This is a genomic window from Streptomyces sp. NPDC024555, from assembly GCF_055559335.1.
Map to the genome: position 1 here is coordinate 1 of NZ_JBVHKV010000027.1, position 56,270 is coordinate 56,270.

A 56,270-nucleotide genomic window follows, 5' to 3' on the forward strand; every position below is an offset into this window, starting at 1 on the left:
CGGTGATCAGTCCGTCGACGGCGGAGAACTGTCCGGTGACGCCGATGGTGGCGCGGGCGGCCTGGGGGTCGGTGGCCAGGTCGTGCCCGCCGACGTGGACGGGTCCGGATCCGGGGTCCGGCCTCACCAGGGTCGAGAGGATCTTCACGGCGGTCGTCTTGCCCGCACCGTTCGGACCCAGCAACGCGAACACGGACCCGGCCGGGATCCGCAGGTCGATGCCGTCCAGGACGACCTTGTCCCCGTAGGACTTGCGCAGACCGACGGCGGAGACGGCGCTGGGCGCCTCCTCGATGGTCGCAGAGCTAGACATGGGCATGACAGAACTCGGCATGGCGTCCTCCGACGCGAAGACTGGGAGAGAGGGAGAGGGGGAGAAGCAGGGGGAAGGGAGCGGGGGAGCGGGCGCGAGAGCGGGGCTCAGGCCTGGGAGCGGCGGACGTCGATGTTGCCCCAGCGCGTCCGGGCGCGGATCTTGACGGTCTCCTCGGTCGACTCCGGGGCGTCCGAGGCCGTGAGCGTGTTGCGCACCTGGCCCCGGCCGGAGTCCGCGTCGAGCCAGGCGGCGGTGCCCGTGCGGATGCCGATGTCGATGGCACCGTGGTTGGTCTCCAACTGGACGGTCCCGCGGACCACTTCGCCCACGCGCAGGGTGCCGTGCGCGGTGGTGGCGGTGACCGACTCCTCGGCGCGGGCGATGTCGATGTCCCCGTTGGCGCCGCTGACCCTCAGTTCCCCGTTGGCCAGGCCCACGGTGGTGCTGCCGTGCGAGTTCTTGAGGACGGCGGGTCCGTCGAGGTGGCCGACGCGCATGCTGCCCGAGCTGGTGGTGATCTCGGCGGCCCCCTCGACCCGGTCGACGGTGATCGAGCCGTGCGAGGCGGTGAGCTTCAGCGGGCCGGTGACGTCCAGCCGGACATCACCGGACGAGGTCTTCACCCGTACCTCGCCGAGCCGGCCCTCGCCGAGGACCTGGGCCCAGGCGCCGGTCATCTCCACATGGGAGCCGGCGGGCAGTTCGACGGTCACGTCGACCATGCCGGTCCGCCCGACGAGGTAGCGCTGCTTGGGCGTCCGGATCGTCAGGGCGCCGTTCGCGTACGCCACCTCGGTCTGGCCGGCGGCCCGTACGTCCTGGTCCTTCTTCGGGTCGCGGGGCCGCGCCTCGACGACGGTGTCGGTGCGGTCGCCCGCGATGAACTGGATGGACCCGGCGTCCACGTGCGCGGTGGCGGTGATGGGCCCGGGGGTGTCGAAAGAAGGCATGGCTGTCCCGTCCTCATGAGTCTGCTGGGCGTCCTCGCAGGTGGGACGCCCGGTGGATGAAGTGGTTCGGGTGCGGTGGGCGGGGGCGCGGTCAGCGCACCCATCCCGTGAAGTTCTGTCCGACGGCCCGGGACCTCTCCGCCGTGCGCGGCGGGGCGCCGCCGTCGACCGCGGCCGAGACGGCCCGTACCAGCCAGGCGTTGACCGACAGGCCCTCCCGGCTCGCGGCCTGTTCGGCACGGGCCTTGAGCGGGGCCGGGAGGCGCAGGTTGACGCGCGCGGTGGCGCCCTCCTCGCCGTCGCCGGCCGCGGCGGGCGGCTCGGCGGGGGCGGCGGGTGCGACCGGTTCCGCCGCGGTGCCGCCGGTGGGCGGCAGGGTCACCACGAAGTCGGGGTCCAGTCCGCGCAGCCGTACGTCGACCGAGCCGGGGGCCAGCTCCCGGGTGATCTCGTCCATCGCGGCGGAGAGCACGTTGAGCATCGTCAGCCGGGTCGCCGATTCCAGCGGGGCGGTGAGCCGGTCCGCGAGTTCGCGGGCGTCCTCGCCGCCGGCCTCGGCGGCCACCGCGAGTTCGCGGCGGATGGTGTCGACATACGGGGTGAGGTCCATAACGCCATCATGGCACCACTGTGGCGCCATGGCAAGCGTATGAATGGCGCCAGTGGTGCCACTGCATGGCGTGCGGGAAGCGATCAGGGCCCGATCCCTTGGGTGGATCGGGCCCTGATCTGCGTATTCATGAGAAATGAGGCAGCCGTGCGCGGGGTGGCGCCAGTGGTGCCATGCGGGGTGCCTACTTGGTCGCGCCCTGGGCGAAGCCGTTGTAGATGTACCGCTGGAGGAACAGGAAGACGACCAGCGTGGGCAGGATGACGAGGATCGCGCCGGCCGAGATGTTCTCCCAGTGGGCGCCGAACGGCCCCTTGAACCGGAAGAGCGCGGTGGACACCGTGCCCAGCTCCTCCGACGGCATGTAGAGGAAGGGGATGTAGAAGTCGTTGTAGACGGTGATCCCCTTGATGATGACCACGGTGGCGATGGCCGGCTTGAGCAGCGGGAAGATCACCTTCCGGTAGACCGTGAAGGAGTTGGCCCCGTCCAGCCGGGCCGCCTCGTCCAGCGAGACCGGGATGCCCCGGATGAACTGCAGGAAGATGTAGATGGAGACGATGTCGGTCCCCATGTACAGCAGGATCGGTGCCCACCGGGTGTCGAACAGGCCGAAGCTGTTGACGACCTGGAAGGTCGCCACCTGCGTGGTGACGCCCGGGACCAGGGTGGCGACCAGGAACAGCCCCATGACCAGTTTCCTGGCCGGGAAGTGGAAGCGGTCGATCGCGTACGCCGTCATCGAGCCGATGACCACCGTGCCGGTGATCGAGAACAGCAGGATGAACGCGGTGTTCCCGAAGGCGGTGACCATCTTGCCGTCGGTGAACGCGGTCGCGTAGTTGGAGAGGTTGAGCCAGTCCGAGGGCAGGGACAGCGGGCCGCCGTCGGCCATCTCGTCCGAGGTCTTGAGCGAGGTCAGGAGGACCACGCCCAGCGGGACGAGGACGACCAGCGAGGCCAGCACCAGGGAGAGATAGACGGCGGTCCTGCCGATCAGGCCGCGGGTGCGGACGGCCGCGGCGGACTTCCGGGTCGTGGTCGGGGCCGTGGTCATACGAGGTCCACCTTCTCATCGGGCACGAGACGGCGCTGGATCCAGGTGATCAGCAGAATGATCAGCAGCAGCACCACCGCGGCGGCCGAGGCCAGCCCGGTCTTGTTGAACTGGAACGCGAGCTTGACGGTCTGGATGACGAACGTCGTCGTCCCCGTCGAGCCGCCGGTCATGATCCACGGGATCTCGAAGACCGAGAGGGATCCCGAGACCGCCAGGATGATGCTCAGGCTCAGTACGGGTCTGATGCCCGGCGCGATGATGTGCCGGAACTGCTGCCACCGCGAGGCCCCGTCGAGCTGCGCGGCCTCGTACAGCTCACCCGGAATGGACTGGATGGCGCCGAGGAAGAGCACGAAGTTCAGGCCCGTGTAGCGCCAGACCGAGACGCCGGACAGGGAGGTGTTCGCCGAGGCGGGATCGCCCAGCCAGGCGTGGTCGGAACCGGCGCCGACCCAGGACAGCACCGAGTCCAGCGTGCCGCCGTCCTTGAAGAAGTACAGGAAGATGAAGCCGATGGCCACGCCGTTGACCAGGTAGGGGAAGAAGAGGATCCCCTTGAACAGGTTGCGGAACCTGAGGTCGAAGCTGAGCACCGTCGCGAAGTAGAGGGCGATCACGATCTGCACCACGGACGCGGCGAGGTAGTAGAAGCTGACGAAGAAGACCCGGAAGAGCTCGGGCCGGGTGAAGATCTGGACGTAGTTGTCCACGCCCGTGAAATCGCGCTCGGGACTGATGCCGTCCCAGTCGGTGAAGCTGTAGTAGAGCATGTTGCCGACGGGCACGTACGTGAAGGTGATCAGCAGTACGAGCGGTACGGCGAGGAACATCCACGGGGTCAGCCGCCGCAGCAGCCGTCCGCGTGGTGCCTGCCGCGGCGGACGCCGGCGGCTGCCCCCGGCCCGGCGGGCCGCGGCGCGCGGCGGTGTCGCCGGGGCCGTATCGATGGTTCGGGTCATGTCTCAGGGCCTTCTCTCATCCGCTTGCGCCCGTCGGGCTCGTCGGCCCCGGCCGCCGCTGCCGGGCGGCCGGGGCCTTCCTCCGCCGGCTGTCAGGAACCGGCGGTCTTCGCCGCCTCGTCCCACCTCTTGTCGAGGCCGGCGAAGAAGTCCTTGAGGCTGCCGTGCTCCGCGCCGCGGGCGATGTCGATCAACTTCTGGCGGTAGTCGGGGGTGTTGAGGCCGATCTCGGACGCCTTGTCGATGTCGTTGACCTTCGCGGTGTCCTTCTCCGACCGCTCCATGAAGGTGACATCGTTGTCAACGAAGTCCTCGAGGGTGTCGGGCATGGCCGCGGACTTCACCGTGGGAACCGCGCCCTCCTTGGCGGAGTAGCCGGACTTCTCGGTGAACCAGTCGATCCACGCGCGGGCGGCCTCCTTGTGCTCGGAGTTGATGTTCACCGCCTGCTGGTAGTCGGAGACCAGCGTGGCGCAGAACTTCCCGTCCTTCTGGGCGGGGAAGGGCATGAAGCCGATGTCGCCCTTGCTGCCGCCGGCCGCCTCGGCGGCCTGCTGCATCTGCGTGATCGACCAGGAGCCGAGCATCATCGCGCCGATCTTCCCCTTGGCGACGAGGGTCTTGGACTCCTCCCAGTTGGTGGTGTTGGGGTCCTTCTCGGAGAGCCCGCCCTTGACGATGTCGTGGAGCAGGGTGTCCGAGACGTTCAGCTCGCTCCCGGCCTTCCACGGCGAGACGGCTCCGGCGAGCTTGTTGCTCGCGTCCTTGTCGCAGGTCACCGAGCCGACATTGCTGGTCCACTGGACCAGCGGCCAGCCGTCGCCGAAGTTGGTGTAGTAGGGCACGGCCTTCGTCCTCGCCTTGATCGCGCCGAGGTCCGCGAGGAACTCCTGCGGCGTCTTCGGCCACTCCTCGATCCCGGCCCGCTTCCACACGGCCTTGTTGTAGACGAAGCCGTTGGCGGTGCCGAACTGGGCGACGCCGTAGACCTTGCCGCCGACCTCCGTCTTGTCGCTGAAGCGGTACTTCGCGCCCAGTTCCTCGGCGGAGCCCAGCGGGGCGAAGAACCGCGGGTAGTCGTTCTTGGCCACCGCGCCGGGGATCATGAGGACGTCACCGTAGTGCTTGGTGTTCATCCGGATCCGGGCCTCGCCCTCGTAGTCCGTGAGGCCCTCGAACTTCACCTTGACCTTGGGGTAGATCTTCCGGAACTCGGCCGCGTAGGCGTCCATGGCACCGCTCTTGACCAGGTCGGTGCGCTGGGTGAGGACCGTGATGCTGCCGCTCACCTCCTTCGCGTCGGCGGGCGCCGAGGCGGTCTCCGAGGACGGCGTGCCCCCGCCGCCGCACCCCGTCACGGTCAGCGTCGCGACGGCCAGCAACGCACCGGTCAGGGTCTTGGTCTTCCCCATGTGCCCAACTCCTTCAAGATGGCGGCTCAAGGTCTGCGGTGGGATAGCGGCACTATGGCAGCCCAGTAGTGAACCGGTAAAGCTCAAATTTCGATCGTGATGCTCAATCGTTACCAGCAAGCCTCTTTGTGCCGATTCGTCCGATGGTGAGCGAGCTGACGGTGACGGAAGTGGCACTAGACCGGTTTATGGACACGACGTGATCAGCGGGTTAGGTTGGCGGCGTCGTACATCTACCGGCCTGAACCACCGGCCCGGGTCACCGGTCCGAGTCAGGCGATTGGAGCCGCTCCCATGAAGGACGTCACCCCGCTCAACGACGGCTGGACCCTGCGTCACGACGGATCCCTGCTCCCCGCCGTCGTGCCCGGCTGTGTGCACACCGATCTGCACGCCGCCGGGATCGTCCCGGACCCCTTTCTCGGCCTCAACGAGAACGAGGTCGCCTGGGTGGGCCGGCGCTCCTGGACGTACGAGCGGCAGGTGGCGCACGACAGCGGCCACGAGCGGACGGATCTCGTCCTCGACGGACTCGACACCGCCGCGACGCTCACCCTCGACGGCCGGACCCTGGGCAGCACCCGCAACATGCACCGCGGCCACCGGTTCGACGTCACCGGCGCGACCGGGCTGCTGGAGATCGCCTTCGCCTCCGCGTACGAGGAGGCCGAGGCGGTCCGCGCCCTGACCGGCGACCGGCCCAACGTCTATCCCGAACCCTCCCAGTACATCCGGAAGATGGCCTGCAACTTCGGCTGGGACTGGGGGCCGACGCTCGTCACCGCCGGCATCTGGCGCCCGGTCCGCCTGGAGCACTGGTCCACCGCACGCCTCGCCTCGGTGCGTCCACTGGTCACCGTCGAGGACGGCACCGGCCGGGCCGAGATACGGATCGCGGTGGAGCGCGCCGACAGCGGCCGCGCCCGCGCGCTGACCGTCACCGCCTCCGTCGCGGGCGTCCGCGCCGAGGCCCTCGTCGAGGGGGACGAGGCCGTCGTACGGCTGGACGTCGACGCGCCGCGCCTCTGGTGGCCGCGCGGCTACGGCGACCAGCACCTCTACGACCTCACCGTCGAACTGCGCGACGCCGACGGCGTACTCGACGACTGGGAGCGGAGGATCGGCTTCCGTACGATCGGACTCGACCGCTCCGCCGACGAGCACGGCACCGGATTCACCCTCGTCGTCAACGGCGTGCGGATCTTCGCGCGCGGCGTCAACTGGATCCCCGACGACGCCTTCCCGTCCCGGATCACCCCCGAGCGCTACCGCACCCGGCTCCGGCAGGCCGCCGACGCCCATGTCGACCTGGTCAGGGTCTGGGGCGGCGGCATCTACGAGGACGAGGCCTTCTACACCGCCTGCGACGAACTCGGCCTGATGGTCTGGCAGGACTTCCTCTTCGCCTGCTCCGCCTACCCCGAGGAGCAGCCGCTGCGCGGCGAGGTCGAGGCCGAGGCGCGTGACAACGTTGTCCGTCTGATGCCGCACCCCAGCCTCGTGCTGTGGAACGGCAACAACGAGAACCTGTGGGGCTTCCGCGACTGGGAGTGGGAGCCCGAGCTGGCCGGCAACTCCTGGGGCGAGGGCTACTACCTGGGACTGCTGCCCCGGCTGGTCGCCGAACTCGACCCCACCCGCCCCTACGCGGCGGGCAGCCCCTGGTCCGGCTCCTGGGACCACCACCCCAACGACCCGGCGCACGGCACCCACCACTCCTGGGAGGTCTGGAACCGCCAGGACTACGCCGAGTACCGCGCCGACGTCCCCCGTTTCGTCGCGGAGTTCGGCTGGCAGGCGCCCCCGGCCCTCGCCACGCTCCAGCGCGCCCTGCCCGGCGAGGACCTGGCCCCCGACTCGCCCGGCATGCTCCATCACCAGAAGGCCGAGGACGGCAACGGCAAGCTGAACCGCGGCGTCGCCCGCCACTTCCACCTCCCCGAGGACGACTTCGACCGCTGGCACTACCTCACCCAGGTGGTGCAGGCGCGCGCCGTCGCCGCCGGCATCGAGCACTGGCGCTCCCACTGGCCGGTCTGCGCCGGCACCGTCGTCTGGCAGCTCAACGACTGCTGGCCGGTCAGCTCCTGGGCCGCCATCGACGGCGACGGCCGGCTCAAGCCGCTCTACCACGAGCTGCGCCGGGTGTACGCGGACCGGCTGCTGACCCTGCTGCCCACGGGCGACGGGGGCGAGGGCGGCCCGGTTCTCGCCGTCGTCAACCAGGCCGGTGCCGAGTGGCGGACCTCGGTGGAGCTGCGGCGCGTGGAGGCCGACGGGACGACGCTGCACCGCGCGGTGCGGGAGGTGGCGGTGGGGCCCCGCTCGGTGGTGCGGATCCCCGTTCCCGAGGAGCTGGTGCCCGGTGCCGCGTCCGCCAAGGAGTTCCTCGTCGCCGACGCAGACGGTCTGCGCGCGCTCCATTTCCCGGTCACCGACAAGGAGTTCGCCTATCCCGCCCCGGAGTTCGACGTCGACGTGGAGGCGGTGGCGGGCAGGCGGGATACAGTCGACGTCGTGGTGAGCGCGCACACTCTGCTGAGAGACCTTCTTCTCCAGGCCGACCGGCTGGACCCGGCCGCCGAGGCCGATCAGGGCCTGCGGACCCTGCTGCCCGGCGAGCGGCTCCGGATCCGGGTGACGGGCTGCGGCTCCGTCGACGAGGCGAGGGCGCGGTCCGCCCTCTTCAGCGCGGGCGCCCGGTGAACGGTCCCGCCCGTGTGACGATCAAGGACGTCGCCGCCCGTGCCGGGGTGTCCAAGGGCGCCGTGTCGCTGGCGTTCAACCAGAAGCCCGGTGTCTCGGACGCCACCCGGCAGCGGATCTTCGACGCGGCGAAGGAGCTGGGCTGGGCGCCGAACCTCACGGCGCGCAGCCTCTCCAGCCAGCGGGTCGACATCATCGGCCTGGCCCTGTGCCGGCCCGCCCGGCTGCTCGGCCTCGAACCGTTCTACATGGACTTCATCTCCGGTATCGAGAGCGTCCTCGCCGACCGGTCGTACTCGCTGCTGCTGCGGCTGGTGCGGGACCTCGACGAGGAGACCGAGCTGTACCGGTCGTGGTGGCGCAGCCAGACGATCGCGGGCGCGATCCTGGTCGACTTCCACGAGGACGATCCGCGGGTTCCCGCGCTGGCCTCCATCGGGCTGCCGGCCGTGGCCGTCGGACATCCCTCGCTGACCGGTGCGTTCCCCGCCGTGTGGACCGACGACGCGACCGCCGCGGCCGAGGCCGTGCGCTATCTGGCCGCGCTCGGCCACCGGCGGATCGCCCGCGTCGGCGGCCCGGTCGGGCTCGGACACAGCGCGATCCGGGCCCACGCCTTCGCGACCACGATGCGGGAGCTGGGACTTGAGGAGGGCCGGCAGATCGCGACCGGCTTCGACGGCGGCGAGGGGGCGCGGGCGACCCGGTCCCTGCTGATGTCGCCGGAGCGTCCGACGGCCATCGTGTACGACAACGACATCATGGCCGTCGCGGGCGCGGGCGTCGCCGCCGAGATGGGCTTCGTGGTGCCGGACGACGTGTCGCTGCTGGCCTGGGACGATTCACAGCTGTGCCGGATCACGCATCCGACGCTGTCGGCGATGAGCCACGACGTCCACAGCTTCGGCGCCCAGGTGGCCCGCACGCTGTTCGCGGTCATCGAGGGACAGCATTCCGGTTCCGTCCAGGTGCCGACGCCGTCGCTCACCCCGCGCGGCTCGACGGCGCAGGCACCGGTGGCGCACTGAGCTTCCGGATCGTGAGGTTCGAGCAGTGAGGTCCGGATCGCTTGGTCCGGATCGCTTGGTCCGGATCGTGAAGTCCGGATCGTGAGGTCCGAACGGTGAGGTCTGCACGGTGAGGTCCGGATCGCTCGGTCCGGATCGTGAGGTCCGAGCTGTGAGGTCCGACCCCCGCCCCGCCCGGTGCGACGTTCCGGGCGGGGCGTTGTGCGTACGGCGGGTCAGGGGAAGGCGATGTCCACCGTGGCGCGGTAGGCGGTTCCGCTTCCGCTGACCGTCAGCGGTTCCCCCGCGGGGGCGTACGCCGAGGCGCCCGCAGGGAGGTCGAGCGAGCCGTCGGCTCCGGTGACACGGACGGTGCCGGAGGTGCAGACGAGGATCTGAGGGGCGGCCGCGTCGAGAGCGACCTCCGGCCGGTGCGCGCCGGGCCGTACGACGGAGAGCCGGAAGTCGTCCACGGCGCAGGCGTACACCTCCTCGCCACCGGTGACGGCCACGGGCCGCTCCACCCGGACCTCGGTCGCGGCGAACCGGATCACCCGCAGCAGCTCGGCCGTGTCCACGTGCTTGGACGTCAGCCCGCAGCGCAGCACGTTGTCGGAGCCCGCCATGACCTCGACCCCGAGCCCCCTTATATAGGCGTGCGGTACGCCCGCGCCGAGGAAGAGCCCCTCGCCCGGTGCCAGCCGGACATGGTTGAGCATCAGCGCGGGCAGCAGTCCGGCGTCCCCGGGGTGCGCCCGCGCGATGGTCTCGTACGCGGCGAACTCCTCCCGGAACGGGCCGGGACGCGCCGCCTCACGGGCCACGGCGCGGGTGACCTCGGCGACGAGGGAGCGGTGCGGGGTCAGGAACGCCGAGAAGACCTGCCGCAGCGCGGCCTCCTCGGGGAGAGCCCGCAGGGCGACGCGGTGACGGTCGAGCCGAGCGACCCGCAGCGCGCCGAGCAGGTCGGCGCAGCCGGCGGCGGTCCGGAAGCCGCAGAGACCGTCGAAGGCGCCGAGCGCGACGATCATCTCCGGCTTGTGGTTGGCGTCGGGATAGGTGCGGTGCGGGGCGTCGAGCGGGATCCCGCGCGCGTTCTCGCGGGCGTGCCCGGCGGCGGCCTGGGCCAGGTCCGGGTGGACCTGGAGGGAGAGCGGCGCCTCGGCGGCCAGCAGTTTGAGCAGGAACGGCAGACGCGGCCCGAAGCGGCGCAGAACGGCCTCGCCCAGTTCGGCCCCGGGCGCCTCCTCGATGACCGCGCCGAGCGAACGCGGACCGTCGCCGCGCTCGACGAGGGACGGCGCGGTGGGATGGGCGCCCATCCACAGCTCGGCCTGCGGCGTTCCGTCCGGCTCCGCGCCCGTCAGTGCGGGAAGCGCGGTGGTGGAGCCCCAGGCGTAGCGGCGGACGGTGTTGGTCAGGCGGTCCATGCGGCGGTCCTCCCGGCGGCCTCGGCGGTCCTCGCCGGGACCACGGTGCTTCTCCCGGGGGTGGTGGAGGCGGCTGCCGCGGCGCCGATGAGCCCGGCGTCCAGGGCGAGCAGCGCCGGTACGACGGGCAGTCCGCGGGTGAAGTCGAGTACGGCGTAGCCGGCGAGGTGGGCGCGCAGGGGTGCGAACAGGATGTCGCCGGCCTGGGCCACCCCGCCGCCGACGACCACGAGGTCGAGTTCGACCAGGGCGGCCGTGGCCGCGACGGCCGCCGCCAGGGCGCGGGCCGCCCGGTCGTAGGCCGCGAGCGCGCGGGGATCGCCGGCCCGCGCGGAGCGCGCCACCTCGGCGGCCGTCGCGGGGCCGCCCGTCGGCGGGGTCCAGCCGGAGGCCTCGGCGTAGGCGGCGATGGACGTACCGCTGGCCAGCCCCTCGACGCAGCCCGGCGCGCCGCAGGGGCACACCGAACCGTGCAGGTCGACGGTGATGTGCCCGATGTGGCCGGCGTTCCCCGTCCGGCCGGTGCGGAGCCGGCCGTCCAGGACCAGGCCGCCGCCGACGCCGGTGGAGACCACCATGCACAGGGCGTTGTCGAAGCCGCGCGCCGCGCCGAGCCAGTGCTCGGCCGCCGTCATGGCCACGGCGTCGCCGACCAGCACGGGCCGGGTCCCCGCGGGCATCCGGGGGTGCGCGGCCACCCGCTCGACCAGCGGGAAGCGGCGCCAGGCAGGGATGTTGACCGGGCTGACCGTGCCGGCCGCGGTGTCGACCGGCCCGGCGCTGGCGATGCCGAAACAGCTCTGCGTGTCCCACATCGGATGCCGGGCGAGCTCGTCGACGACCGAGGTCACGGCGGCCATCAGCACCTCGGCGGACTCCCGGGCGGGTGTGGGCCGTTGGGCGCGTGCGACCAGGGTCCCCGTGTCGTCCACGAGCGCCCCGGCGATCTTCGTACCGCCGATGTCCAGTGCTCCGTACACCGTCACGCCACCACCACACCTTTCGTGAACGGGTGCGGTTCTCCGGTACGGATCGCGCCCCCGGAGCCACTCTGACGTGTGGGTGACAACGTTGTCTAGTAAACAGTTTAGTTAAGGCAAAGGTTTAGTCATGAGATTGCGGTCGGGGGGCCGGGGCGATCTCCGGCGGGGTCGCGGAGGCGGGGTGGGGGCGTCTCGTCATCCATCTTTCCGTCGTCACTGGATCGGGCGAAGCAAGATCGGTTCAGTGCACGAAGAGGAGTTGAGCGGATACTCTCTGTAATCACTGGCTCGGTGATTCCGCAGGGAGGAAGCATGCGAAAGCTGACAGCTCTGGCCGTTACCGGCGCGCTGTTCTTCGGGGGGATGGGGGCCGCGGTTGCTGGGGGCTGGCCCCCCGTTCCAAGGCTGAAGACGACGGGTGCCGCCTTCGTCGACGGCGCCTACAAGTGGGAGCCCAAGGGAAAGAATCACGGCGGTTTCCACCTCAAAGGCAGTCTGGCGGATGCCGAGGAGGGCGACGGAAACAACGTCTACATGCAGGTGCGGGTCGAGGGCTACGGCTGGAACCGCCTCAATGGGAAACAGGGCAAGACGGTTCACCTCGACAAGATCGTCTACGACGGGGCCGCGCAGTACACCCGGCAGGCATGGATCCGAACGTGCCGCGATCGGGGCTCACTTCACCCCGACAACTGCTCCTACACGAAGCACTACGCAAGGTAGTGGGGTCGTGCGGCAGGCCCCGGGAGCCAGGCCCCGGCGTCGCCGCGGACCGATGAGTCACGGCGAGACAAGAGGTGCCGCTCACCATGGATGCCATCCTCCGCGCGACGGGTGTGGAGTTGCGCTACGGCGCACACAAGGCCGTATGCGGCGTGGACTTCACGCTGGACCCCGGCGAGGTCTGCGCGATCATGGGCAGCAGCGGATCGGGGAAGTCGTCCCTGCTGCACTGCTTGGCCGGGGTATTGCCGCCCACGCGCGGTGAGGTCTCCTTCGACGGCGTGCCGTTGCGGAGACTCGATGACGAGGAACTGAGCGCGGTGCGCAGGGAACGGTTCGGGTTCGTCTTCCAGTACGGGGAACTGCTCCCGGAACTGACTGTGGAGGAGAACGCCGCATTGCCGCTTCGCCTGGCCGGACAGCGCAAGGCGGCGGCCCACGAGACGGCAGGCGAGGTCCTGGGCCGGCTGGGGCTCGCAGAGCTGCGGCAGCGCCGGACCTCGGAGATCTCCGGGGGACAGGCTCAGCGGGTCGCGGTGGCGCGGGCCCTGGTCCACCGCCCCGCGGTCGTCTTCGCGGACGAACCGACGGGAGCGCTCGACAGCGTCAACGCCGAAGCAGTGCTGGGGGAGTTCCTGGCTCTGGCGCGGTCCCAGGGCACAGCTGTCGTGATGGTGACGCACGACGCCTCGGTGGCCGCCCGCGCGGACAACCGCTACACGATGGCCGACGGGTCTCTGGCCAGGCAGGCGATGTCGTGAACTCTTCGTCCGTCACCTCGCTCCTCATCGGGCTGCGCCTGCTGCGCGGCGCCGGCCGGGTGGGGCGTGCCCGCTTCCTGCTGATGACCCTCGGTTGCGCGGCAGGCGTCGCGTGCCTCGCCGCCGTGCTGACCGTTCCGGCGATCCTGGACGCCCATGACGACCGGGCCGCGGCACGCGAGCCGCGTGTGGTGACCGGTGTCTACCACGCCCGGTCCGCCGAAGACACGGTCTTCCTGACCCGCCAGGACTCTTACGGCTCCCAGCCGTTCAATCGGATGCTCCTCACGGTGCCGGCCGGGAGCCGCGTGCCCGCGCCGCCCGGGGTCGACCGGCTCCCCGGACCTGGTGAGGTGATCGTCTCCCCGCGCCTGCGCGAGATCCTGGCCGAGCAACCGGGCCTCGCCGGGCTGCTCCCCGGGCGCATCACGGGAACGATCCGGCCCGAAGGGCTCACCGGCCCCGACGAGCTGTACGCCTACATCGGCCGCACGCAGGCACAACTACCGGATGAGGCACGCCCGTTGGCTGGCTTCGGTTCGCGCAGGGCACCGTCCGGCGTCGTGGACGAATCGACCCTGGACATCCTGCGATTCGCCCTGGTCTGCCTGGTGCTGCTGCCACTGGCCGTGTTCCTGTCCGTGTGCGCGCGGCTCTCCGCCGAGTCCAGGGCGCGGCGGCTCGCGGCGCTGCGGCTGCTCGGGCTGAGCGTGAAGGGAGCGATGCGGGTCGACGCCGTGGAGACGGTGGCCGCCGCGTCCCTCGGGGCGCTCCTCGGCACCGGTGTGTACGCCCTCGCCAACGAGGCACTTGCCGAGGTCGGCCTGCCGGGGCTCCAGTGGTACCCGCCCGACGGCCGCCCGTCCGGCACCGTCCTCGCCGTCTGTCTTCTCGTCTGCCCCGTTCTCGCCTGGCTCGTCGGACGCCACCGGGCCCGCGAAGCGGCGCTGCGCCCGCTCCAGGTCCGGCGGGGCGCACTGCCCCGTTCTCCGAGGAAGTACGGACTGCTGCTGCTCCTGCCGGGACTCGGCGTCATCAGCGGGTACTGCGCCCTCGGGGCCCTCGGGCGGGATATTTCGGGAGGGTCGGCCAACGCGTTGCTCGTCCCTGTCGGGGTGCTGCTGACCGGGGGCGGCCTCGTTCTCGCGCTCGCCCCGGTCACCGCCTGGCTTGCCAAACGGTTGGCAGGCTCCACGCAGTCGCTCTCCCTGACCCTCGCCATGCGCCGCAACGAGGTCGAGCCCGGTGCCTCGCTGCGCGTGGTCACCGGCCTGGTCCTCCTCGTGTACGCCGCGTCGCTCGCTCAGGGCGTTCTTGTGGAGCTGGCCCACGTCAGCAAGCCGATGTCCTCGACCCAGGAGTACAACGTCCCGCTCGCCGAACTGGACGCGGGGCAGCGCGCCCGTATGCGTCGGGTCGAGGGCGCGCGGTCGAACGTCGTCGAGATGGACTCGGCGGTGGCGAACGGCGAGTTCACCCGGTCCGGGATCATGGCCGTGGTTGCCGACTGTGCGCAGTTGGCCGGGTTTACCGCTCAGCCGCCCCGGGGCTGTACGGACGGCAGAGTCCAGCGTCTCGTCGACTCGGAGTTCGCCGAGGATTCGGACATTCGTCCCGGGCAGGCCTACACCTTCGTGCTGCGCACGGCCGACGGGAAGGGTAAAGAGAAGTTCCCGGTCACCATTCCTCGGAGTGCCGTTCACATCCGGGCGTGGCAACCTTCGGCCTTCATGGGGGCGCATATTGTCATCCCGCCCTCGCTGCTTCCCGCCGGGCAATGGCCGGAGGACGGACAGCTCGTCCTGCTGTCGGACTCCGCGCCGAGCGCCGTACGTACGGTGCTCGACGGGATCGGTGCCATCGCCCCGACGGCGAGGATCGAGCCGGTGGGCATCAATGTGGAGGGCCTTCAGCAGATCACCGTGGTCAAGAGCCTGCTCGCGGCCGGCATGATTCTCGGGCTGTTCATCGGGGTCGCCGCCTTCGCCGTGTCCGCCGCCGACCGGGCCATGGAACGGCGGGGCAAGATCGCCGCGCTCCACCTCCTCGGCGCCCGCCCCCGCACGGTCCGGGCGGCCCAGTGTGTCCAGGTGTTGCTGCCGCTCGCCGTCGGCCTGGTCGGTGCCCTGGTGGCCGGCCGTCTCGCGGAGTCCAGCTATCTGATCACCGGCGGCGGCACCGTCTACTGGGACGGCGAGGGCCTGCCGCTCCTCGTGGCCTGCACCGTCGCCGTCCTGATCGTCGCGGCACTGGCCTCGCTGCCTCTCACCCGCCGCCATGTCGAGCTGAGACATATCCGACGCGACTGATCCGGAGGCCGTCGAACGGCCGGTCCGGGGAGGCTGGGGGTCTCCGCGAGATTCCGTCCCTCAGCGCTCGCCATATACCCCCCAGGGGTATATGGTTCCGAGTGTCGCCCCGACCGGACGACGTCGGACGCACCGCAGCCAGGGAGATGTCATGACGAACCACATCGGACACGGCAGCCACACGAATCAGCCGAACCACGCATCGCACGCAGGCCACGCCGGCCATGGCGCGCACGCCGGCCATGCCGGTCACGGCGGGGACCAGCCCGGTGGGCTGGCGGTCTCGCGGAGCGGGTACACGCTGGAGCTCGACGCGACGGTGTTCACCGCAGGTCGCCGGACGGTCACCTTCCGGGTGACGGGCCCCGACGGCCGGCCGGTGACCGAGTTCGTGCCCGAGCACGAGAAGGAACTGCACTTCATAGCCGTGCGGCGCGACACGGCGGGGTTCCAGCACGTGCACCCGGTGCGGGACGCACAGGGCACCTGGAGCACCGAACTGGAGCTGGAGCCGGGGGACTGGCGGTTCTTCACCGACATCCACCCCGCCGCCCACACCGGCACCCTGACCCTGGGCGCCGACGCGTCGGTCGCCGGCCTCTACGAGCCGCGCCCGCTGCCGGAGGCCACGGGGATCGCGCGGATCGGTGAGTACGGTGTCGCGCTGGACGGAGGGCTTCTGCCCGGCGAGGCGAGTGAGCTGACGCTCACGGTGAGCAGAAACGGCGTTCCCGTGACCGACCTCCAGCCGTACCTGGCGGCGTACGGGCACCTGGTGGCGCTGCGGGTCGGCGACCTCGGATATCTCCATGTGCACCCGGACGGCGCCCCCGGCGACGGGGTCACCGCACCCGGCCCGGAGATCACGTTCATGGCGGTGGCACCGACGGCCGGCACGTACCGGCTGTTCCTGGACTTCCAGCACGACGGCGTCGTACGGACGGCCGAGTTCACGGTGCGCACCACCGAGCCCGAGGCCGGCGGCCCGGCGGAGGCCGCGCAGGAGGAGACCGCCGAGCACACCGGCCACCACGGCGCGCACCACGAGGGTCACCACGGCACGCACCACGAAGGTCACCACGAGGGTCACCAGGCAACCCACGCCCACCACTGACCTCAGCCCCCGCCCCCGCTCACCGCCCACACCCGTCGCGGAAGGAGAAGAGACATGCCCAGCCTGACCCGGCTCACGCCCGAAGCGGCGGTGGGCACCTCGCGCGGGCTGCCGGCCGACCTCGCCACCCCCACCCGGCACGGCACGTCGGACGATCCCGCCGTCACGGCGGCTATCGCCCCCGCCCTCCAGGTCCACCGCGAGCCGGTGGCGATCGCCGACGACCAGATCACCGCGCTGCGCGCGCACAGCTGTAGCAATCGCGCGACAGCCGATGCCGCCGGAGTCGTCGCGCTCAACGTCCCCACCGGCGCCTTCGACCTCCTGGCCGGACTCACTCCGGGAGGCGAGGCCGGTGCGTAGAGAAGACATCCCCGTCTGTACACGGGGGGCGCGGGCTCCGCCCGAAGAGCCCGCGCTCGCCGCATGGATCCGGAAGGAACCCGTCATGCGACTGTTCGCCGTCCGCGACTACCGGCACCTGTTCGGTGCCCAGGTCATCGCCCTGTTCGGTACGGGACTGACCACCGTTGCCCTCGGGCTGCTGGCCTACGAACTCGCCGGCCCACGTGCCGGAATGGTCCTCGGCACCGCCCTGACCATCAAGATGGTCATGTACGTCGTGATCGCGCCACTGGCCGCCGCGTACATCGACCGGCTTCCCCGAAGAGCCCTCCTCGTCGTCCTCGACGTCATCCGGGGCGCGGTGGCGCTCGCGCTGCCGCTGGTGACCGAGATCTGGCAGGTCTATGTGCTGATCGGCCTGCTGCAGGCCGCGTCCGCCGCGTTCACCCCGACGTTCCAGGCCGTCATCCCCGACATCGTCACCGACGAGGCCGCCTACACGCGTGCGCTGTCCGCGTCCCAGGTCGCCTCGACCATGGAGAGCCTGCTCAGCCCCGTGCTGGCCGCCGTCGCGCTGACGTTCATGACCTTCGACCGGCTCTTCCTCGGCACCTCGGCGGGGTTCGTCGTCTCCGCCCTGCTCGTCCTGTCGACGCGCATCCCGGACGCCCGAGCGGGTGCGCACACCAAGGCGTGGGACAAGGTGGCGGGCGGTATCAGGACGTTCGTCACCACGCCCCGGCTGCGGGGGGTCATGGCGCTCAACCTCGTGGTGGCGGCGGCCGGTTCGATCGTCGTCGTCAGCACCGTCAACTATGTGCGCGACGCGTTGGACGGCTCGCAGTCGGACGTCGCCCGGATGCTCGCCGCCTCCGGTACGGGAACGCTCCTGGCCGCCCTCGTCCTGCCCCGTGTACTCGACCGGGTCGCCGCCCGCAGCGTCATGCTGACCGGCGCGGGCGTCCTCGTGGGCGGTACGGCGGCGGCGGTCACCACGGTCGCGGCCGGTCTCACCACCTGGGCGGGTACGGCGGTCGTCTGGGCCGTCATCGGAGTGGGCATGGCGCTGGTCATCACCCCGACCGGCAAGGTCCTGCGCGACTCCGCCGGGCCCCACGCGATACCCGAGGTCTTCGCGGCGCAGTTCTCCCTGTCCCACCTGGCCTGGCTGATCACGTACCCGATCGCGGGATGGCTCGGTACGGCCGGGGGCTTCACGCTCACCTGGTCGGTCCTGGCGGCCCTCGCGGTGACCGGCGCGGTGGGAGCCCTGCTGCTGTGGCGGCGCGAGGAGGAGCGGGACACGGTCCGGTTCCCGGCCGGGGCCGGCACGGCGACGGGCGCCTCAGGCGCCACCGCCGCCCCGGAGTCCGTGGCGGTGCGGGGTCCCGGTGCGGACCGGACGACGCTGACCAAGGCCGCGTAAGGAATGCGGAACGGGCTCGACCGGCCCGGCCCGACCGCCCCGTCGAGGGCGCCGGGCCGGGCGGTGCGGTGTCAGCGCAGCCCGGCGAAGAGGTCGTTCTCGGGAACGGGGGCGCCGGTGGTGTCCCTGACCCGCAGGAAGGTCTCCACGCCCATCAGTTCACCGAACCGCTCCTTGCCCATCTTGAGGAAGAAGATGTTCTCGCCCTGGCTGGCGTGCGCGGCCAGCGCGTCGAACTTCTGGCCGCTGAACGGGGAGGTGTCCACCCAAGTGGTGATCTCGTCGTCGGGAAGCCCGATCTCGGCCATGGCGGCGGCCTCCTCAGGACTCGGCTCGGGAGCGTTCTCGTCGAACTCGCGCATGGTCTCGCCGAAGCGCTGCATCACCGAGCGCGGCATCGTCGTCCAGTAGACCTTCGGCGTCAGACCGGTCAGCTCCAGCGCGGCCATGGTGATCCGGTGGGCCTGGATGTGGTCGGGGTGGCCGTAGAAGCCGTTCTCGTCGTAGGTGACGACGACATCGGGCCGGTACCGGAGCATCAGCTCCGCCAGCCGGGCGGCGCCCTCCTCCACCGGGGTCTGCCAGAAGGATCCCGGGGCCTCGTTACTGGGCCAGCCGACCATTCCGGAGTCGGCGTAGTCCAGCATCTCCAGATCACTGATCTTCAGGGCGTCGCAGCTCGCCCGGAGCTCCTCGCGGCGCATCGCCGCGACGGCCGCCGGATCGTGCCCGGGGTCACCGGGCTTGGTCCCCCCGGGCCCGTCGCCGCACCCGCCGTCGGTACAGGTCACGAGCACGGTGCGGATGCCCTCGGCCGCGTAGCGCGCGAGGATTCCGCCGGTTCCGGTGGCCTCGTCGTCCGGGTGGGCGTGCACGGCCATGAGGGTCAGGGGTCGGTCGGTCATGTTGCAGTCCTCCTGCGGAGTGCGCGTCGTGCGATGGTCCGGTACGGGTGGGGGACGGGGCGTCGGACAGCCGGAGCGGAGTAGCCGGCCGTCGGGCGAACGGCTCCGGTACACCCCGCCTCCACGCACGCGAAGCAGCCCCGGCGTCGGTCACCGCATCCGCCGGCCGGCCGCTTCCGCGTCTCTCCGCTTCCCCCGTCGTCCCCTTCCCCGTAGGTGCAACCGCGCGGACGGGACGCACTGTTCCCGAAGCCGGGACCGGTTAATTCGGTTGCGTGGATGCGAGCGGGCCAGCAAGGTGGGGCGCGTTGTGCAGCAGTTCGTGCTGCCTGGACCCAAGGAGGGCTGACAGATGTTCGTCACTGTGCTGCGGCATGTCCGCACCCGTCCCTCTTCTTTCTCCAGGAGCACATCAGATGTCTTCCGACGTCTCCCGTACCTTCAGCACCACCCACACTGACCACCCCTTCTCCGACGACGCCTTCGCCTTCCGGTTCGACGCCGTCCAGGAACGGCTCGGCGCCGATCAGCGCTGGTCGACCTGGCTCGACGTGGAACGCGGTTCGCGCGGCCCGGAGCCCCGCCCCGACTGGGTCGTGACCGAACAGGCCGCGATCGATACGGAACTGGGCATTCTCAAGACCGGCAAGGAAGCCGACGTCTTCCTGCTCGAACGAGCCGTGGACCGCATCGGCGACAACCCCGCGCGCCATTCCCTCCTGGCGGCCAAGCGCTACCGGACCGAGGAGCACCGCTCCTTCCACCGCAGCGCCTCGTACGTCGAGGGCCGCCGTACGCAGAACAGCCGCGACAGCCGCGCCCTGGCCAAGAAGACCGCGCACGGCAGGAGCGTCGCGGCCGCACAGTGGGCGTACGCGGAGTGGGAAGCGCTCTGCCGACTCTGGCAGGCGGGCGTTCCGGTTCCGTACCCCGTACAGGTGGACGGCACCGAGCTGTTGATGGAGTTCATCGACGACGGCGAGGGCGGTGCCGCCCCGAGGCTCGCCCAGGTCCGGCCCGAGCGCGCCCTGCTCGCGTCCTACTTCGACCAGCTCCGCGCCGGCATGCGCGAGCTGGCCCGAGCGGGCCTCGCCCACGGCGACCTCTCCCCGTACAACGTGCTGGCCCAGGGCGACCGGCTCGTGATGATCGACCTGCCCCAGGTGGTCGACATCGTCGGCAATCCGCAGGGCATGGACTTCCTCATGCGGGACTGCCACAACATGTGTACCTGGTTCACCAAACGCGGCCTGGAGACCGACGAGGACGAGCTCTTCGCGGACCTCCTGGCGATGGTGTTCTGAGACCGCGACGCTCCGGCCCGGCCGGGGCGCGGTTCTCCGAAGGGGCACGGGTACGTCGCCGTGGTCCGGACACAACGGTTCCGGGCCACGGCGACGGTCATGCGAGGAGTGCCGGGGGTGCGTGCCCTACGCGCCCCGCTGAGGACTGCCGGGGGGAGTGTGCTCGACGCGCCCCGCCGGACGGCCCGTACCTACAGGCCGCAGGAGCCCCGGTCCAGGTGGAAGTGGCGTCCGTTGGCCCAGCGGCACAGCCGCATGCCGACCATGACCCCGACGATGGTGATCAGCGCGGGCAGGTATCCGCCGGCCACCTGGACGAGAGGGATCGCCGGGCAGCCGCCGGAGAGCGCCCAGCCCGTGCCGAACATCACCGCGCCGGGGACGACGCCTCCATGGATCCGGGTCCGGACGCGCTGCGGCCGCATCAGGGCGAACGCCACCACGAGGATTCCGACCGCGCCCGCGAAGGAGTAGAACATCCGCAGGTCCTGGAAGGTGAACATGCGGTTCAGCTCGGCGTAGTCGCCGAAGCCGATCCGGAAGACGGTGTAGCCGAAGGCCAGCCCGGTGATGACGCTGGCCAGCAGAACCGCGCCCCTCGTGCGCATCAGATCACCTTCCACAGCAGGAACGAGACGCCGACGGCGGTCCCGAAGAACACGGCGGTCGCGACCAGGCTGACCGGCTGCAGACGCCCGCAGCCGTTGAGCCCGTGCCCCGAACTGCACCCGCCGGCCAGCCGCGTACCGAAGCCGACCAGTACGCCCCCGACGAAGAGGACCGCGGTCATGACGACCGGGTTCGCGGTGACCACGTCCCGGAATCCGGGGCCCATGTCGAGACGCGGATGGAACCGCCCCGTGGTGAGCGCGGCGATCAGACCGCCGACGAAGATCGACACCAGCAGGGCGGCATGCGTGAACAGCGGTGCGGGCGTCCGCTCCGGCGCCGGGGCTTCCTGACGCGGCGTCGGCCCCGTCACATGTGGAGCGGGCGGCGGGGGCGGAGCCACGGGCCCGGCCGGTCCGGTACCGAAGTGCTCGGCCGTCGCCGCGGCCAGCGCCGCGGTGAGCGCCTTCTCGTCGGCGAACTCCTCGTCCATCCGCTCCAGCCGGCGCTCCCTGCGCCAGTGCAGCACGCGGTCCCACGCGGACGAGACCCCGAAGGAACGATCCGTCGTCAGCGCGTAGTTGACCGTGACCAGGGCGAGCCCCGCGGCACCCGCCCACCAGGGCCAGTAGCCACTCATGCGGGCCCTCCCATCCACGCGGTGAGCCGAGCCCACCAGCCACGCTTCGGCCGGGCGTCGTGCCGGTGATCACGAGGAGACCCCGGCACCCCGTCACGCGACACCGCGGCGGGCTCGTACGGCCGGCTTCCGTAGGGCTGACCACCGTATTGCTGGGCGCCATACGACTGACCGCCGTACGACTGACCGCCGTACGACTGCCCCCCGTACGGATCCGGCTGGGCCTGCTGAGTCTGTTGGGTCTGCTGGGCCTGCTGGGTCTGTCGTGCCTGCGAAGTCTGCGGGTAGGGCTGCTGCGGTACGGCGGCGCCGCCCGTGCCCACTCCTGTCTCCGCCTGCGTGCTTTCCAGATGGTGCGCCTGGGCCCCGTTGGGCAGCAGGCTGATCGGCACACGTTCGCCCGTGAGCGACATCCGGTAGCGCGCACAGCTCTGCCATTGATCCGCGCTGTCGCAGTAGTAATCGCGCCACCCTTGCAGACTCTCCCTGAGATAAGGGAAAAGGGGGCATCCTGCTGCGTGCGAGCAACTCACGTTGCTCCCTTCTGACCGGCGCACACCGCCTTCCCATGAGGACGGCTGCCGTTCTCGGTCTCTTGCCCTGCCACGTTCGAATGATCGAGGTCACAGGCGCGGCCATGGCCTGTCGCAGTGCGGAGCAGGGGCTTCCCGCCTCGACCGGGCGTGATGCAACCACTGATCCGGTACGCCGGGCAACTCCGTGCGACGGCCCCGTCCGACGCCCCGCACCGGGCGCGGAATAGTACGCAATATCGGCCACAGGGAGCTCATAAAGGTCACGCGCGCACCGGCGGACGTGGTGGTCGAGCGGTGCCCTTGTGGCGGCCCTGTGAAATCAGGCGTCGTCCACGACGGAATCCCGCGTTCATCTGTGATGAAACCGTTGGCATGGGAGGCCCGCGGCGACGCCGCGCGAGGCGCTGGGGCGTCCACCCTCGGAAACCACTCAGGGGCCTGATCCACTAAGTGGATCAGGCCCCTGACCTGGTCTTACGGCTGTCGGGGTGGCGGGATTTGAACCCACGACCTCTTCGTCCCGAACGAAGCGCGCTGCCAAGCTGCGCTACACCCCGATCGTCGCTGGTCTCCCGGCGACATCGATTACTTTAGCCCACCCGCGCCCGGAGACGAAATCCGCTTTTCGCCGCTGGGGCGGGAGGGCCCGGTGGCGGTCGGGGTCAGGCGTCGCGGGCCGTGAGGGTGAGGAGGGTCGCTTCCGGGGGGCAGGCGAAGCGGACCGGGGTGTAGCGGTTGGTACCGCAGCCGGCGGAGACGTGGAGGTAGGCGCGGTGGCCGTCGGCCGTGTGGGTGGAGAGGCCCTTGACGCGGTCGGTGTCGAGGTCGCAGTTGGTGACCAGGGCGCCGTAGAAGGGGATGCAGAGCTGGCCGCCGTGGGTGTGACCGGCCAGGACCAGGGGGTAACCGTCCGAGGTGAAGGCGTCGAGCGAGCGCAGATAGGGGGCGTGGACGACGCCGATCGAGAGGTCGGCGCCCGATTCGGGGCCGCCGGACACCTCCGCGTACCGGTCGCGCTTGATGTGCGGGTCGTCGAGGCCGGTGAAGGCCAGGTCCAGGCCCTCCACCTTGAGCCGGCCGCGGGTGTTGGAGAGGTTGAGCCAGCCCGCCTCGTCGAAGGCGTCGCGCATCGGCTCCCACGGGTTGTGGACGACGCCGACCGCGGGGGCGTTCCCGTTGAGGCCGTGCTTGCCGGCCGCCTTCTCGACGAGGTAGCGGGCGGGGTTGCGGAGCTTCGGGCCGTAGTAGTCGTTGGAGCCGAACACGTACACGCCGGGGAACTCCATCAGCGGCCCCAGCGCGTCCAGCAGCTCCGGGACGGCCTCCGGGTCGGAGAGGTTGTCGCCGGTGTTCACGACGAAGTCGGGGCGCAGCCCGGCCAGGGACTGCAGCCAGGCGCGCTTCTTGCGCTGGCCGGAGACCATGTGGATGTCGGAGACCTGCAGCACGCGCAACGGGCGTGTCCCGGGCGGGAGTACGGGGACGGCGACCCGTCGGAGGCGGAACGAGCGGGCCTCGAATCCGGCCGCGTAGGCGAGGCCGAGGGCGCCGGCCGCGGCGGTGACCGCCGTGATTTTGAGGGGGACTCCGTAGCGTGCGCGCATGCGCCCATCGTCGCAGACGGGGTGTGCCCGCGGGAAAACCGGCGGGCGTCGGGCGCACCGCACCTGCCACAATCACTGCATGACCACGCTCAAGTCCAAGCTGCAGGAAGACCTCACGGCGGCCATCAGGGCGCGCGACGAGCTGACCTCGTCCACGCTCCGGCTGACGCTCACCGCCATCACCAAGGAGGAGGTCGGCGGCAAGACGTCGCGCGAACTCTCCGACGACGAGGTGCAGAAGGTGATCGCCAAGGAGGCGAAGAAGCGCCGCGAGGCGGCCGAGGCCTTCGCCCAGGGCGGCCGGGCCGAGCAGGCCGAGCGGGAGAAGAAGGAGGGTGCGCTGCTCGACACGTACCTTCCGCAGCAGCTGGGCGACGAGGAGCTGTCCGCGATCGTGGCGTCCGCCGTCGAGGAGGCGAAGGCCGCCGGTGCCGAGGGGCCGCGCGCGATGGGCGCGGTCATGAAGATCGTGGGCCCGAAGGTCGCGGGGCGGGCCGAGGGCGGCCGGGTGGCCGCCGCCGTGAAGAAGCTTCTCGCGGGCTGAGCCCGCGCGTAGGACGAAGGGGGCGTCCCACCGGCCGGTGGGACGCCCCCTTCGTCATGTCATGCCCGCGGATCCCGGTCAGGGACCGTTCTGCCCGCGGCCGTGACCGCCGCCGAGCACGTCCGGCGGGATGCTGATGCCGGGGAACGGGCTGTCGTCGCCGGGGCGGTCGTCGCCCTCGCCCGGCTTCTTCTTGTCCTTCTTGCCCTTGTCCTCCTTCGGCTTCGCCCGCGGCACGTCGACCGGGTTGAAGCCGGGGGTCTGCGAGGCGTCCAGGGAACCGGTCATCGCGGTCCGCCAGATCGGGCCGGGCAGACAGCCACCGCAGACGTCCTCGTAGTACTGACCGCCGATGACGATGTCGCTCATCGGGATCTGGCGCGAACCGTCGCTGCCGACCCAGACGGCGGTGGAGAGGTTCGGGGTGTAGCCGACGAACCAGGCGTTCTTGCGCTCGTCGGTCGTACCGGTCTTGCCCGCGTTGTCGCGGTCGCTGAGACCGGCCGACTTGCCGGTCCCGTCCTCGACGACGCCCTTAAGCATCTGGTTGATGGTGTCGGCCGTGTGCTCGCTCATGGCGCGGTCGCACTGCGTCTTCGGCACGTCGATCTTCTTGCCGTCCGGCTTGGTCACCGAGAGGATCGCGATCGGCGAGCAGTAGGTGCCCCGGTTGGCGAAGGTCGCGTAGACGGCGGCCATCGCCAGCGGCGTGGACTCCTGGCCGCCGAGCGTGGTGTTGGCGACCTGCCACAGCGGCTTGTTGTCACCGCGGTTGTAGCCGACCTTCTTGGCCATGGTGAGGGTGTCGCAGAGGGTGGTCTGCTGTTCGAGCTTCGCGAAGTAGGTGTTGATCGACTTGCCCAGCGCGCTGGTCATGTCGAACATCCCCTTCTCCTCCTCCGTCTCGTTCTCCACGCTCCACGGCTTGTCGTCCGTGGGGCGGCCCTCACAGGTGAGGAAGGCGTCGGCGGGCAGGCTGATCTTCGACGGCGTGTCGTAGCTCTGCGCCGGGCTGATGCCCTTCTCCAGCGCGGCCGCCGCGGTGATCGGCTTGAACGTCGAACCGACCTGGAAGCCGGCGTAGCTGCCGCCCATCTTGTGGTCGACGGAGAGGTTCAGCACGGTCTGGTGCTTGGACTGGTCCAGACCGTACGGACGGGACTGGGCCATCGCCAGGATCTGGCCGGTGCCGGGCTGGACCTGGACCACCGAGGCCGCGACCTTGTCGGTCTCGTTGACCCGGGAGGTGGCGGCCTCGTTCGAGGCGGCCTGGGAGCGCGGGTTCAGCGTGGTCTTGATGGTGAGGCCGCCGGTGGCCCAGAGCTTGGCCCGGTCCTTGGCGGTCTTCCCGAAGGCCGGGTCGCCCGTCACGATCTGGCGGACGTAGTCGCAGAAGAAGCCGGAGCCGCTGACGGCGGTGATGCAGCCGTTCTTCGGCCGCTTCACCTTCAGCTTGATCGGGGTCGCCATGGCCTTGTCGGCCTGCTGCCGCGAGATGTCGCCGACGTCGGCCATCCGCTGGAGCACGGTGTTGCGACGCTTGGTCGCCTCCTCCGTGTCGTTGACGGGGTCGTAGCGGCTGGGCGACTGCACGATGCCGGCCAGCAGCGCGGCCTCCTCCAGCTTCAGGTCCTTCGCCGACTTGGAGAAGTAGCGCTGGGAGGCCGCCTCGACGCCGTAGGCCTGCTGCCCGAAGAAGGTGATGTTGAGGTAGTTCTCCAGGATCTTCTTCTTGCCGAGTTCTTCCTCGACCTGGATCGCGTACTTCAGCTCCTGGACCTTGCGGCCCATCGTCTGCTGGGTGGCCTCGGCGACCTTGGCCGGGTCGTCGCCCGCCTCCTCGACGAAGACGTTCTTCACGTACTGCTGGGTGAGGGTGGACGCGCCCTCGGCGGTCCCGCCGGCCTGCACGTTGCGGTTCATCGCGCGCAGGATGCCCTTGAGGTCGACCGCGCCGTGCTCGTAGAAGCGGGCGTCCTCGATCGCGATGATCGCCTTCTGCATGTACGGGGAGATCTTCGTCAGCGGCACCACCGTGCGGTCACGGGAGTAGACCGTGGCGATCTGGCCGCCCTGGTTGTCCAGGATGGTCGTGCGCTGGCTGAGCGGTGGGGTCTTCAGGTTCGACGGGATCTCGTCGAATCCGTCCACCGTGCCCTTGGCCGCGAGACCCAGTGCTCCGGCGGCCGGCAGGGCGATGCCCGCCAGGACCACTCCGGACAGTGCTGCGACACCGAGGAACTTGGCGGCCTGCTGGGTTGCGGTGAGACCCCCGCCCGAGCGCTTCTTTGGCATAGGGGGCAGCCTAAACCGTCATGATGAGCATTCCGTAGGAACGGGTGCCTGTCGGAGCGTTCGAGCACCGGACCGTGACACGATCGGGTGTGCGATCGTTGCGCGGAGTGGCGGAGCCCTCACCGGTACGGGATGCCACGCATCGGATGCGCGCACCGGATGTTCTCGGACGGACCGCTTCCGCTTCTGCCCCTGCGTTCATACGTGCGGGAAGGGGTGTCCCGTGCGCGCCCACGGGGCTCGTCACCGTGGCCGGCGCCGCGTGGACCCGGTGGTGGGCGGGGCGGCACGACAACGCGCGGCGCCTAGGTTCGCATTCGCCGGACACGCGCGGATGCCTTGGCCTAAGCTGCTCTCAACTGTCACAGCAGTCCGGTCACGTATCAACCCCCCTGCACGGCCCGGCACGGCTCCAGGCGCTCCCGAATTCGCCTGGAGTGTCATCGAACGTCCGTTGTGACTCAGGAGAACTGTCCCGATTCCGCCGGGATAGTCATGGATGTCTTCCCCTCACTCCCCTGGGTGATCTGCCGCATACGCATAGTCCGTTCGGGCCATTCAAGATTGGGCCCGAAGGGGGTGTTGTGCTGTCCCCACCTTCCGTAACGTCCTCAACTGGCAGCGGTGAATATGCCGCTGCCGCCGTGGGGGAGCCTCGATTCGGGAGAGGACGGCGCCGGGATGGGCTGGGTAACCGACTGGAGTGCGCAGGCAGCCTGCCGCACTACGGATCCGGATGAACTGTTCGTACAAGGGGCAGCGCAGAACAGAGCCAAGGCGGTGTGCACCGGATGTCCGGTGCGGACGGAGTGCCTGGCGGACGCGCTGGACAATCGCGTCGAATTCGGCGTGTGGGGCGGAATGACGGAGCGGGAGCGCCGCGCACTGCTGCGCAGGCGGCCGACCGTCACGTCCTGGCGCCGGCTGCTGGAGACCGCGCGCAGCGAGTACGAGCGGTCCACGGGCATACTGCCCGTGGCGATCGGGCTGGAGGACGACGAACTTCACGAGACGTTCGCCGCCGTCGGATAGCCCCGCCGGGTGGTCCGGACCGGGTTGTTCCGGATGGGCGGACCCGCGTGGTGAGACGTGCGGTGGAGCGGACGGGACGGAGTGGCTACGCAGCTCCGGCCGGGGCGGAACCGGTCGCGAGCCGGTCACCGATGGCCCGCAGCCCCGCGAGGTCGTGAACATCTCCGGGCAGCGCGGCCACAGCGGTCACGGCCACCTCGGGATGCAGTGCGGTGAAACGGTCGCGTGTGCGCAGTTCGCGCGCGACCACCTGCATCCGCTCGGCATGCAGACGCAACAGGCCGGCGGTCAGCTGCTCGACGGTCGGATCGGCGGAGGCTGTTGCCGGGGTGCCCTCACCGGGATCCACGGCGTCATCGGGGTCGTGCTCCGAGGCGTGCTCGGACGGTTCGGGACAGGCGGCTCCGGTGGGGTGCTCGGTCGGGGCGGAACCGGCCGCGGGGGATTCGGCGGGCTCACGAAGTCCAGCCTTCCCGGCCCCCTGATCCACAATGCCGTCGGTCTCAAGATTTTCTGCGCCGTCGAGACGGTCGGCGGCGGCGAGCGCGGACTCGGCGGAGAGCCGGGCGGCGTCACTGCCGTGCACCCGGTTGAGCACCAGGCCCGCGAGCGGCATGTCCTCGGCCGCCAGCCGCTCCACGAAGTACGCCGCTTCGCGGAGCGCGTCCCGCTCCGGCGTCGCGACGACGAGAAACGCGGTGCCCGGCGCCTGGAGCAGCCGGTACGTCGCGTCGGCGCGGGTGCGGAACCCGCCGAACATCGTGTCCATCGCGGCGACGAAGGTCTGCACATCGCGCAGGAACTGGCCGCCCAGCAGCTTGCCCAGCGTCCCGGTCATCATCGACATGCCCACGTTGAGGAACTTCATTCCGGCCCGGCCGCCCATCTTCGCCGGGGCCATCAGCAGTTTGATGAACTTCCCGTCCAGGAACGAGCCCAGCCGCTTCGGGGCGTCCAGGAAGTCCAGCGCCGAGCGGGACGGCGGGGTGTCGACGATGATCAGGTCCCACTCGTCGCGCGCCCGCAGCTGCCCCAGCTTCTCCATCGCCATGTACTCCTGCGTGCCCGCGAAGCCGGCCGACAGGGACTGGTAGAAGGGGTTCTCCAGGATCGCGCGGGCCCGTTCGCCGTCCGCGTGCGCCTCGACGATCTCGTCGAAGGTCCGCTTCATGTCGAGCATCATGGCGTGCAGCTCGCCGGAGCCCGTGGCCTCGATGCCCTTCACCCGGCGGGGCACGTTGTCCAGGGAGTCGATGCCCATGGACTGCGCGAGCCTGCGCGCCGGGTCGATGGTGAGCACGACGACCTTCCGGCCGCGTTCCGCCGCACGCACCCCGAGCGCCGCCGCGGTGGTCGTCTTCCCGACGCCGCCCGAACCGCAGCACACGACGATCCGGATGCCGGGGTCGTCGAGCAGTGCGTCCGTGTCCAGGACCGGGGCGCCCGCCGCACCGCCGTCCGCGTCCGCCGTCATGAGCCCACCCCTCGTTCCGCTTCCGCTTCCGGCCCCGCCGCTTCCCCCACGCCCTGCTTGCGCAGCTCCTCCGCCAGTTCGTACAGGGCGGCGGAGTCCACGCCCTCACCGATCAGCGGGAGTTCGTACCCCGGCAGCCCGAGGCCCGCCAGGACGGCGCGCTGCTCGCGTTCCAGCTCCACGCGCTGGGCGTGCTCGGCGGCCTGTTCGACCAGGGGGCGCACGAGCGCGGCCGAACCGGTCACCCCGGCCCGGGTCAGCGTCTTGGCGATCTCCTTGCGGCGGCCGCCCGCGGCGGTGCGCAGCGCGTCCTCGTCGAGCAGGTGCGGACGGACCATGTTGACGACGACGTGCCCCACCGGCAGCTCGGCGGCGCGCAGTTCCGCGATGCCGTCGGCGGTCTCCTGGACGGGCATCTCCTCCAGCAGCGTCACCAGGTGCACCGCGGTCTCGGGGGACTTGAGCACCCGCATCACGGCCTGCGCCTGATTGTGTATGGGGCCGATCCTCGCCAGCCCGGCCACCTCGTCGTTGACGTTGAGGAAGCGCGTGATGCGGCCGGTCGGCGGGGCGTCCATGATCACGTAGTCGTAGACGAACCGGTTCCGCTTGTCCTTGCGGCGGACCGCCTCGCAGGCCTTGCCGGTCAGCAGGACGTCCCGGACGCCGGGCGCGATGGTGGTGGCGAAGTCGATCGCGCCGAGCTTCTTGAGCGCCCGTCCGGCGCTGCCGAGCTTGTAGAACATCTGGAGGTAGTCGAGGAGCGCGCGCTCCGCGTCGATGGCGAGGGCGTGGACCTCGCCGCCGCCCGGGGTGACGGCGATCCTGCGCTCCTCGTAGGGGAGGGACTCCGTCTCGAAGAGCTGGGCGATGCCCTGTCTGCCCTCGACCTCGACGAGGAGGGTGCGCCTTCCCTCGGTCGCGAGGGCGAGCGCGAGGGCGGCGGCGACCGTGGTCTTACCGGTACCGCCCTTGCCGCTGACGACCTGGAACCTGCTCACGTATTCGAGCCTAACCAGTCCTGTCGCAGGCTACGCACGAGGCTGGGCGTGCCGGGGAACGCGCAGGCATTACAGTCGGGCCATGACCAAGTGGGAATACGCGACCGTGCCCCTTCTCGTGCACGCGACCAAGCAGATTCTGGACACCTGGGGCGAGGACGGCTGGGAGCTGGTCCAGGTCGTTCCCGGCCCGAACAACCCCGAGCAGCTCGTGGCGTACCTGAAGCGGGAGAAGCCGTAGTGGCGGGCGCCGTCGAGGCGAAGCTCGCCGAACTGGGGTTCACCCTGCCCGACGTCGTCCCGCCGCTGGCCTCGTACCAGCCGGCCGTGCGGACCGGGGTGTACGTCTACACCTCGGGCCAGCTGCCGATGGTGGACGGCAAGCTCGCCGTCACCGGCAAGGTCGGCGCGGAGGTCACCGCCGACGAGGCCAAGGAGCTGGCGAAGACCTGCGCGCTCAACGCGCTGGCTGCCGTGAAGTCCGTCGCGGGCGACCTGGACCGGATCGCGCGCGTCGTGAAGGTCGTCGGCTTCGTCGCCTCCGCCACCGACTTCACCGGGCAGCCCGGTGTGATCAACGGGGCGAGCGAGCTGCTCGGAGCGGTGCTGGGCGACAAGGGCGTGCACGCCCGCAGCGCGGTCGGCGTCGCCGTGCTGCCGCTGGACGCACCCGTCGAGGTCGAGGTCCAGGTCGAGCTGACCGAGGCCTGAGCCGTCTCCCGGCCGGCGCGGTGACGCCGGCCGGTCCGATCCCGTCCGGTCGTGACGACCGGGCGGGATCGTCCGTGTGCGGGGACGTACGGACCATCGCCGCTCACGGGCACGGGCATGTACGGGCCGTTGCCGTGTACGGGCATGTACGGGCCGTTGCCGCGCACGGGCATGTTCGGACCGTCGTCCGTGTACGGGGCATGTACGGATCACCGCACCTCTCGAACATCGTCGCGGTTCCGGATAGCCTCCGGCCATGTCCCAAGGTCAGTGGTACCCACCGGAATGGCCCGACCGGATCCGGGCCCTCGCCACCGGCGAGCTGACGCCCGCGGTCCCGCGCCGGGCCGCCACCGTGATGCTGCTCCGGGACGACACCGGGACGGCCGGCGCCGGGCCCGCCGTGCACATGCTCCGCAGGCGCGCCTCGATGGCCTTCGCCGGCGGGGCGTACGCCTATCCGGGCGGCGGGGTCGACCCCCGCGACGACGACCGGCTGGTCGGCTGGGCCGGGCCCGCGCTGGAGGTCTGGGCGGAGCGGCTCGGGGTGGCCACGCCCGCCGAGGCGCAGGCGATCGTGTGCGCCGCCGTGCGCGAGACGTACGAGGAGGCCGGTGTCCTGCTGGCCGGGCCGACCGCGGACTCGGTCGTCACGGACACCACGGGCGAGGACTGGGAGGCCGACCGCGGGGCGCTGGTCGCCCGGGAGCTGTCGTTCGCGGAGTTCCTGGAACGGCGCGGGCTGGTGCTGCGCTCGGACCTGCTCGGCGCGTGGGCGCGCTGGATCACCCCGGAGTTCGAACCGCGCCGCTACGACACCTGGTTCTTCGTCGCCGCCCTGCCGGCCGGCCAGCGCACCCGCAACGCCTCGACCGAGGCCGACCGCACGGTCTGGATCGCGCCGGGCGAGGCCGCCGACGGCTACGACCGGGGCGAACTGCTGATGATGCCTCCGACGGTCGCCACGCTGAGGGCGCTGCGGCCGTACGCCACCGCCGCGACGGCGCTGGCGGCGGCGCCGGAGCAGGACCTCACCCCGGTGCTCGCGCGGGCGCGCTTCGAGGACGGCGAGCTGGTCCTGAGCTGGCCGGGGCACGACGAGTTCACCAAGCACCTCCCGGCCGGGGCGGGGGGCGGGGCGGCATGAGCGACGCGGCGGCGCTGCCCGGACAGCCGCGCGGCGGGGTGCTCTCCGGCCCCGCCACGACCCGCGCGGTCAACGTCCTGGCGCCCAACCCCTCGGCGATGACGCTGGACGGCACCAACACCTGGATCCTCGCCGAACCGGACTCGGACCTCGCGGTCGTCATCGACCCCGGACCGCTGGACGACACCCACTTGCGGGCCGTCGTCGACACGGCCGAACGGGCGGGGAAGCGGATCGCGCTGACACTGCTCACGCACGGGCACCCCGACCACGCGGAGGGGGCGGCCCGGTTCGCGGAGCTGACGCGGACGAAGGTCCGGGCGCTCGACCCGGGGCTGCGGCTGGGCGACGAGGGCCTGGGCGAGGGCGACGTCGTCACGACCGGAGGGCTGGAACTGCGCGTGGTGCCGACCCCCGGCCACACCGCGGACTCGCTCTCCTTCCATCTGCCCGCCGACCGCGCGGTCCTGACGGGCGACACGATCCTGGGGCGCGGCACGACGCTGGTGGCCCATCCGGACGGACGGCTCGGCGACTACCTCGACTCGCTGCGGCGGCTGCGCTCGCTGACGGTCGACGACGGGGTGCACACCGTGCTGCCGGGCCACGGGCCGGTGCTGGAGGACGCGCAGGGCGCCGTCGAGTTCTATCTGGCCCACCGCGCGCACCGGCTGGCCCAGGTGGAGACGGCGGTGGAGGACGGGCACGTGACGTCCTCGGACGTGGTGGCGCACGTGTACGCGGACGTGGACCGGTCCCTGTGGCCGGCGGCGGAGCTGTCGGTACGGGCGCAGCTGGACTATCTGCGCGAGCACGGGCTGATCTGACCGGCCGCCCGCGCGTGCGGCGACGACGTACGGAAGAGGGCCCCGCCGGTGTCGGCGGGGCCCTCTTCGTCACGCGTACGAGGACGGGGCGGCGGTCAGCGGGACCGCTTGGCCAGCCGCTCCACGTCGAGCAGGATCACCGCGCGCGCCTCCAGCCGGAGCCAGCCGCGGCCGGCGAAGTCGGCGAGGGCCTTGTTGACCGTCTCGCGGGAGGCGCCGACGAGCTGGGCCAGCTCCTCCTGCGTCAGGTCGTGCACCACGTGGATGCCTTCCTCGGACTGCACGCCGAAGCGGCGCGACAGATCGAGGAGCGCGCGGGCGACCCGGCCGGGCACATCGGAGAAGACCAGGTCGGACATCTGGTCGTTGGTCTTGCGCAGGCGCCGGGCGACGGCGCGCAGCAGGGCGGTGGCCACCTCGGGGCGGGCGTTCAGCCAGGGCTGGAGGTCGCCGTGGCCGAGGCCGAGGAGCTTGACCTCGGTCAGCGCGGTCGCGGTGGCGGTGCGCGGGCCCGGGTCGAAGAGCGACAGCTCACCGATCAGTTCGCCGGGGCCGAGGACCGCCAGCATGTTCTCGCGGCCGTCGGGGGAGGTGCGGTGGAGCTTCACCTTGCCCTCGGTGACCACATAGAGGCGGTCGCCCGGGTCGCCCTCGTGGAACAGCGCGTCTCCGCGCGCGAGGGTCACCTCACTCATCGAGGCGCGGAGCTCCGCGGCCTGCTCGTCATCGAGCGCCGCGAAAAGCGGGGCGCGCCGCAGAACGTCGTCCACGAGTTCTCTCCTTGTCGGCCTGTTCAGGGAACCGTGGTCCCCATCATGCCGGACGGTAAAACAGTGCGATCAATCACAAACCAGTTTGACGCACGCGCGTGCCGGTGTGTGCGGCAGGGGGCCGATCGGGCGCCGTCCGCCGGTTGACCGGGCCGGATGCCCGGGGCCGGTGCGGGGCCGGCGGAGTGAGCGGATCGCCGGTCGGAGGACGTGCCGAAGGGGTCGCCGGGGCGCCGGGCCGCCGTGATTCCGCTGTGGGCGAACGCGCCCCGGACGAGCGGAAAAGTGCGACGAATGGGCCGATGCGGTGACGCGGTGTCGGACCGCAAGCGGAATCACGCCTTCGATGCGCGGGTGGCCGGTCCGTTCCAAAATACCCCCCACCCGTATGGCTTTCTCTCTTGACTCGATACCCCAGGGGGGTATCTACTGCATGTGTCGCCCCACCGGTCGAGGAGCCCGAGGAGTCCGTCATGAACACCGCACTCAAGATCACCGCCTTCACTGCCGGGCTCGCGACGGTCTTCGGTGCCTCGTACGGCATCGGCCACGCCACCGGCGGCTCGTCGGACGACGCGGCCAGGCCGTCCGCCGCCCACGCCGGGCACGCGTCCGGCTCTCCCTCGCCGTCGTCCCCCGCCGCGCGAGGCGCGGCGGATCCGCCGCCCGGCGGGCTGCAGATCTCCGACCGCGGCTACACGCTGAGCCTCGACGACCCGTACGAGACCGCCGGCGCCCGCACCGATCTGCGGTTCCGGATCCTCGGTGCGGACGGCGAGCCCGTCACCTCCTACCGGACCGAGCACGGCAAGGAACTGCACCTGATCGTCGCCCCGCGCGACCTCTCCACGTTCCAGCACCTGCACCCCACGCGGGCCGCCGACGGCACCTGGAGCACCTCGGCCGCGCTGCCCGCCGCCGGTGAGTACCGCGTCTTCGCGGACTTCACCCCGGCCGGCGCCTCGCAGAACCTCACCCTCGGCGCCGATCTGCACGCGGCGGGCGCGCTGCGTCCGTCCCCTCCGGCCGTGACGGGCCGCACGGTCACGGTCGACGGCTACCGCGTCACCCTGACCGGCGATCTGACGCCCGGCCGGGCCACCCGGCTCACCCTCGCGGTGACGAAGAACGGCAGGCCGGTCACCGACCTCCAGCCGTACCTCGGCTCCTACGGCCATCTGGTGGCCCTGCGGGCGGGCGACCTCGCCTACCTCCACGTCCACCCGGACGGCGAGCCGGGCGACGGCCGTACGTCATCCGGTCCGGACATCGCCTTCACCACCACCGCGCCGAGCCGGGGCACGTACCGCCTCTTCCTGGACTTCCGGCACGGCGGCACGGTCCGCACCGCCGCGTTCACGCTCTCCGCCACCGGCACCGAACCGGCCGCCGGACCGTCCGCCCCGTCCTCCGCCGCTCCGTCCCCGGAGCACGGCGGCGCACACAAGCACTGACCTCTCCCACCCCTCCAGTCGCAGGAGTTCACGGTCATGTCCGATCTTCCCGCGCCCGCGCCCGCGCCCGCGTCCCCGAGACGCTGGACGGCGCTCGCGCTCATCGCCCTCGCCCAGTTCATGGTCATCATGGACACCTCGATCATCGGGGTCGCCCTCCCCGAGATGCAGTCGGCGCTCGGCTTCTCCCAGGAGGACCTGTCCTGGGTCTTCAACGCCTATGTCGTGGCCTTCGGCGGGCTGCTGCTGCTCGGCGGCAAGCTCTCCGACGTGTTCGGTGCCAAGCGGCTGTTCGTCACCGGCTGGGCGGTCCTCGCCGCCGGTTCGGCGGTCGCGGGGCTGGCCGGCGAGGCCTGGGTCGAACTCACCGGCCGGGCCGTCCAGGGCGCCGGCTCCGCGCTGATCGCCCCCGCGGCGCTCACCCTGCTGATGACCCTGTTCGGCGGGCGTCCGAGGGAACTCACCAAGGCGTTCGCCCTGTACGGGGCCGCCGCACCGGCCGGCGGCACCGCGGGCGTCTTCCTCGGCGGCCTGATCACGCAGTACGCCAGCTGGGAGTGGGTCTTCTGGATCAACATCCCGGTCGCGCTCGCCGTTCTGCTCGCCACCCCGGGCGTCATGCCGGACGGCGCCGCCCGCCGCGGCTCGGTGGACTGGCTCGGCGCGGTCACCGTCACCCTCGGTCTGGCCGTCTCCGTCTACGCGGTCGTCCGGGCCCCGGAGACCGGCTGGGACGCGGCTCGCACCTGGCTGGTGCTGGGCGCGGGGCTGCTGCTGATCGCCGCGTTCGTCGGGCTCCAGGCCCGCCGCCGCGCACCGCTGATGCGGCTCGGCATCTGGCGCAGCCCGAACCTGGCCGGCGCCAACCTCGCCCAGCTGCTGATGGCCGCCGCGTGGATCCCGATGTGGTTCTTCCTGAACCTCTACCTCCAGCAGGTGCTGGGCCTCGAAGCCTTCGCCTCGGGCGCCGCGCTGCTGCCGATGACCGCGGCCATCATGCTGATGATGATCGTGCTCGCACCCCGGCTGATCGCCCGCTTCGGCCCCAAGCCGCTCATCGTGACCGGTCTGCTCGCCCTGGCGGCCGGGATGGTCTGGCTCTCGTTCGTCCGGCCCGACGGCAGCTTCGCCGTGGACGTCCTGCCCGCCTCGCTGCTCGCCGCGGTCGGCATGTCGCTCGCCTTCATCCCCTCCCTGGGCACCGCGCTCGCCATCCCCGACCCCACGGAGGGCGGCCTCGCCTCCGGCATCGTCAACACCAGCTACCAGGTCGGTTCGGCGCTCGGCCTGGCCGCGATGACCGCGGTCGCCGCCGCCAACGGCGCCGGCCGGCTCGACGACCCGCAGGCGCTCACGGACGGATTCTCCGCCGCCTTCCTGGGGGCGGCGCTCCTCGCCCTGGCGGGGGCCCTCGCCTCCCTCCTCACCCTGCGGACCCCGGCCCCGGCCGCCGACGCCCGGCCCGCCGGTGAACCCGCCCCTCTCGGGTGATCCCGCACCTCCGGGTGACCCCGCCGACCGGAGAGCGCCGGGCCGTACGCCAACGGGCCGGCGCTCCCGGCATGTCCCGGAGCCGCGCGCCCTGTTCGTACGCGTACCGTCCCCGTCGGCTCGCCCGTCCGGCGTAGCCTTCGGTCATGGCAGAGAGCAAGGTCCGCAAGGCCACGGGCACGGGCGAACCGGCGGCGAAGAAGACGGCGGCCAAGAAGACGACGACGGCGAAGAAGACGACGGCCGCGAAGACGACGGCCAAGAAGGCGGCGGTCCGGAAGACGGCGGCCGCGGGGAAGACCGCCGCCGGGGCGGCGGGCGTCAAGCCCTGGAAGCCGGAGACGCGCCTGGCGATGGTGCGGCGGGCGCGGAAGATCAACCGCGTCCTGGCGGAGACGTATCCCTACGCGCACCCCGAGCTGGACTTCGAGAACCCCTTCGAACTGCTGGTGGCCACCGTGCTGTCGGCGCAGACGACCGACCTGCGGGTGAACCAGACGACCCCGGCGCTCTTCGCGAAGTACCCCACTCCGGAGGACATGGCCATGGCCGTGCCGGAGGAAATGGAAGAGATCATTCGGCCGACCGGGTTCTTCCGGGCCAAGACCAAGTCGCTGATAGGGCTCGCCACGGCGCTCCGGGACCGTTTCGACGGCGAGGTGCCGGGCAGGCTGGACGATCTCGTGACCCTGCCCGGGGTGGGCCGCAAGACGGCCAATGTCGTTCTCGGCAACGCGTTCGACGTCCCGGGTCTGACTGTGGACACGCACTTCGGACGGCTCGTACGGCGCTGGAAGTGGACCGACCAGGAGGACCCGGAGAAGGTCGAGGCGGACATCGCGGCGATCTTCCCGAAGAGCGAGTGGACGATGCTCTCGCACCGCATCATCTTCCACGGCCGCCGCGTCTGCCACGCCCGCAGGCCCGCCTGCGGCGCCTGCCCGGTCGCCCCGCTCTGCCCGGCGTACGGCGAGGGCGAGACGGACCCCGAGAAGGCCAGGAAGCTCCTGAAGTACGAGATGGGCGGCCGGCCGGGCCAGCGGCTGAAGCCTCCGGCGCACTATCCGGGCACGGCCGCGGCGGGCCCGGACGGCGACTGAGACGGCACACCGCCCAGGAACGAAATGCGTGACGACAGGCGTTGTGAGACGAGGGGTGCCTATGAAGACGCATGAACACCGCACGGACGCGGACGCGGAGACCACGGCGGGACGGAGCGCCGCCGGCGGTTCCGCCCCCGGTTCGTCTCCCGCGCCCGAAACCGCTGCGGCCATGGAGACCGCCGCCGCCGTGGACGCCGCCGTCGACCTCACCACCGACGGTCTCCCCGGCTGGCTGGCCCCCGTCGAGCAGGCGGCGCGGACCGTCCGCCCCCAGCAGCTCAGCCGTTTCCTGCCCCCCGAGAGCGGTGCGGGCCGGCAGTCCGCGGTGCTGGTCCTGTTCGGCGAGGGCGCGAGCGGGCCGGAGCTGCTGCTCATGGAGCGCGCCGGCAGCCTGCGCTCGCACCCCGGGCAGCCCTCCTTCCCCGGCGGTTCCCTGGACCCGGGCGACGGCGATCCGACGACGACCGGGCCGCTGCGTGCCGCGCTGCGCGAGGCCGAGGAGGAGACAGGGCTCGATCCGGGCGGGGTGCAGCTCTTCGGTGTGCTGCCCCGGCTCTACATCCCCGTGAGCGGCTTCGTGGTGACGCCCGTCCTCGGCTGGTGGCGCACGCCCAGCCCGGTCGGGGTCGTCGACCCCGGCGAGACCGCCCGGGTGTTCACCGTGCCCGTGGCGGATCTCACGGATCCGGCCAATCGAGTGACGACACTTCACCCCAGCGGTCACCGGGGACCGGCATTTCTGGTCGAATCCGCACTCGTATGGGGGTTCACGGCCGGGGTGATCGACCGGATTCTGCACTTCGCGGGCTGGGAGCGCCCCTGGGACAGGGCCAAGCAGGTGCCGCTCGACTGGCGCGCATGACAGGCTGACTCCGTGCCCCGCCGCTCCGGGCCCGTCCCGGACGCGGGGACACGTATGCGCCCGGTGACGAATCTGCGAGGCAATAGACGGTGAACGTGCTGGACATCCTGCTGCTGGCCGGAGCCGTGTGGTTCGCGGTCATCGGTTACCGCCAGGGGTTCGTCGTCGGCATTCTGTCGGTGATCGGGTTCCTGGGCGGCGGTCTCGTCGCCGTCTATCTGCTGCCGGTCCTGTGGGACCAGCTCACGGACGGCTCGGAGGTCTCGTCGAGCGCCGCGATCGCCGCCGTCGTCATCGTGATCGTGTGCGCCTCGGTGGGCCAGGCCTTCACCACCCACCTCGGCAACAAGCTCCGCCGCTACATCACCTGGTCGCCCGCGCGCGCCCTCGACGCGACGGGCGGCGCCCTGGTCAACGTCGTCGCGATGCTGCTGGTGGCCTGGCTGATCGGGTCCGCGCTGGCCGGAACCTCACTGCCGACGCTCGGCAAGGAGGTCCGCAACTCCTCCGTCCTGCTCGGCGTCTCCCGGGTGATGCCGCCCCAGGCCTCCACCTGGTTCACGGACTTCTCCTCGGTCCTCGCGCAGAACGGATTCCCGCAGGTCTTCAGCCCCTTCGCCAACGAGCCGATCACCGAGGTCCGCGCCCCCGACCCGGCGCTCGTCAACAGCCCCGTCGCGGCCCGCGCCAAACGCTCCATCGTCAAGGTCGTCGGCACGGCCCCGGGCTGCGGCAAGGTCCTCGAAGGCACCGGATTCGTCTTCGCCGACCGCCGCGTCATGACCAACGCCCATGTCGTCGGCGGTGTCGACGAGCCGACCGTGCAGATCGGCGGCCAGGGACGGCTGTACGACGCGAAGGTCGTCCTCTACGACTGGCGGCGCGACATCGCCGTACTCGACGTACCGGACCTCGACGCCACGCCGCTCCGGTTCACCGACACCGACCACGACGCCACCACCGGCAACAGCGCGATCGTCGCGGGCTTCCCGGAGAACGGCTCGTACGACGTGCGCTCCGCCCGGGTCCGGGCCCGCATCGACGCCTCGGGGCCCGACATCTACCACCGGGGGACCGTCCGCCGCGATGTGTACTCGCTCTACACGACGGTCCGTCAGGGCAACTCCGGCGGCCCCCTGCTGACGCCGGACGGCAAGGTGTACGGCGTCGTCTTCGCCAAGTCGCTCGACGATCCCGACACGGGCTACGCCCTCACCGCCGACGAGATCCGCGAGGACATCGCGCGGGGCCGCACCGCCAACCAGCAGGTCGACAGCGAGAGCTGCGCGCTCTAGGCGCAGTGCCCCGCGGCGTTGTTCACGCGGCAGCCGGGTGGGTGTTCGTCGGGTCAGCCCCGTGGGTGGCGGAGCCGCGCGGAGACCCAGCGGGCCCGGCGGCGGAGAATGCGCGGAATGCCGAGCCGGGGATCATGCAGAACATGCATAGTGCGCACCCGGCCCTGCGGGCCGTCCCCCTCATGAGTGCCCGTTACCGCCGTGGCGGTCGAGCGACGATTGCGTGCTGCGTCACCGAAGTCGTGCGTCCAGCCCATACCCGGACGTCTGCCCGTGGCTCATGGTCGGTAACCCCCCATCCGCCAGCCAATTGGCCTATGCGCCGGGCAAGTGGCTGTTCGTAGGACGTGTGTGCCCTTCGGTCAGCGGTCGGGCTCGGAATCCTTGAGCCAGTTGATGAGTTCCGCCGAGAACCCGGCCGGGTCCTCCTCGTGGGGGAAGTGCCCCAGACCGTCGAAAAGTCGCCACCGGTACGGTGCCTCGACGTACTCGCCGGACCCGGCCGAACTGCGGGTGCGGACCGCCGGATCCAGCGAACCGTGCAGATGCAGGGTCGGCACCCGCACCGGCCGCTTCATCCGGCGGTTGAACTGGAAGCCGTCCGGACGGGCCAGCGACCGCACCATCCAGCGGTACGGCTCGATCGAACAGTGCGCCGTCGACGGAATGGCCATCGCACGCCGGTAGACGTCGAGGGCCGCCTCGTCGGGGAAGTGCGCCGTGCCCGGCCCCGCCCAGTCGCGGATCAGCCGGCCGACCAGCGCGGCGTCGTCCGCCACGAGCTGACGCTCCGGGACCCAGGGGCGCTGGAAGCCCCAGATGTACGAGCCGGCCCGGGTCTGGGCGACGTCCGAGAGCATCGAGGAGCGCCAGCGCCGGGGATGGGGCATCGAGGAGACAACCAGCCGGCGCACCAGCTTGGGCCGCATGACGGCGGCCGTCCAGGCCAGATAGCCGCCCATGTCGTGGCCGACGAGCGCCGCGTCCGGTTCGCCGAGGGAACGGACGACGCCGGTGATGTCGAGGGCCAGATTGGCGGGGTCGTAACCGCGCGGCGTGCGGTCGCTGCCGCCCACGCCGCGCAGGTCCATCGCCACGGCCCGGAACCCCGCGTCCGCGAGGGCGGGAAGCTGGTGGCGCCAGGTCCACCAGAACTGCGGGAAGCCGTGCAGGAGGAGAACCAGCGGTCCTTCACCCATTTCGGCGATGTGGAAGCGCGCGCCGTTGGCCGCGACGTCCCGGTGCGTCCAGGGACCGTCGATGCGCACGGGGCCGCCGGCCGGGCCCGCGGGCGCCGGGGAGCCGCCGGGGGCGGGGGCGGGAGCCGGTACGGGGGCGGGGGCCGCCGGTGCGGCGGGCTTCCCGTGACCCGCCCGGCCGTCCGGATCCGCGGGGCCGGACGCGCTGGAATGGGGGACCGTCATGTGGTCGAGCGTGCCACAACCGACGCCTTGTCCTGGACCGGGTGGTTCTCGATGGCCTTGTCCGACCGTGTGCTGCCGGCCGCCGGAAGGATCGCGTCGGCGCCCACGCCCGGACGGGGGTGCGGCTTGACGCCCTGGAGCACGGCCGCGGTCTGCTTGGCCGAGGCGATGGACTTCTCCGGCGGCTTGACCTTGCGGAACTTGGCGTAGCCGAAGAGCGCCAGCAGGATTCCCAGCAGGATGAACGCGCCGCCCACGATCAGGAACGACCAGGCGAGGCCCAGCCCCAGATTGTGGATCCCGTACGCGGCCGCGAAGCTCAGCACCGGGATGGAGAAGAGGATCAGCACGCCGGTGACGATGAACGCCACGCTGCCCATGACGCCGCGCTTGACGTCCTGTCGCACCTCGGCCTTGGCCAGGGCGATCTCGTCGTGCACCAGTGCCGACAGCTCGGCCGTCGCCGAGGCGACCAGCTGACCGAGACTGCGATCGGTGCCGCCCGCGAAATTGCCGGGGTCGCTCATCCCTGACTCCCTCTCCTGTTCAACGCATCCGATGTCAGATCATGCCGGACTGTCCGGCTTGTTGCTCGCTGCCCCCGCCAGTTCGGCAAGGCGGCGGTGCTCCGCCGCCTTCTTCTCGTAGAGCGCGGCCATCCGCAGGTGGTACTCCGGATCGTCCTGCTCGTAGACGTCGGGCACCCCGGACGCGTCCTCGTCGAGCTCCTCGGCGTCGTACAGCGCCCGGTATCTGCGTACCCGCAATTTGAGCAGTACACCGGAGACCACGGCGGCGATGAGCGAGCCGATCAGCACCGAGGCCTTGATCTCGTTGATCATGTCGTCGGCGCCGGCGAAGGCCAGTTCGCCGATCAGCAGGGAGACGGTGAAGCCGATCCCGGCGAGTGCGGAGACCGCGAAGACGTCCGCCCAGGCCAGCTCCTTGTTCAGCTCCGCCCTGGTGAACCGGGTGGTCAGCCACGTACCGCCGAAGATGCCCACCGCCTTGCCGACGACCAGCCCCAGCACCACACCGAGCGTCTCCGGCCGGTGGAACACCCCGCCCAGCGCGCCGCCGGAGAGGGAGACCCCGGCCGAGAACAGGGCGAACAGCGGCACGGCGAGCCCCGCCGAGAGCGGGCGGACCAGGTGTTCGATGCGCTCGCCGGGCGACTCCTGCTCGCCCGTGCGGCGGGTGCAGCGCAGCATCAGCCCCATGGCGACGCCCGCGATGGTGGCGTGGACGCCGCTGTTGTACATCAGCCCCCAGATCACCAGGGCGAGCGGCACGTACACGTACCAGCCGCGCACGCCCAGCCGCAGCAGGAGCCAGAAGACCGCCAGACCGGCGAAGGCACCGATCAGCGCCAGGAAGTTGATGTCCTCCGTGAAGAACATCGCGATGATCAGGATGGCGAAGAGGTCGTCCACCACGGCGAGCGTCAGCAGGAAGGCGCGCAGCGCGGACGGCAGCGAGGTGCCGATGACGGCGAGCACGGCCAGCGCGAAGGCGATGTCGGTGGCGGTGGGGACGGCCCAGCCGTCCAGCGAACCGCCGCCCACGAGGTTCACCAGCGAGTAGACGACGGCAGGCATGGCCATGCCGCAGAGCGCGGCCACGACCGGGAGCGCGGCGGCACGGGGGTCGCGCAGTTCACCCGCGACCAGTTCGCGCTTGAGCTCGACGCCCGCGACGAAGAAGAAGACCGAGAGCAGCCCGTCGGCCGCCCAGTGCGCCACGGAGAGGTTGAGGCCGAGCGACGCGGGGCCGAAGTGGAAGTGGCTGACGGACGAGTAGCTCGATCCGAAGGTGTTCGCCCAGATCAGTGCGGCCACGGCGGCGACCAGCAGGATCATTCCGCCGACCGTCTCCGTGCGCAGGGCCTCGGCGAGGTAGTTCCGCTCGGGAAGCGGAAGGAGACCGAGAACGGTGCGACGGGGGGAGGGGGGTGCGGGGGTGGGCGTGGCCACGGGGTGGAACCTCCGGGTCGGGACGGCAGCGACGGCACGGCTGATGCACTCGCCGACCAGACTTCCCGGCACACCCTGTGGAGATTTCTTATCGTTTTATTGATCAGCTGCCACTGTACCCGGGGTGCGCGGGGTTGTGACCGATGCGTTTCACCCTAGACGCCGGAAGGGCATCCGGCGCGTCGCCGGATGCCCTTCCGCAGGTCGTGCGCGGTCTCAGTCCTCCGAGGGGGCCGAGGGGAGCTGGCTCTGGATCAGGTCCATGACGGAGGAGTCCGTCAGGGTGGTGACATCACCCAGGGCCCGGTTCTCCGCGACATCGCGGAGCAGGCGGCGCATGATCTTGCCGGAGCGGGTCTTCGGCAGCTCCGCCACCGGCATGATGCGCTTCGGCTTGGCGATCGGACCGAGCGTCGCGCCCACGTGGTTGCGCAGCTCCGCGACCAGCTCGTCGGAGGCGGTCGCGGACCCCCGCAGGATCACGAACGCGACGATGGCCTGACCGGTCGTCTCGTCGGCGGCGCCGACCACGGCGGCCTCGGCGACCGACGGGTGCGAGACGAGCGCCGACTCGACCTCGGTCGTCGAGATGTTGTGACCGGAGACGAGCATGACGTCGTCGACCCGGCCGAGCAGCCAGACGTCGCCGTCCTCGTCCTTCTTCGCGCCGTCGCCCGCGAAGTACTTGCCCTCGAAGCGCGACCAGTACGTGTCGAGGAAGCGCTGGTCGTCGCGCCAGATGGTGCGCAGCATGGACGGCCACGGCTCGGTGAGGACGAGGTAGCCGCCCCCGCCGTTCGGAACCTCGTTGGCCTCGTCGTCGACGACCGTGGCGGAGATGCCCGGCAGGGCGCGCTGCGCGCTTCCCGGCTTGGTCTCCGTGACGCCGGGCAGCGGCGAGATCATCATCGCGCCCGTCTCGGTCTGCCACCAGGTGTCCACGATCGGGCACTTGTCGGCACCGATGTGCTTCCGGTACCACATCCAGGCCTCGGGGTTGATCGGCTCACCGACCGACCCGAGCACGCGCAGCGACGACAGGTCGAACTTGGCGGGGATGTCGTCGCCCCACTTCATGAACGTACGGATCGCCGTCGGCGCCGTGTACAGGATCGTGACCCCGTACTTCTGGACGATCTCCCAGAAACGCCCCTGGTGCGGGGAGTCGGGCGTGCCCTCGTACATGACCTGGGTCGCGCCGTTGGCCAGCGGGCCGTAGACGATGTACGAGTGGCCGGTCACCCAGCCGATGTCCGCGGTGCACCAGTAGACGTCGGTCTCGGGCTTCAGGTCGAAGACCGCGTGGTGCGTGTACGCGGCCTGCGTGAGGTAGCCGCCGGAGGTGTGCAGGATGCCCTTCGGCTTCCCGGTGGTGCCCGAGGTGTACAGGATGAAGAGCGGCTGCTCGGCCTCGAACGCTTCGGGGGTGTGCTCGGCGGACTGGCGGGCGGTGATCTCGTGCCACCAGACGTCGCGGCCCTCGGTCCACGCCGTGTCCTGGCCCGTGCGCCGCACCACGAGAACGTGCTCGACGCTCTCGATACGGGAGACGGCGTCGTCGACCGCCGGCTTGAGCGCGGACGGCTTGCCGCGGCGGTAACCGCCGTCGGCCGTGATGACGACCTTGGCGTCCGCGTCCTGGATACGGGCCGCGATGGCGTCGGCGGAGAAGCCGCCGAAGACGACCGAGTGCGCGGCGCCGATGCGGGCACAGGCCAGCATGGCCACGGCGGCCTCGGGGATCATCGGCAGGTAGACGGCGACCCGGTCGCCCTTGCCGACACCCAGCTCGGTGAGGGCGTTGGCGGCGCGGGAGACCTCGTCCTTCAGCTCCGCGTAGGTGATGGCGCGGCTGTCGCCGGGCTCGCCCTCGAAGTGGATGGCGACCCGGTCGCCGTTGCCGGCCTCGACGTGGCGGTCCACGCAGTTGTACGCGACGTTCAGCTCGCCGTCCGCGAACCACTTCGCGAACGGGGGGTTGCTCCAGTCGAGCGTCTCGGTCGGCTCGGTGGCCCAGGTCAGGCGGCGGGCCTGCTCGGCCCAGAAGCCCAGCCGGTCCGCCTCGGCCTGCTCGTACGCCTCCGCGGTGACGTTGGCGTTCGCGGCCAGATCGGCAGGCGGTGCGAACCGCCGCTCCTCTTTGAGCAGATTGGCCAGGCTTTCGTTGCTCACGACATCTCCCATTCCCAGGGTGTCCGTTGTGTCCCGGGCATAGCTCATCAGTCCAAGAGCCGGGTGACAAGTGTCTGCCGGGAATTGGTTTAGACCTGTGTTCTCGTGTATGGAGGCACGGGCCCCGCTTCCGCGACGAGGCGGTGCGGTGTCACCGGGGTGGGGTGACACCGGGGGTGCTGCCGCCCCGCACGGCGTCCCGGTGGTGACGGGAACGTGACGTGCGGTGACGGGATGTCGCGGAAACGGGACCACAAGGTCTCACGGACCCGGTACGCATCCGGTTCAGGCGCCGCTGTGGGCCAACTCGGCCGGACCAGCCGGATCGGCCCATCCGGCCGGACGGGTGGAGTCCCCCGAAGCGACGGCGCCGGACGGACGGTCGGGATCGTCGGGACGGTCGGGGTCATCGGGACGACCGGGGGCGGTGGGATGGCCGGAGCCGGTGGGACGGGTCGGTGCGGACAGGAGGCCGGGGCCGGTGGGAGAGCCGTCCGGATCGGCCGGGGCGATCGGTGCGAACACCGGAATCCGCCTCTCGCCGTCCCGGCCGTCCCCGCTTTCGGCCCCTGTGCCACCCGTGCCCCCACCGTCGTACTCGGCCAGCAGATACGACTGCGCCTCGGCCACGTGGAAGTACATGCCGTGGAGCTGCAGGGCACCGGCGGTCAGGCGCCGCGCCACCGACGGATGGGCCCGCAGATGGTCGAGCTGCTGGACCACATTGGTGAGGCAGAGCTGCTCCAGCTCGTCGGCCGACGTCCGCGACGAGATCCGCGCCCGGTGGCCGTCCGCCGACGCCACCCGCTCCAGACTCGGGAACCCGTGCCGGAGCCAGCGCCGGAGCGAGGTCTCGGCGACGGCCGGGGAGCCTGGGGTGTCCGGGGAGCCCGGGGTGTCCGGGGTGCCGTCCGAGGGTGCTCTGCTGTCGAGCAGTGCGTTCATCGCTCCGCAGCCCGAATGCCCGCAGATGGTGATCGACTCGACGCCCAGCACATCCACGGCGTACTCGATGGCCGCGCCGACCGAGTGGTCGCCCTCCTCGGACCCGGGCGTCGGCACGAGGTTGCCGATATTGCGCACGGTGAACAGGTCACCGGGCCCGCTCGCCGTGATCATGCTCGTCACGAGCCGCGAGTCCGCACACGTGATGAAGAGCTGCGACGGCCGCTGCCCCTCCCGGGCGAGCCGTGCCAGCTCCTCACGGACCAGCGGAGCCGTGTTGCGCTGGAAGGAACTCAGCCCGCTCGCCAGCCGATGGCCCCCGTGCGGGTGTGCGGAGGGTGCCGCGTGGTCCGGAACGAAGTCCGTCGCGGGGGCCGTCGCGGCGTCCGCCGTGGAAGCCGGCCCGGAATCCGGATTCGGGCCCGGACCGGTGGCCGGACTCGGTGTGGTGCCCCGGACCGGATCCGACGCCGTGGCCGCGGCGTGGACCGGGGACGGCTCCGACGCCGCACCCGTGTGGGCGGGGAGAGGCGCCCCGGCGTCCTGGAGCATGGCGGCACCGGTGATTGGGACGTGCTCGGGCCGGTCGTGGCAGTGGTGGTTGCGCCAGGGAGTCCAGGGACGGCAACAGGAGTGCGCCGCGGCGGCCGGCTCCGCCATCCGTCCCCCGGACCTGCCGCCGAACATGACCCGGCCGCCATGAGCGGCATGGGCGTTGCTCCAGTCCTGGATCATCTCGTACGCCGCGTGGTCCATGAAGAACCCGTCCAACTCGACGGTCACGGAGGCGTCCTGGGGCACCTGGCCGAGGGTCCGGCTCAGCCGGGGCACCGCCAGGAAGGTCAACTGCCCGCTGATGACCACCAGATACCGGCCGTCCCGCTCGGAGACGCTGAGCCGGGTCCGGCCCAGCCGGTGCAACGCCATCGCGACCGCCACGGCTCCTCCGATGGCCACCCCCTTGAGGACACCGAAGAGCAGGACGCCGCTGATCGTCGCGCCGTACACCAGGAACTCCCGGTGCTTGTGCACCTTTCGGATGTGCGCGAGGTTCACCATCTGCACGCCGACCACCATCACGAGTGCGCCGAGCGCGGCCAGCGGGATCCACTCCAGCGCCGTGACCAGCAGACCCGTCGCGACCAGCACCCAGACGCCGTGCAGCACGGTGGACGCCCGGCCGGTCGCCCCGGCCCGCACGTTCGCCGAACTGCGCACCGCGCCACCGGAGACCGCGAGTCCGCCCAGTCCGCCCGACACGATGTTGGCGACGCCCTGCGCACGGAGCTCCCGGTCGAGGTCGGAGCGTCTGATCGGGGGCATGATCGACGGCGCGGCGAGGGGCGCGGTGGCGGCCTCGGCGGTCGTGCCGGCCGCGTTGATCGTGCCCGTCGCGTTGGTTGTGTCGGTCGTGTCGGTCGTCGAGGGGGCGGTGTGGTCCCGGTTCCGTTCGGCGGAGAGTTTGTCCACCGCGACGGCTGCCAGCAGGGACTCCAGACTGGCCACCAGCATCATCGTGAAGACGGCGGTGGCCAGGCCGAGCACGGGCCCCTGCGGGATTTCGGGAAGCGCGTGCGAACGCCAGGACGGCAGGTCCACCCGGGCGATCGAGGGCGCGGCCAGCGCGGCCACGGCGGTGGCGAGCGCCACCGAGGCCAGGGCGGCCGGGAGGCGCCGCACGATCCGTCCGGGTCGGCCGGGGATCCGGGGCCACAGCACCAGGACGGCGATGGTGAGCGCGCCGATCGAGGGGGCCGCGAGGCCGGTGCGGGCCAACTGCTCGGGGAGATGAAGGGCGTTGGAGACCGCCGAGCTGTGCGGTGATCCGCCGAGCACGATGTGCAGCTGAGCGAGTGCGATCGCCACGCCGATACCGGCGAGCGTGCCGTGGACGATGGCCGGGCTGACGGCGAGCGCGTTACGCGCGGTGCGCAGTGAGCCGAGCAGGATCTGCAGCAGACCGGCGCCGATGGTGATGGCGCAGGTGGTGCGCCAGCCGTAGAGCTGGATGAACTCGGCGGTCACCACGGTGAGTCCGGCCGAGGGGCCGGACACCTGGAGGGGGGTGCCGCCGAGCAGCCCGGCGACGATGCCGCCGACGGCGGCGGAGATGAGGCCTGCTTCCAAAGGCGCGTCCATGGCGACGGCCAGACCCAAGGACATGGGGATGGCGAGCAGGAAGACGGTGATCGATGCGGACAGGTCGGAGCCCGTGACGCGGAATCGTCCGCCGCGGTGCGGCGGAGGGCTGTGTGGTCGCTTCACTCCCGACGACCGGGGTGGTCGTGAACTCCGGGATGCGTGGTCATGACGAGTGGGGACGCAGGCAGACATGTTTCCCGTCTCCTCCGGGGCAGCGCGGTCGCGGAACGTGGGGACGCGGCCGTGGGTCACGGCGTGCAGCGGCGGGATATCTCAACTCTCAGTAAACAGATCGTAATGGAGAGTAAAGATGTGTGTCCAGGATTACGGTCAAACAGGCTATCTAAGCACCCATTCAAGTGAATAAGTATCTTTTCGTACGGCCTGTCGCCCGAATTTCTGTGCAGTGCGTGCGACTTTGACCGCGCCATGTCGGCGCGTTCGCGCACACGATTACTGCGAGGAAGAGGGTGGGCGGATGATGGCCGCCGCGAAGAGGATCGCCTTGGGTGTCATGACCGTCGCGCTGGTCGCGGGCGCCGCCGGATGCTCCGGGGCGGGGGCCGACCGGGACGCTTCCTCCGGCGTGGCCAAGGGGGCCGCCGGTGTGAAGGAGAAGGCCGAGGGGGCCGCGCCCAAGAGCGTGTTCCGCGCCATCGGCGACGGCTCCACCGCCTTCACCGGCATCCAGCCGAAGCAACCGGCCGTCAAGCGCTTGATGCCCGGTCAGAAGCCCCCGCAGTTCGTGGTGTTCTCCTGGGACGGCGCCGGTGAGGACAGCCAGCGACTGTTCTCGCACTTCCGCGAGGTGGGGAAGAAGTACGACGCGACCATGACGTACTTCCTCAGCGGGGTGTACCTGCTGCCGGAGGCGAAGCGCGCGCTCTACGACCCGCCCAAGCACAACGCCGGCAGTTCCGACATCGGGTTCAACGACACCAAGGGCATCCGCGACACCCTCGCCCAGGTCCGGGGCGCCTGGCTGGACGGCAACGAGATCGGCACCCACTTCAACGGTCACTTCTGCGGCAACGACGGAGGCGTCGGCACCTGGTCCGTCGAGGAGTGGAAGAGCGAGATCAGCCAGGCCAAGTCCTTCGTGAAGAGCTGGAGGACGAACGACCCGTCGCTCAAGAACGAGAAGGCCCTGCCCTTCGACTACGACAAGGAACTTGTCGGCGGCCGGACCCCCTGCCTGGAGGGGCAGAAGAACATGGTCGCCGCCGCGCGCGACATGGGCTTCCGCTACGACTCCAGCGGCGTCAACGACCAGGTCTGGCCCAAGAAGAAGGGGGGCATCTGGGACCTCTCGATGCAGCTCGTGCCGGTGCCGGGGCGCGCGTTCGAGACGCTCTCGATGGACTACAACTTCATGTTCAACCAGTCCGGTACGACCCAGGGCGACCCGGACCAGCACGAGTACTGGGGCAACCAGATGCGGGACGGCCTGATCCAGGCCTTCGACCGCTCGTACGGCGGCAACCGGGCGCCCCTGATCATCGGCAATCACTTCGAGTCCTGGAACGGCGGCACCTATATGCGGGCCGTCGAGGAGACGATCCGGACCGTCTGCACCAAGGAAGGCGTGCGCTGCGTGTCCTTCAGGCAGCTGGCGGACTGGCTGGACGCCCAGGACCCCGCGACCCTCGCGAAGCTCGGCACCCTGAAGGTCGGCCAGGCGCCGGCGGCCGGCTGGTCGACGTTCCTCGGGGGCGCTCCCGGTAAGCCGGCCGCCCGCTAGGACGCGTACGGCGGACCTCCGGGTTCGCGCGGGTGCCGGGCCCGTCCGCGAGCGGGCGGACAGGTCCGGCATCCGTTCCGGTTCAGCGGGCGGACAGGCCCGGCACCTGTTCCGGCTCAGGCGGGCAGCGCGGCCCCGGCCCGTGCCGACGTCTCGTCGAGCACGAAGGCCGGGTCCACCTGGGCGGCGAGGTCGGCGCCCGTCTTCTCGTTGCCCCAGCTCTCCGCGTTCTTCAGGTGGAAGTGCACCATCTGGCGCGTGTAGCGCTCCCAGTCCCGCTGCTCGTACGAGTCCTCCGCGGCGTTCTGCAGGGTCTGCAGCGCCATCCGGTTGTCCGCCTCCAGCAGCTCGAAGCGGGAGGGGCGGCCCTTCTCCATGGCCCGGACCCAGTCGGAGTGGCCGACGGTCACGAGCAGGTCGTCGCCGACCTCGTCGCGCAGGAACTCCAGGTCGTCCGGGCCCTGGACCTTGTTCCCGACGACCTTCAGCGCCACGCCGTAGTCCCGCGCGTACTCCTTGTACTGCCGGTAGACCGACACGCCCTTCCGGGTCGGCTCGGCGACGAGGAACGTCATGTCGAACCGGGTGAACATCCCGGAGGCGAACGAGTCCGACCCGGCGGTCATGTCGACCACCACGTACTCCTCCGGACCGTCCACGAGGTGGTTCAGGCAGAGCTCCACCGCGCCGACCTTGGAGTGGTAGCAGGCCACCCCCAGGTCCGACTCCGTGAAGGGCCCCGTGGCCATCAGCCGGATGTCGCCGTCGTCGAGCCGCACCGTCCGGGCGCAGGCGTCGTAGATCGGGTTGTCCTCGTCCACGCGCAGCAGCCGGGAGCCCTCACCGGGCGGGGTCGTCTTGATCATCGTCTCGGCCGAGGCGATCCGCGGGTTGCTGCCGCGGAGATAGTCCTTGATCAGGGGCAGCTGTGCCCCCATGGCGGGCAGCGCCGCCGACTCCTCCTCGTCGAGGCCGAGTGCGGCCCCCAGGTGCTGGTTGATGTCGGCGTCCACCGCGACGACATGGGCTTCATTGGCGGCAAGGTGGCGGATGAAGAGCGAGGACAGCGTGGTCTTCCCGCTGCCGCCCTTCCCTACGAAAGCGATCTTCATGTTCACCTAGGGTAGTCGCATGACTGCGGTGTGCTGTCGAAGTTCGTGAAGAAGGCCACTCCGGGCCGGTGGGTGTGCAAGGGGCGCGTAGCCTCGCTACCTATGAGTACGACTTCCTCGGACCCGCTTGCCACCCTGGGCGCCCTGCCGGGCGTGAGCGACGCGGTGGACTCCGTGCGCAAGGCCGTCGACCGGGTCTACGGCCACCGTGTCATGCGGCGTCGCAGCAACGAGGTGACGGCCGAGGCGGCCCTGCGGGGCGCCCGCGGATCGGCCGCGCTCTCCGGTGCCGACTGGAATCTGGAGGAGGTGCGCCGACGCACGGACTTCCGTGGCGACGACGGCGCGCAGGTGGTCGGGGCGGCTCTGCGGCTGACCGCCGAGGCGGGCCAGCTGCTCTCCGTCTGGCGGCAGTCCCCGCTGCGTGTTCTCGCGCGACTGCACCTGGTCGCTGCCGGGGGCGCCGCGCCGGACGACTCGGTCGGCCGGCCACGGCTGGCCGGCGAGCCGGTCGACGAGCCGCTCGTCGAGGCTCCGCTTCCGGATGCCGAGGAGGTCGCCGGCCGGCTGGAGGGGCTCAGCGGGCTCATCCTTTCGGGGAGTGCGGCACCTGCCCTGGTGACGGCCGCCGTGGTCCACGGGGAACTGCTGGCCCTGCGCCCCTTCGGTTCCTTCAACGGGCTGGTGGCCCGGACCGCCGAGCGGATCGTGCTGATCGGGAGCGGCCTGGATCCCAAGTCGATCTGCCCCGCCGAGGTCGGCCATGCCGAGCAGGGCAAGGCCGCCTACGTGAAGGCCTTCGACGGCTATCTGTCCGGGACCCCGGAAGGGATGGCCGCCTGGATCGCGCACTGCGGACGGTCGGTGGAACTGGGCGTCCGGGAGTCGACCGCGGTCTGCGAAGCGCTTCAGCGCGGCGCCGCCTAGGGCGCGGACGGCCCGGGAAAGAGTTGCGGCGGTACCGGAATCGGTACCGCCGCTGGCATGTCCACCCAGTTACCAAGCGTCCTCGATATATGCCCATCAGGCCGGGGTCTTTGCCCGCTCCTGGTGCGGCTGGCCCGTAATCGACGGGTCGACGTCGCGTGGGTGCCCGGTTTTCATGCGCGGTCCGTGGGGCCTGTCTGCGTTCTCAGGTCATCCTCGCGGATGTCCTTGGTCTCGCGGGCCGTTGAGTCCTTTGTACTCCAGGGTCCGGGTGATCGGAAGTGCTGGCGGCACTTCTTTACTTTTGCGTTCAATTACGGACGAGTCGGTTCAATTCAAAGGCATCGAATTACGCGGTGATGGACGCGGTGGCACGGCGACGCGCGGTGTACCAGACGAGCCCGGCCGTGAGGGCCGCCGCACCGACGGCGGCGGCCGCCATGAGGGCGGGGCGGGGCGGCATCGAAAAGGCGGGCAGGCGCTGCTTGAGCCGGACCGGGCGGTCGAAGACGAGGATCGGCCACTCCCGCAGGGTCGCCTCGCGGCGCAGTGCCCGATCGGGGTTGACCGCGTGCGGGTGGCCGACGGACTCCAGCATCGGCACATCGGTGGCCGAGTCGCTGTACGCGTAGCAGCGGTCGAGGTCGTACCCCTCCGACACGGCCAGGGCCCGGATGGCCTCGGCTTTCGTCGGGCCGTACGCGTAGTACTCCACCTCGCCGGTGAAGCATCCGTCGTCACCGACGACCATGCGGGTGGCGACGACGCGGTCGGCGCCCAGCAGCTCGCCGATCGGCTCGACCACCTCGGCACCGGAGGTCGAGACGATCACCACGTCGCGTCCCGCGGTGTGGTGCTCCTCGATCAGGGTGGCGGCCTCGTCGTAGATGATCGGGTCGATCAGGTCGTGCAGGGTCTCGGCGACAATTTCTTTCACCTGCTGCACGTTCCAGCCCTTGCAGAGAGATGACAGATATTCACGCATCCGCTCCATCTGGTCGTGATCCGCGCCCCCGGCGAGGAACACGAACTGTGCGTACGCGGTGCGCAGTACGGCGCGGCGGTTGATCAGCCCGCCTTGGTAGAAGGACTTGCTGAAGGTCAGTGTCGAAGACTTCGCAATGACCGTCTTGTCCAGGTCGAAGAAGGCAGCTGTGCGCGGCAAGAAGCGGTTTTCCACAAGGCAGAGCATAGGGGCCCGCCATTCGGCGTAAACCCCGGCGCGTGGGTTTGCCTGAGAAGGGGCTCGGGTACACCATGGAAGTCACGGATCGTTCGCGACCGTGCTAACCCGGTCCGACTCCTCCCCCCCCGAGTCGGCCGTGGGGACGACCCCCGCTCTCCCCCCCGGCGGGGGTCGTCGCATGTCCGGACGCGGTTCTGCCGCTCGGATTCGCGCATCTCTCCTCCTTCTCGCCCGTGACGGGCCATGCCCGCACCCGACTCGCACCAGCATGCGCGGTCACGGTGCGTAGCGGAAGGGGTGCTCTCCGGAAGTCGCCGGTTCGAGCTACGGAGTTATTCACAAGGGCGGCCTTGTCCACAGTTCTTGAGCAAGATCCACACGATTTTCCGTAACGCTGCACGGTGATTCCACCCGTGAAGTCCACGGGTTCCGGAATCACCGTTCTCGGAACACTCCGGGAGCGCCGTGAACCGCGGTGAAGGTGAGTGAAGAAGGGGGCGGAGAACGTGGCTGAATCCAGTGCACGGGATCGTGTGCCGGCCGCCGGTCCGCGAAGGGGCGGCCCGCTGATCGTGACCGAGGACGTGGACCTGCTCGACGATCTGCTGCGGTTGTGTGCGGCGGCCGGGGCCGAGCCCGAGGTCCATCACACGCTGCCCGACCGGCGGGGCGGCTGGGAGCAGGCGCCCTTGGTGCTCGTCGGGGACGACGCGGCGGCACGGTGCGGCGGCGCCTCCCGCAGGCGGGGCGTGATGCTCGTCGGGCGGGACCAGGACAGCCCGGACGTGTGGCGCAGGGCCGTCGAGATCGGCGCCGAGTACGTGCTGCGCCTGCCGGACGCGGAGAACTGGCTGGTCGACCAGATCGCCAACGCGGCCGAGGGCGTCGGTCGTCCGGCGCTGACCGTCGGCGTGATCGGCGGACGCGGTGGCGCCGGTGCCTCCACGCTGGCCTGCGCACTCGCGGTGACCGCGGCGCGGGCCGGACACCGCACGATGCTGATCGACGGCGATCCGCTGGGCGGCGGCATCGACGTCCTGCTCGGCGGCGAGCGCGCCGAGGGGATGCGCTGGCCCGACTTCGCGCACTCCAAGGGGAGGGTGGGCGGTGGGGCCCTGGAGGAGGCGCTGCCCGCGCTGCACGGGCTGCGGGTGCTCAGCTGGGGCCGGGACGACTGGGTGGTGATTCCGCCGCAGGCCATGCAGGCGGTCCTCGCCGCCGCGCGGAGGCTCGGAGGCGTGGTGGTCGTCGACCTCCCGCGCCGGGTCGACGAATCGGCCGCCGAGGCCCTGGCGCAGCTCGACCTCGGGCTCGTGGTCGTGCCCGGAGAGCTGCGCGCGGTCGCTGCGGCGAAGCGGGTCGCGTCGATGGCCGGAATGGTGCTGGGCGACCTCCGAGTCGTGACGCGCGGACCGTACGCGTCCGGGCTCGACGAGCAGTGGGTGGCGCGGGCGATGGGACTCCCGCTCGCCGGAGAGCTTCCCACCGAGCCGGGGCTGCTCGCCGAACAGGACAGGGGCGACCCGCCCGGTTCCGGTGCCCGTGGCCCGTTGGCGCGGTTCTGCTCGGCCTTCTGGGACCGGGCACTTGCCGGAGAGGGCGCCGGGGGTTCCGTCGTGGGAGGCGTGTCATGACCGAGGCGCTGCTGGACGCGGTGCGACAGCGCCTGGCGCAGAGTGGTGCGGCACCGACTCCGGCGGGTGTGGCGGCCGCGCTGCGTGCGCAGGGAAGGCTGCTCGGCGACGTCGAAGTACTGGGTACGGCGGACGAGTTGCGCGGTGAGCTGGTCGGCACGGGGCTTCTCGAACCCCTTCTCGCCGACCCGGATGTGTCCGACGTGCTGGTGTCCGCCCCGGACCGGGTGTGGGTGGACCGGGGGCGCGGGCTCGAACTGACCGCTGTGACCTTCGCCGACGCGGCCGCGGTCCGCCGACTCGCCCAACGGCTCGCGGCCGTCGCCGGGCGCCGGCTGGACGACGCCCGGCCCTGGGTGGACGCCCGGCTGCCCGACGGCACCCGTATGCACGCCGTGCTGCCGCCCGTGTCGGTCGGCTCGACGTGTCTCTCCCTCAGGGTGGTGCGTCCCAAGGCCTTCTCGCTGCGCGAGCTGGTCGGGGCCGGGACCGTGCCGCCGGGCGGCGACCGTGTGCTGAGGGCGTTGGTGGAAGCCCGCGTCTCCTACCTGATCAGCGGTGGCACGGGCGCGGGGAAGACCACGCTCCTGTCCAGCATGCTCGGCGCGGTGGGGGAGCGGGAGCGGATCGTCCTCGCCGAGGACTCGGCGGAACTCCGCCCCGACCACCCGCACGTGGTGCGGCTCGAATCCCGTCCCGCGAACCAGGAGGGTGCGGGACGGGTGTCACTCCGGGACCTGGTGCGCCAGGCCCTTCGGATGCGCCCCGACAGGCTCGTGGTCGGAGAGGTACGAGGTGCCGAGGTCACCGAACTGCTGGCCGCTCTGAACACCGGCCACGAGGGCGGTTGCGGAACGGTCCACGCGAATGCCGCCGAGCACGTTCCCGCCCGTCTGGAGGCGCTGGGCACGGCGGCAGGACTGGACAGGGCGGCGCTGCACAGCCAGTTGGCGGCGGCGTTGTCGGTCGTCGTCCATCTCGTACGGGACCGGGCGGGGCGGCGCAGGATCTCCGCGATCCAGGTCCTGGAGCGCGACATGGCCGGGCTGGTGGTGACCGTTCCGGCACTGCGCTGGGGAGCGTCCGGCTTCGAGCGGGAGCGCGGCTGGGAGCGGCTGGAATCCCTCATCGGAGGTGAGGGATGAGCGGCGGCGCGCCGACGGAGGCGGTGTACGCGGCGGCGCTGTGCGCGGGTGCGGCGGCGTGGGCGGTGACCTCGGGTCGGAACCGCGGACGCCGCAGGGCCTGGGGGATGTTCGGTCCGGACGGGGCGCGGAGCCCTGTGCGGGAGACCTGGGA

General features: G+C 71.0%; 47 protein-coding genes, 1 tRNA gene and 1 pseudogene. 24 read left to right on the forward strand and 25 right to left on the reverse strand.

Going from position 1 to position 56,270, the window contains the following annotated elements:
- The 6 genes from ACZ4FH_RS33065 to ACZ4FH_RS33090 all read right to left on the reverse strand — a co-directional run.
- On the reverse strand, positions 1-313 hold a 313-nt coding region (locus ACZ4FH_RS33065), incomplete at its 3' end, for an ATP-binding cassette domain-containing protein (protein WP_467309467.1).
- A 107-nt stretch (positions 314-420) separates the two neighbouring features.
- Positions 421-1,266, reverse strand: coding sequence for a DUF4097 family beta strand repeat-containing protein (locus ACZ4FH_RS33070; protein ID WP_467309468.1), 846 nt, complete (start codon positions 1,264-1,266; stop codon positions 421-423).
- A gap of 91 nt (positions 1,267-1,357) precedes the next feature.
- Positions 1,358-1,876 (reverse strand): hypothetical protein, encoded by a 519-nt coding sequence (locus ACZ4FH_RS33075; protein ID WP_467309469.1) that lies wholly within the window; start codon positions 1,874-1,876, stop codon positions 1,358-1,360.
- A 184-nt stretch (positions 1,877-2,060) separates the two neighbouring features.
- The gene (locus ACZ4FH_RS33080) at positions 2,061-2,933 is read right to left on the reverse strand and encodes a carbohydrate ABC transporter permease (RefSeq protein WP_467309470.1); all 873 of its coding nucleotides are present in this window, start codon (positions 2,931-2,933) and stop codon (positions 2,061-2,063) included.
- Complete coding sequence (locus tag ACZ4FH_RS33085) at positions 2,930-3,895, reverse strand: carbohydrate ABC transporter permease (RefSeq protein ID WP_467309471.1); 966 nt, start codon at positions 3,893-3,895, stop codon at positions 2,930-2,932. Before ACZ4FH_RS33085 ends, ACZ4FH_RS33080 begins: the two co-directional genes overlap by 4 nt.
- Before the next feature lie 92 nt (positions 3,896-3,987).
- Complete coding sequence (locus ACZ4FH_RS33090) at positions 3,988-5,307, reverse strand: ABC transporter substrate-binding protein (protein WP_467309472.1); 1,320 nt, start codon at positions 5,305-5,307, stop codon at positions 3,988-3,990.
- Positions 5,308-5,601: 294 nt separating this feature from the next.
- On the opposite strand from ACZ4FH_RS33090, the gene ACZ4FH_RS33095 reads away from it, so the two are divergent.
- Both ACZ4FH_RS33095 and ACZ4FH_RS33100 read left to right on the forward strand, forming a co-directional pair.
- Positions 5,602-8,013, forward strand: a complete 2,412-nt coding sequence (locus tag ACZ4FH_RS33095) for a glycoside hydrolase family 2 protein (RefSeq protein WP_467309473.1) — start codon at positions 5,602-5,604, stop codon at positions 8,011-8,013.
- Positions 8,010-9,041, forward strand: coding sequence for a LacI family DNA-binding transcriptional regulator (locus ACZ4FH_RS33100; RefSeq protein ID WP_383651198.1), 1,032 nt, complete (start codon positions 8,010-8,012; stop codon positions 9,039-9,041). The genes ACZ4FH_RS33095 and ACZ4FH_RS33100 overlap by 4 nt, the downstream gene beginning before the upstream one ends.
- 215 nt (positions 9,042-9,256) lie before the next feature.
- Here the strand turns inward: ACZ4FH_RS33100 and manA are convergent, their stop codons facing one another.
- Both manA and ACZ4FH_RS33110 read right to left on the reverse strand, forming a co-directional pair.
- Complete coding sequence (gene manA / locus ACZ4FH_RS33105) at positions 9,257-10,450, reverse strand: mannose-6-phosphate isomerase, class I (protein ID WP_467309474.1); 1,194 nt, start codon at positions 10,448-10,450, stop codon at positions 9,257-9,259.
- A complete protein-coding gene (locus ACZ4FH_RS33110; RefSeq protein ID WP_467309475.1) occupies positions 10,438-11,436 on the reverse strand; it encodes an ROK family protein in 999 nt (332 codons plus the stop codon). The genes manA and ACZ4FH_RS33110 overlap by 13 nt, the downstream gene beginning before the upstream one ends.
- A 309-nt stretch (positions 11,437-11,745) precedes the next feature.
- Here ACZ4FH_RS33110 and ACZ4FH_RS33115 point away from each other — a divergent pair, with 309 nt between their 5' ends.
- The 6 genes from ACZ4FH_RS33115 to ACZ4FH_RS33140 all read left to right on the forward strand — a co-directional run bounded on the left by ACZ4FH_RS33115 (position 11,746) and on the right by ACZ4FH_RS33140 (position 18,111).
- Positions 11,746-12,156 (forward strand): hypothetical protein, encoded by a 411-nt coding sequence (locus ACZ4FH_RS33115; protein WP_467309476.1) that lies wholly within the window; start codon positions 11,746-11,748, stop codon positions 12,154-12,156.
- Between the two features lie 86 nt (positions 12,157-12,242).
- Positions 12,243-12,917, forward strand: a complete 675-nt coding sequence (locus ACZ4FH_RS33120; protein ID WP_467309477.1) for an ABC transporter ATP-binding protein — start codon at positions 12,243-12,245, stop codon at positions 12,915-12,917.
- An 83-nt stretch (positions 12,918-13,000) separates the two neighbouring features.
- A complete protein-coding gene (locus ACZ4FH_RS33125) occupies positions 13,001-15,226 on the forward strand; it encodes an FtsX-like permease family protein (RefSeq protein ID WP_467309536.1) in 2,226 nt (741 codons plus the stop codon).
- 151 nt (positions 15,227-15,377) lie between these two features.
- Positions 15,378-16,340 (forward strand): hypothetical protein, encoded by a 963-nt coding sequence (locus ACZ4FH_RS33130; RefSeq protein ID WP_467309478.1) that lies wholly within the window; start codon positions 15,378-15,380, stop codon positions 16,338-16,340.
- Positions 16,341-16,394: 54 nt separating this feature from the next.
- Positions 16,395-16,703: a hypothetical protein gene (locus ACZ4FH_RS33135; protein ID WP_467309479.1), complete on the forward strand. Its 309-nt coding sequence runs from the start codon at positions 16,395-16,397 to the stop codon at positions 16,701-16,703.
- 85 nt (positions 16,704-16,788) lie between these two features.
- Complete coding sequence (locus ACZ4FH_RS33140; protein WP_467309480.1) at positions 16,789-18,111, forward strand: MFS transporter; 1,323 nt, start codon at positions 16,789-16,791, stop codon at positions 18,109-18,111.
- 71 nt (positions 18,112-18,182) lie between these two features.
- On the opposite strand, the gene ACZ4FH_RS33145 is transcribed toward ACZ4FH_RS33140, so the two are convergent.
- Complete coding sequence (locus ACZ4FH_RS33145) at positions 18,183-19,016, reverse strand: PIG-L family deacetylase (protein ID WP_467309481.1); 834 nt, start codon at positions 19,014-19,016, stop codon at positions 18,183-18,185.
- A gap of 416 nt (positions 19,017-19,432) precedes the next feature.
- Here ACZ4FH_RS33145 and ACZ4FH_RS33150 point away from each other — a divergent pair, with 416 nt between their 5' ends.
- Positions 19,433-20,320 (forward strand): serine protein kinase RIO, encoded by an 888-nt coding sequence (locus ACZ4FH_RS33150; RefSeq protein ID WP_467309482.1) that lies wholly within the window; start codon positions 19,433-19,435, stop codon positions 20,318-20,320.
- Between the two features lie 191 nt (positions 20,321-20,511).
- On the opposite strand, the gene ACZ4FH_RS33155 is transcribed toward ACZ4FH_RS33150, so the two are convergent.
- From ACZ4FH_RS33155 to ACZ4FH_RS33170, 4 genes are all read right to left on the reverse strand, one after another.
- Positions 20,512-20,928: a YeeE/YedE thiosulfate transporter family protein gene (locus ACZ4FH_RS33155; protein ID WP_467309483.1), complete on the reverse strand. Its 417-nt coding sequence runs from the start codon at positions 20,926-20,928 to the stop codon at positions 20,512-20,514.
- Positions 20,928-21,569: a YeeE/YedE family protein gene (locus ACZ4FH_RS33160; protein ID WP_467309484.1), complete on the reverse strand. Its 642-nt coding sequence runs from the start codon at positions 21,567-21,569 to the stop codon at positions 20,928-20,930. Before ACZ4FH_RS33160 ends, ACZ4FH_RS33155 begins: the two co-directional genes overlap by 1 nt.
- 1,019 nt (positions 21,570-22,588) lie before the next feature.
- Positions 22,589-22,662, reverse strand: a tRNA-Pro gene (locus ACZ4FH_RS33165).
- A 105-nt stretch (positions 22,663-22,767) separates the two neighbouring features.
- On the reverse strand, positions 22,768-23,709 hold the full coding sequence (locus tag ACZ4FH_RS33170) for a metallophosphoesterase (protein ID WP_467309485.1): 942 nt from the start codon (positions 23,707-23,709) through the stop codon (positions 22,768-22,770).
- A 79-nt stretch (positions 23,710-23,788) separates the two neighbouring features.
- Here ACZ4FH_RS33170 and ACZ4FH_RS33175 point away from each other — a divergent pair, with 79 nt between their 5' ends.
- Positions 23,789-24,253, forward strand: a complete 465-nt coding sequence (locus ACZ4FH_RS33175; RefSeq protein ID WP_467309486.1) for a GatB/YqeY domain-containing protein — start codon at positions 23,789-23,791, stop codon at positions 24,251-24,253.
- A gap of 78 nt (positions 24,254-24,331) precedes the next feature.
- Here the strand turns inward: ACZ4FH_RS33175 and ACZ4FH_RS33180 are convergent, their stop codons facing one another.
- A complete protein-coding gene (locus tag ACZ4FH_RS33180) occupies positions 24,332-26,548 on the reverse strand; it encodes a transglycosylase domain-containing protein (RefSeq protein ID WP_467309487.1) in 2,217 nt (738 codons plus the stop codon).
- A gap of 681 nt (positions 26,549-27,229) precedes the next feature.
- Here ACZ4FH_RS33180 and ACZ4FH_RS33185 point away from each other — a divergent pair.
- The gene (locus tag ACZ4FH_RS33185; RefSeq protein WP_018551136.1) at positions 27,230-27,580 is read left to right on the forward strand and encodes a WhiB family transcriptional regulator; all 351 of its coding nucleotides are present in this window, start codon (positions 27,230-27,232) and stop codon (positions 27,578-27,580) included.
- Positions 27,581-27,665: 85 nt separating this feature from the next.
- Here the strand turns inward: ACZ4FH_RS33185 and bagB are convergent, their stop codons facing one another.
- Positions 27,666-29,054 (reverse strand): ATPase BagB, encoded by a 1,389-nt coding sequence (bagB, locus tag ACZ4FH_RS33190; protein WP_467309488.1) that lies wholly within the window; start codon positions 29,052-29,054, stop codon positions 27,666-27,668.
- Positions 29,051-30,055, reverse strand: a complete 1,005-nt coding sequence (bagA, locus tag ACZ4FH_RS33195; protein WP_467309489.1) for an ATPase BagA — start codon at positions 30,053-30,055, stop codon at positions 29,051-29,053. The genes bagB and bagA overlap by 4 nt, the downstream gene beginning before the upstream one ends.
- 82 nt (positions 30,056-30,137) lie before the next feature.
- On the opposite strand from bagA, the gene ACZ4FH_RS33200 reads away from it, so the two are divergent.
- The 4 genes from ACZ4FH_RS33200 to ACZ4FH_RS33215 all read left to right on the forward strand — a co-directional run bounded on the left by ACZ4FH_RS33200 (position 30,138) and on the right by ACZ4FH_RS33215 (position 32,740).
- Positions 30,138-30,296, forward strand: coding sequence for a DUF4177 domain-containing protein (locus ACZ4FH_RS33200; RefSeq protein ID WP_019992579.1), 159 nt, complete (start codon positions 30,138-30,140; stop codon positions 30,294-30,296).
- Positions 30,296-30,766, forward strand: coding sequence for a RidA family protein (locus ACZ4FH_RS33205; RefSeq protein ID WP_467309490.1), 471 nt, complete (start codon positions 30,296-30,298; stop codon positions 30,764-30,766). Before ACZ4FH_RS33200 ends, ACZ4FH_RS33205 begins: the two co-directional genes overlap by 1 nt.
- 256 nt (positions 30,767-31,022) lie before the next feature.
- The gene (locus ACZ4FH_RS33210; protein WP_467309491.1) at positions 31,023-31,913 is read left to right on the forward strand and encodes an NUDIX hydrolase; all 891 of its coding nucleotides are present in this window, start codon (positions 31,023-31,025) and stop codon (positions 31,911-31,913) included.
- The gene (locus ACZ4FH_RS33215) at positions 31,910-32,740 is read left to right on the forward strand and encodes an MBL fold metallo-hydrolase (protein ID WP_467309492.1); all 831 of its coding nucleotides are present in this window, start codon (positions 31,910-31,912) and stop codon (positions 32,738-32,740) included. The genes ACZ4FH_RS33210 and ACZ4FH_RS33215 overlap by 4 nt, the downstream gene beginning before the upstream one ends.
- 95 nt (positions 32,741-32,835) lie before the next feature.
- Here ACZ4FH_RS33215 and ACZ4FH_RS33220 read toward each other — a convergent pair whose 3' ends face one another.
- Positions 32,836-33,510 carry a Crp/Fnr family transcriptional regulator gene (locus ACZ4FH_RS33220; RefSeq protein WP_014046869.1) on the reverse strand — a complete coding sequence of 225 codons (675 nt, stop codon included), beginning with the start codon at positions 33,508-33,510 and terminating at the stop codon, positions 32,836-32,838.
- A 473-nt stretch (positions 33,511-33,983) separates the two neighbouring features.
- On the opposite strand from ACZ4FH_RS33220, the gene ACZ4FH_RS33225 reads away from it, so the two are divergent.
- The 5 genes from ACZ4FH_RS33225 to ACZ4FH_RS33245 all read left to right on the forward strand — a co-directional run bounded on the left by ACZ4FH_RS33225 (position 33,984) and on the right by ACZ4FH_RS33245 (position 39,715).
- Complete coding sequence (locus ACZ4FH_RS33225; RefSeq protein WP_467309493.1) at positions 33,984-34,964, forward strand: hypothetical protein; 981 nt, start codon at positions 33,984-33,986, stop codon at positions 34,962-34,964.
- A gap of 36 nt (positions 34,965-35,000) precedes the next feature.
- Positions 35,001-36,455, forward strand: coding sequence for an MFS transporter (locus tag ACZ4FH_RS33230; RefSeq protein ID WP_467309494.1), 1,455 nt, complete (start codon positions 35,001-35,003; stop codon positions 36,453-36,455).
- Positions 36,456-36,601: 146 nt separating this feature from the next.
- Positions 36,602-37,555 carry an endonuclease III gene (gene nth, locus ACZ4FH_RS33235; RefSeq protein WP_467309495.1) on the forward strand — a complete coding sequence of 318 codons (954 nt, stop codon included), beginning with the start codon at positions 36,602-36,604 and terminating at the stop codon, positions 37,553-37,555.
- A 172-nt stretch (positions 37,556-37,727) separates the two neighbouring features.
- The gene (locus ACZ4FH_RS33240) at positions 37,728-38,420 is read left to right on the forward strand and encodes an NUDIX hydrolase (RefSeq protein ID WP_467309537.1); all 693 of its coding nucleotides are present in this window, start codon (positions 37,728-37,730) and stop codon (positions 38,418-38,420) included.
- Between the two features lie 89 nt (positions 38,421-38,509).
- Positions 38,510-39,715, forward strand: coding sequence for a MarP family serine protease (locus ACZ4FH_RS33245; RefSeq protein ID WP_467309496.1), 1,206 nt, complete (start codon positions 38,510-38,512; stop codon positions 39,713-39,715).
- A gap of 53 nt (positions 39,716-39,768) precedes the next feature.
- Here ACZ4FH_RS33245 and ACZ4FH_RS33250 read toward each other — a convergent pair whose 3' ends face one another.
- From ACZ4FH_RS33250 to ACZ4FH_RS33275, 6 genes and pseudogenes are all read right to left on the reverse strand, one after another.
- The gene (locus ACZ4FH_RS33250; protein ID WP_383648498.1) at positions 39,769-39,972 is read right to left on the reverse strand and encodes a hypothetical protein; all 204 of its coding nucleotides are present in this window, start codon (positions 39,970-39,972) and stop codon (positions 39,769-39,771) included.
- Positions 39,973-40,077: 105 nt separating this feature from the next.
- On the reverse strand, positions 40,078-41,139 hold the full coding sequence (locus tag ACZ4FH_RS33255; RefSeq protein ID WP_467309497.1) for an alpha/beta fold hydrolase: 1,062 nt from the start codon (positions 41,137-41,139) through the stop codon (positions 40,078-40,080).
- Positions 41,136-41,666 carry a phage holin family protein gene (locus tag ACZ4FH_RS33260; protein ID WP_467309498.1) on the reverse strand — a complete coding sequence of 177 codons (531 nt, stop codon included), beginning with the start codon at positions 41,664-41,666 and terminating at the stop codon, positions 41,136-41,138. The genes ACZ4FH_RS33255 and ACZ4FH_RS33260 overlap by 4 nt, the downstream gene beginning before the upstream one ends.
- A 39-nt stretch (positions 41,667-41,705) precedes the next feature.
- Positions 41,706-43,112, reverse strand: coding sequence for a Na+/H+ antiporter NhaA (nhaA, locus tag ACZ4FH_RS33265; RefSeq protein ID WP_467309499.1), 1,407 nt, complete (start codon positions 43,110-43,112; stop codon positions 41,706-41,708).
- A 216-nt stretch (positions 43,113-43,328) separates the two neighbouring features.
- Positions 43,329-45,296 (reverse strand): acetate--CoA ligase, encoded by a 1,968-nt coding sequence (gene acs, locus ACZ4FH_RS33270; RefSeq protein WP_467309500.1) that lies wholly within the window; start codon positions 45,294-45,296, stop codon positions 43,329-43,331.
- Positions 45,297-45,776: 480 nt separating this feature from the next.
- Positions 45,777-48,563 (reverse strand): annotated as a pseudogene (locus tag ACZ4FH_RS33275) (bifunctional SulP family inorganic anion transporter/carbonic anhydrase); the annotation flags it as partial.
- A 286-nt stretch (positions 48,564-48,849) separates the two neighbouring features.
- On the opposite strand from ACZ4FH_RS33275, the gene ACZ4FH_RS33280 reads away from it, so the two are divergent.
- Entirely contained in the window at positions 48,850-50,112 is a 1,263-nt protein-coding gene (locus ACZ4FH_RS33280) for a polysaccharide deacetylase family protein (RefSeq protein ID WP_467309501.1), read from the forward strand.
- A gap of 116 nt (positions 50,113-50,228) precedes the next feature.
- Here ACZ4FH_RS33280 and ACZ4FH_RS33285 read toward each other — a convergent pair whose 3' ends face one another.
- Complete coding sequence (locus ACZ4FH_RS33285) at positions 50,229-51,224, reverse strand: ATP-binding protein (RefSeq protein ID WP_467309502.1); 996 nt, start codon at positions 51,222-51,224, stop codon at positions 50,229-50,231.
- Positions 51,225-51,326: 102 nt separating this feature from the next.
- Here ACZ4FH_RS33285 and ACZ4FH_RS33290 point away from each other — a divergent pair, with 102 nt between their 5' ends.
- Positions 51,327-52,151, forward strand: coding sequence for a Fic family protein (locus tag ACZ4FH_RS33290; protein WP_383648514.1), 825 nt, complete (start codon positions 51,327-51,329; stop codon positions 52,149-52,151).
- Positions 52,152-52,500: 349 nt separating this feature from the next.
- On the opposite strand, the gene ACZ4FH_RS33295 is transcribed toward ACZ4FH_RS33290, so the two are convergent.
- Complete coding sequence (locus ACZ4FH_RS33295; RefSeq protein WP_467309503.1) at positions 52,501-53,343, reverse strand: HAD family hydrolase; 843 nt, start codon at positions 53,341-53,343, stop codon at positions 52,501-52,503.
- Between the two features lie 566 nt (positions 53,344-53,909).
- On the opposite strand from ACZ4FH_RS33295, the gene ssd reads away from it, so the two are divergent.
- On the forward strand, positions 53,910-54,971 hold the full coding sequence (ssd, locus tag ACZ4FH_RS33300) for a septum site-determining protein Ssd (protein WP_467309504.1): 1,062 nt from the start codon (positions 53,910-53,912) through the stop codon (positions 54,969-54,971).
- Positions 54,968-56,116, forward strand: coding sequence for a TadA family conjugal transfer-associated ATPase (locus ACZ4FH_RS33305; protein ID WP_467309505.1), 1,149 nt, complete (start codon positions 54,968-54,970; stop codon positions 56,114-56,116). Before ssd ends, ACZ4FH_RS33305 begins: the two co-directional genes overlap by 4 nt.
- Positions 56,117-56,270 lie beyond the last annotated feature (154 nt).

Excerpts from the sequence above, each read along its gene's own strand:
- ACZ4FH_RS33070 (WP_467309468.1), bottom strand. The coding sequence starts at position 1,266 with ATGCCTTCTTTCGACACCCCCGGGCCCATCACCGCCACCGCGCACGTG.
- ACZ4FH_RS33075 (WP_467309469.1), bottom strand. The coding sequence starts at position 1,876 with ATGGACCTCACCCCGTATGTCGACACCATCCGCCGCGAACTCGCGGTG.
- ACZ4FH_RS33080 (WP_467309470.1), bottom strand. The coding sequence starts at position 2,933 with ATGACCACGGCCCCGACCACGACCCGGAAGTCCGCCGCGGCCGTCCGC.
- ACZ4FH_RS33085 (WP_467309471.1), bottom strand. The coding sequence starts at position 3,895 with ATGACCCGAACCATCGATACGGCCCCGGCGACACCGCCGCGCGCCGCG.
- ACZ4FH_RS33090 (WP_467309472.1), bottom strand. The coding sequence starts at position 5,307 with ATGGGGAAGACCAAGACCCTGACCGGTGCGTTGCTGGCCGTCGCGACG.
- ACZ4FH_RS33095 (WP_467309473.1), top strand. The coding sequence starts at position 5,602 with ATGAAGGACGTCACCCCGCTCAACGACGGCTGGACCCTGCGTCACGAC.
- manA (WP_467309474.1), bottom strand. The coding sequence starts at position 10,450 with ATGGACCGCCTGACCAACACCGTCCGCCGCTACGCCTGGGGCTCCACC.
- ACZ4FH_RS33115 (WP_467309476.1), top strand. The coding sequence starts at position 11,746 with ATGCGAAAGCTGACAGCTCTGGCCGTTACCGGCGCGCTGTTCTTCGGG.
- ACZ4FH_RS33120 (WP_467309477.1), top strand. The coding sequence starts at position 12,243 with ATGGATGCCATCCTCCGCGCGACGGGTGTGGAGTTGCGCTACGGCGCA.
- ACZ4FH_RS33125 (WP_467309536.1), top strand. The coding sequence starts at position 13,001 with ATGACCCTCGGTTGCGCGGCAGGCGTCGCGTGCCTCGCCGCCGTGCTG.
- ACZ4FH_RS33130 (WP_467309478.1), top strand. The coding sequence starts at position 15,378 with ATGACGAACCACATCGGACACGGCAGCCACACGAATCAGCCGAACCAC.
- ACZ4FH_RS33135 (WP_467309479.1), top strand. The coding sequence starts at position 16,395 with ATGCCCAGCCTGACCCGGCTCACGCCCGAAGCGGCGGTGGGCACCTCG.
- ACZ4FH_RS33140 (WP_467309480.1), top strand. The coding sequence starts at position 16,789 with ATGCGACTGTTCGCCGTCCGCGACTACCGGCACCTGTTCGGTGCCCAG.
- ACZ4FH_RS33145 (WP_467309481.1), bottom strand. The coding sequence starts at position 19,016 with ATGACCGACCGACCCCTGACCCTCATGGCCGTGCACGCCCACCCGGAC.
- ACZ4FH_RS33150 (WP_467309482.1), top strand. The coding sequence starts at position 19,433 with ATGTCTTCCGACGTCTCCCGTACCTTCAGCACCACCCACACTGACCAC.
- ACZ4FH_RS33155 (WP_467309483.1), bottom strand. The coding sequence starts at position 20,928 with ATGCGCACGAGGGGCGCGGTTCTGCTGGCCAGCGTCATCACCGGGCTG.
- ACZ4FH_RS33160 (WP_467309484.1), bottom strand. The coding sequence starts at position 21,569 with ATGAGTGGCTACTGGCCCTGGTGGGCGGGTGCCGCGGGGCTCGCCCTG.
- ACZ4FH_RS33170 (WP_467309485.1), bottom strand. The coding sequence starts at position 23,709 with ATGCGCGCACGCTACGGAGTCCCCCTCAAAATCACGGCGGTCACCGCC.
- ACZ4FH_RS33175 (WP_467309486.1), top strand. The coding sequence starts at position 23,789 with ATGACCACGCTCAAGTCCAAGCTGCAGGAAGACCTCACGGCGGCCATC.
- ACZ4FH_RS33180 (WP_467309487.1), bottom strand. The coding sequence starts at position 26,548 with ATGCCAAAGAAGCGCTCGGGCGGGGGTCTCACCGCAACCCAGCAGGCC.
- ACZ4FH_RS33185 (WP_018551136.1), top strand. The coding sequence starts at position 27,230 with ATGGGCTGGGTAACCGACTGGAGTGCGCAGGCAGCCTGCCGCACTACG.
- bagB (WP_467309488.1), bottom strand. The coding sequence starts at position 29,054 with ATGACGGCGGACGCGGACGGCGGTGCGGCGGGCGCCCCGGTCCTGGAC.
- ACZ4FH_RS33200 (WP_019992579.1), top strand. The coding sequence starts at position 30,138 with ATGACCAAGTGGGAATACGCGACCGTGCCCCTTCTCGTGCACGCGACC.
- ACZ4FH_RS33210 (WP_467309491.1), top strand. The coding sequence starts at position 31,023 with ATGTCCCAAGGTCAGTGGTACCCACCGGAATGGCCCGACCGGATCCGG.
- ACZ4FH_RS33215 (WP_467309492.1), top strand. The coding sequence starts at position 31,910 with ATGAGCGACGCGGCGGCGCTGCCCGGACAGCCGCGCGGCGGGGTGCTC.
- ACZ4FH_RS33225 (WP_467309493.1), top strand. The coding sequence starts at position 33,984 with ATGAACACCGCACTCAAGATCACCGCCTTCACTGCCGGGCTCGCGACG.
- ACZ4FH_RS33230 (WP_467309494.1), top strand. The coding sequence starts at position 35,001 with ATGTCCGATCTTCCCGCGCCCGCGCCCGCGCCCGCGTCCCCGAGACGC.
- nth (WP_467309495.1), top strand. The coding sequence starts at position 36,602 with ATGGCAGAGAGCAAGGTCCGCAAGGCCACGGGCACGGGCGAACCGGCG.
- ACZ4FH_RS33240 (WP_467309537.1), top strand. The coding sequence starts at position 37,728 with ATGGAGACCGCCGCCGCCGTGGACGCCGCCGTCGACCTCACCACCGAC.
- ACZ4FH_RS33250 (WP_383648498.1), bottom strand. The coding sequence starts at position 39,972 with ATGGGCTGGACGCACGACTTCGGTGACGCAGCACGCAATCGTCGCTCG.
- ACZ4FH_RS33255 (WP_467309497.1), bottom strand. The coding sequence starts at position 41,139 with ATGACGGTCCCCCATTCCAGCGCGTCCGGCCCCGCGGATCCGGACGGC.
- ACZ4FH_RS33260 (WP_467309498.1), bottom strand. The coding sequence starts at position 41,666 with ATGAGCGACCCCGGCAATTTCGCGGGCGGCACCGATCGCAGTCTCGGT.
- acs (WP_467309500.1), bottom strand. The coding sequence starts at position 45,296 with ATGGGAGATGTCGTGAGCAACGAAAGCCTGGCCAATCTGCTCAAAGAG.
- ACZ4FH_RS33280 (WP_467309501.1), top strand. The coding sequence starts at position 48,850 with ATGATGGCCGCCGCGAAGAGGATCGCCTTGGGTGTCATGACCGTCGCG.
- ACZ4FH_RS33285 (WP_467309502.1), bottom strand. The coding sequence starts at position 51,224 with ATGAAGATCGCTTTCGTAGGGAAGGGCGGCAGCGGGAAGACCACGCTG.
- ACZ4FH_RS33290 (WP_383648514.1), top strand. The coding sequence starts at position 51,327 with ATGAGTACGACTTCCTCGGACCCGCTTGCCACCCTGGGCGCCCTGCCG.
- ACZ4FH_RS33295 (WP_467309503.1), bottom strand. The coding sequence starts at position 53,343 with ATGCTCTGCCTTGTGGAAAACCGCTTCTTGCCGCGCACAGCTGCCTTC.
- ACZ4FH_RS33305 (WP_467309505.1), top strand. The coding sequence starts at position 54,968 with ATGACCGAGGCGCTGCTGGACGCGGTGCGACAGCGCCTGGCGCAGAGT.